Here is a 50,971-nt window from a genome sequence, read left to right on the forward strand (position 1 = left end):
GACGCGCTGGCGGCCGACCGCCGGGCGGCCGGACTGCCCGGCACGTCCCTCGGCTGGGGCCTGTGGGCGAACGTCAGCGGCCTCACCGGGCAGCTGACCGACTCGGAGCGGTCCCGGATGACCCGGAGCGGGACCAGCGCGCTGAGCGCGGCCGAGGGTCTGGCCCTGATGGACCTCGCCCTCACCCGGGACGAAGCGGTCCTGGTGCCGGCCCGGCTGGACCTGGCCGGACTGCGGTCCCAGGCGGCCCGCACCGGCGAGGTCCCGCCGCTGTGGCGGGCGCTGGCCGGCCGTCCGGCCCGGCGCAGCGCCGCCTCCGGCGGGGCGGGCGCGGACTCGCTGCGGCAGCAGCTCGCCTCGCTGCCCGCCGCGGACGGCGACCAGCTGCTGCTGGACCTGGTGCGCGGGCACGTCGCCGCCGTCCTGGGTCACGCCTCCGCCGACGCCGTCGAGCCGGGCCGGGCCTTCACCGACCTGGGCTTCGACTCGCTCACCGCCGTCCAGCTGCGCAACCGGCTCACCACGGCGACCGGACTGCGGCTGCCGGCCACGCTCGTCTTCGACTACCCGAGCCCGGCCGTCCTCGCGGGACACCTGCGCGGACGGCTCGGCGGCGGGCCGGCCACGGCGCCCGCGGCCCCGGTGCCGGTCGGCGCGGCGGCCCACGACGAGCCGATCGCGATCGTCGGCATGAGCTGCCGGTTCCCGGGCGGGGTGACCGGCCCCGAGGACCTCTGGCGCATGATCGCCGACGGGCAGGACGCCATCTCGCCGTTCCCCGCCGACCGCGGCTGGGACCTGGAGGCCCTGTACGACCCGGACGCCGCGCACACCGGCACCTCGTACACCCAGGCGGGCGGGTTCGTGCAGGACGCGAGCACGTTCGACGCCGGGTTCTTCGAGATCAGCCCGCGTGAGGCGCTGGCGATGGACCCGCAGCAGCGGCTGCTGCTCGAACTGTCCTGGGAGGCCTTCGAGCGGGCCGGGATCGACCCCGCGTCCCTGCGCGGCAGCCAGACCGGCACGTTCGTGGGCGGGTACACGTCCGGGTACGAGATGAGCGTGCTGGCGCACGGCGGGGCCGAGGCCGAGGGCCACCTGATGACCGGGATCGCGACCAGCATCCTGTCCGGCCGGCTGGCCTACACCTTCGGCCTGGAGGGGCCGGCGGTGACGGTCGACACGGCGTGCTCGTCGGCGCTGGTGGCACTGCACCTGGCCGCGCAGGCGCTGCGATCCGGCGAGTGCTCGATGGCGCTGGCCGGAGGCGTGACGATCATGGCCACGCCGGGGACGTTCGTCGAGTTCTCCCGGCAGCGCGGGCTGGCCCCGGACGGCCGCTGCAAGGCGTTCGCCGCCGCGGCGGACGGCACCGGCTTCGCCGAGGGCGCGGGCGTGCTCGTGGTCGAGCGGCTGTCCGACGCGCAGCGCAACGGGCACCGGGTGCTCGCCGTGCTGCGGGGCAGCGCGACCAACCAGGACGGCGCGTCCAACGGGCTGACCGCCCCCAACGGGCCCTCGCAGCAGCGGGTGATCCGGGCCGCGCTGGCCAACGCCGGCCTGCGCGCGGACGAGGTCGACGCGGTGGAGGCGCACGGCACGGGCACCAGGCTGGGCGACCCGATCGAGGCCCAGGCGATCCTGGCGACGTACGGGCAGGACCGGCCGGAGGACCGGCCGCTCTGGCTGGGCTCGGTGAAGTCCAACATCGGGCACACCCAGGCCGCGGCCGGTGTCGCCGGTGTGATCAAGATGGTCCTCGCCCTCCAGCACGGCCGGCTGCCCGCGACGCTGCACGTGGACGAGCCCACGCCGCACGTCGACTGGTCGGAGGGCCGGGTGCGGCTGCTGACCGAGCCGGTGCCGTGGCAGGCCGACGGGCGGCCGCGCCGGGCGGGCGTGTCCTCGTTCGGGATCAGCGGCACCAACGCGCACGTCATCGTCGAGGAGGCCCCGGTGCCGGTCGGCACGGTCGTTCCCGCGGCGCCGTCGGCCCCGCCGGCGGTGGTGCCGTGGGTGCTGTCCGGGCGGACCCCGGAGGCGCTCCGGGCCCAGGCCGGGCGGCTGCGTGCGTTCCTGCTCGACCGACCGGAGGTGGACCCGGTGGACGTCGGGTTCGCGCTGGCCACGACGCGCACGCTCTTCGACCGCCGGGCGGTCGTGCTGGGCGAGGACCGGGACGGCCTGCTCGCGGGCCTCGCCGTGGTCGCGGCCGGCGTGCCGACCAGGGACGTCCTGACCGGCACCGCGGCCGCGGGCCGCAAGCCGGTGTTCCTCTTCCCCGGCGGCGACTCCGGGTGGCTCGGTTCCGCCGCCGCACTGCTGGATGAGGCACCGGTGTTCGCGGCCCGGATCGCCGCCTGCGAGGAGGCCCTGGCCCCCTACGTGGACTGGAAGGTGACCGAGGTGCTGCGCGAGGGCCCGGCCGGGCCGGCGCTCGACCGCCCCGACGTCCGCCGGCCGGTGCTGTGGGCGGTGATGGTGTCGTTGGCCGCGCTGTGGCGCTCGGCGGGCGTGCACCCGGCCGCCGTCGCGGGGCACGCCGTGGGCGAGCTCGCGGCCGCGCAGGTGGCCGGCGTGCTGTCGCTGGCGGACGCGGCCAGGATCGCGGTGCTGGCCGGCGGTTCGCCGGCCGGGGTGGACCCGGACGGGCCCGAGCTCGCCGCCGTCCGCCCGCGGGCGGGGACGGTGCCGGTGTTCTCCACCCGGGCCATGGCCTGGGTCGAGGGCGCGGACCTGGGCGCCGCCCACTGGTGGGGGAGCCCGCAGGACACCGTGCCGGTCGGGGAGTTGGTGGACGCCCTGACCGGGGCCGGGTACAGCGCGTTCGTCGAGGTCAGCCCCGACCCGGTGCTCACCACGGCCGTCACCCGGGCCCTGGACGACAAGGGCCTGCGGACCGAGGCCGCCGTCACCGGGACGCTGCGGCACGGGGAGGGGGGACTGCGGTCGTTCACGGCCGGCCTGGCCGCCCTCCACGTCCACGGGATCACCGTGGACTGGGCCGCGGTCCTGGGCGGCGGGAGCCGCGTCGAGCTGCCCACCTACGCCTTCCAGCGCGAGCACTACTGGCCGCAGCCGCCGGCCCGCAGGCCCGGCTCCGAACCGGCCGCGGCCGGTTCGGCCTCACCGGGCGAGCAGCGGTTCTGGGCCGCGCTGGAGGACAAGGACATGGCCGCGCTGGCCGAAGTCCTGGGCCTGGACGGGCCGTTGCGGGAGGACACGCCGCTGGGCACGGTGCTGGCGCAGCTCGCGAGCTGGCGCCGGCGGGAGCGCGAACTCGCGCCGCCCACCGGCCCGCAGGCCGGCGACGACGGGGCGCAGACCGGTCCCGGGCACCTCGCCTGGGTGCGGCAGCTGGCCGGCCTCTCCCGGCCCGAGCAGCAGGAGCTGATGCTCGACCTGCTGCGCCAGGAGATCGCCGCGATTCTCGGCTACGCGTCGGTCGACCCCGTCCGCCCGAACGGCGACGTCTTCGAGATGGGCATGAATTCCATGACGGCTGTTCAACTGCGGGAAAGCGTCACCGAGCTGACCGGCCTTAAACTGCCGGAGGGCTTCGTCTATGACCTCTACATGCCGGAAGCGATCGCGAAGTTCCTGCTCGGCGAGCTGACGGCGACGCTCCGGGAAAGTGCCGGGGACCAATGAGAATCCGGCAATCCGGGACCGCACCGGCGGCCGACCGGTTTTTCGAAGATCAGTTCCGCGGGCCGCACCGCAGGAAAACCAGCCATCCGACTCCGAAGATGGGATGAGAAAGTGCCGAACGAGAACGCCTGGAGCGTCATAACCGCCCCCACGTCGAACTCCCTGATTCTCGGAATCGATTTCCCGGCGGCCGGACGTCGTGAGGCCGGGTTCGAGGACCTCGCCGAGAAGATGGGCTCGGCCTGGTCCGGCCACGGCATCCTGCAGACCACGCCCCCGCCGGTCCGGCTGGCCGACCGGCCGGCCGGCGACTTCTACACCGACTTCTGGCTGCGGGACGGCGAGTGGGAGAAGTACGAGGTGGTGGCCGTGCTCGGCTACTGCGTCGGCGGCGTCTACGCGGGGGAGATCGCGGAGCGCCTGGCGGAGAAGCAGGGCAAGGCGCCCAAGGTGATCCTCTTCGACGCCCAGGTCACCGACCTGCAGCTGCTCGAGTCGGAGATCCACAAGATGATCGGGCTGGCCGGCCCGGTCTTCTCCGCGGAGGAGGCCGAGCACGCCCGGAAGCGGGCCGCCGAAATCGTCGGCACCCCGTCGATCGGCCTGATCGACGCCGCCGTCGAGATCGTGGACCTCTACCGCGAGATGGCCTCCATCGCGTTCCAGCGGATCGGTCTCGCCGAGGCCCGCCGGGACGAGGTCGTCCTGCTCTTCGAGTCGTACATGACGTGGCTCTCCGCCGCCTCCCAGATCGACCCGAGCCGGGCGTGGGGCGAGTCGCTCTCCATCACCTCGTCCGACTACGCCGAACTGGAGCGGAGCGGCGCGGCGACCGTGGTCAACGCGGCCAAGGCGCTCGGCCGGCGGATCGAGCTGGAGATCGGCCACGTCGACCTCCTGCGCGACGACTCCACGGTCCGGGCCCTGCTCGACAGCGCCGAATTCTGAGTGAGATGAAGACCTCGAGCAAAGAGAAGGCCCTCTGGCTGCTGGAGCAGCTGGTCCCGGGGACCGGGGTCAACAACCTGGGGCTCGGCCTCCAGGTGAGTGGCCGGCTCCGGCCGGACGCGCTGAGGGCGGCCCTGGCCATCGTGGCCGGCCGGTTCGAGGTGCTGCGGACCGTCTACCGCACGACCGGGGCGGACCTGGTGAAGGAGGTCGTCCCCGCGGACGGGTTCGCCGTGGAGATCGAGCCGCTCGCGCTGTCGGGCGGCTCGCTGGAGGGGGACCTGACGGCGTTCACCGACCGCCCCTTCGCGCTCGACGGGCGGCCCCTGGTCAGGGTCGGGCTCGCCGCCCACCCGGACGGCGACGTGCTCTGCGTGGCGGTGCACCACCTGGTGTTCGACATGGTCTCCGTCGCCCTCTTCCTCCAGGCGTTCATCCCGGTCTACGACGCGATCGCGGCGGGGCGGCCGGTGCCGGCGCAGGCGACCGCGCCGGCCCCGGCCCTCGCCGAGCCGGAGCCGCGGCCCGCCGACCTGGCCTACTGGCGGGAGACCCTGGAGGGCTTCCGGCCGGACGGCCTCGACCTGTGGTGCGGCACCCCGCGCGGCCGGCAGCCGGAGCTGGCGGGCGCGAGCGCGGGCCGCGCGCTCTCCGCCGGGGCGCAGCAGGCCGTGGTGGGGCTGCAGCGCGCGGTGAGGGCGCCGCTCGGCGCGGTGATGCTGGCCGCGTACGCCGCGCTGCTCGCCTCGCACGGCGCCGGGCCCGACCTCGTCGTCGGCTCCCCGGTCAACGTCCGCGGGGCGAACACCGGCGCCATCGGCTACCACGTCAACGTCGTGCCGATCCGGATCCGGGTGGACCTCGGCGAGGGCTTCCGGGCCCTCGCCCGCCGGGCCAGGGACGCGTTCCTCGGGGCGATGGCGCACGCCGACACCCCGGTCGACGAGCTGACCGGGGAGCTCCCCGGGATCGGCGCGTCCTGGCAGACGCAGCTCTTCCGGCACCTGTTCAACTTCCTGCCCGAGGCACCGGCCGTCGAGCTGTCGGTCGACGGCATGGCGGCCCGGGTGGTGACGGTCGAGAACCCGCACAGCAAGTTCGACCTGGAGCTGGTCGGCTCGCCGTCCCGCGCGGAGGTCGTGTTCCGGTACTCCGAGACGCTGGCCCGCGCCGACGTCGAGGCGATGCTGGACCGGTTCGACGCCCTGCTGGTCGCGGCCGCGCAGGACCCGGACCGGCCGCTCGGCGAGACGGCGGGCTGGAGCGACGCCGACCGCCGGGCCGTCGAGCGGGGCAACGCGACCGCGGCCCCGGCCGCGTACCCGACGGTGCCGGAGGCGTTCCGCTCCTGGGTGGAGCGGACGCCCGACGCCCCGGCCGTGGTCGACGGCGAGCACACCGTCAGCTACCGGCAGCTGGACGAGGCCGCGGCCGCCGTCCGCTCGCTGCTGGCCGGGGCCGGCGTCCGCGCGGGCGACACCGTGGCGGTGGCCGCACCCCGCGGCGAGGCCGCCGCCGCCGTCCTCGGCGTCTGGCGGGCCGGCGCCGTCTGCCTGCCACTCGACCCCGGGCACGACCCGTCCTGGCTGACCCGGCAGCTCGCGCGCTCCCGCGTGCGGGCCGTCCTCACCGGGACCGGCGTCCGGCTGCCCGCCGACGGCGACCTGCCCCCCGTCCTGCCGCTGGCCGGCGCCCCGGCGCCCGGTCCCGCCGCGGCGGACGCGAACGGCGGACCGGCCGGTCCCGCCTGCGTGCTCCACACCTGCGGGGACGCCGGGCAGCCGGTCGCCACCGTCCTGAGCCACGCGGGCCTCGCGGCCGCGGTCGGCCACTTCGCGGCCGAACTCGGCGTCGGGCCCGGCACCGGCGTGCCGGCGCTCGCCGCGCCCGCCACGTTCGACGCGCTCTTCGACGTCTTCCTGGCGCTCGGCGCGGGCGGCCACTGCGTGGTCGTCCCCGACGCGGCCCGGACCGACGGCGCCGCGCTCCGGGACGCCGCCGGCGGCCACGACGCGACCGTCGCCGTGGTCCCGCCGGGCACCCCCGCCCGCATCCTGGCGGACCTGGCCGAGCAGCAGCCCGGCCTGACCGTCCTGGCCCGGGGCGACGAGCTGTCCGCCGAGACGGCGGGCCGGCTCCTCGCGGCCGGCTGCCGGCTGCACCGCGGCCACGGCAGCCCGGAGACCACCGGCTGGGCCCTGTCCGGCCCGGTGGACGGCCCCGACGGGCCGACCGGGGAACGGCCGGTCGCCCACACCCGGGCCTTCGTCGCCGCCCCCGACGGGCGGGAGCTGCCCCCCGGCGTCCGCGGCGAACTCCTCCTCGCGGGAACGAGCCTGGCCCTCAGCGACCCGGACGACCCCGCCTTCCCGACCGACGCCCGGTACGGGCGCCACCACCGCACCGGGGAACTCGCCCGCCGGCGGCCCGACGGAACCATCGAACGGCTCGGCCGGATCGACCGCCGGATCACCACCGCCGACGGCCCCGTCGACCTCGGCCACGTCGAGGCCGTCCTGCTCGGCCGCCCCGGGGTGACCGCGGCCGCGGCCCTGGCCGTGCCGCAGCCGGACGGCGGGCACACCGTCGTCGCCTTCGCCGAGACGGTCGACGCCGCCGGCGCCGACGACCTCGCCACCGCCGTCCCCGGGCGGCTCGTCCGCCTGGCCGGCCTGCCCCGGACACCCGACGGCCGTCCCGACCGGGACGCGCTCCTGGCGCTCGCCCGGAAGGCGGTCGAGCAAGGAACCGACCGGCAGGAGCAGCGGACGGACGACCCGCTCGTCCGCGAACTCGTCGGGATCTGGCGGGAGTTGCTCACCGTCGAGGCGACCCCGCAGACGGACTTCTTCGCCTCGGGCGGCCACTCGCTGCTCGCGGCCGTCCTGGCGCAGAAGATCGAAGAACTCACCGGTACGTCCCTTGAGCTCGGCGACGTGTTCAAGCACCCGACCCCCACCGCCCTCGCCGCGCTACTGCGCGCCTGACGGGCGGCTGGCGGCACCCCGCGTCACCACGACCGGGCCGGCCGTCAGGAACCGGCTCACGAAACCGCAGGGAAGAATCCATGACCGCTTTTGAGGAGCACCGCCTCGCCATCATCGGCGCCGGCGTGATGGGCACCAACATCTCGGCGCTCGCCCTCGGCCACGGCGTCTCCGTCGTCCTGGTCGACGTCGACGAGACCGTGCTGGAGACGGCACGGCAGACCATCAAGCAGAAGCTGCGGCACGCCCAGCTCATGGGCGTGCTGCCGGCGGACCGCCCGCAGGGCACGCTGACCACCAGCGTCTCCCTCGACGACATCGCGGACGCCACCACCGTCATCGAGGCCGTCACCGAGGTCGACAAGGTCAAGCAGGAGGTCCTCTCCGCGGCCTCCCGCGTCGTCGAGCCCGGCACGACCCTGATCTCCAACACCTCGTGCATCCCGATCGACGAGATGGCCGACTGGATCGTGCGCCCCGAGGACCTCGTGGGCGTGCACTTCATGAACCCCTCGTACATGATCAAGATGGTCGAGGTCATCCGCGGCCCGCGCACCGAGCCCGTGATCCTGGAGCAGGCCGTCGAGCTGCTCGCCGTCCTCGGCCGCGAGGCCCTCGTCATCGACGACTCGGCCGGCTTCGTGATCAACCGCCTGCTGCACCCGCTGATCAACACCGCGGCCATGCTCGTCCAGGAGGGCGTCGCCTCCGTCGAGGTCGTCGACGGCCTGCTGGAGGGCTGCCTCGGACACTCCACCGGCCCGCTGCGCACCGGCGACCTCATCGGCCTGGAGAACCTGGTCGACTCGCTGAACGTGCTCTACGAGCGCCGGGGCGACGAGAGCTGCCGCCCCTGTGACCTCCTGCTCGAAAAGGTGCGGGACGGCCACCTCGGCCGGAAGACCGGCCGGGGCTTCTACGACTACGGAAAGGTCGCCTCATGACCGTCCACGCGGACAACACCCCGCTGACCGCCGAGACTCTCCAGAAGGAGATCCTCGGCTTCCTCACCGAGCGCATCAAGACCGACGTCGAGCTGGACCAGGACCTCTTCGCGTCCGGTGTGGTCTCCTCCATGTTCGCGATGCAGCTCGTCGTCCACCTGGAGGAGGCGTACGACATCGCCATCGTCGGCGCCGACCTCAAGCTCGACAACTTCCGCACCGTCGCCGGCATGACCAGCCTCGTGCTGCGCCTGAAGGGCGACCCGGAAGCGGCCGGCGATGCCTGACCGACTCGCCGACGAGCGCGCCTTCATCGGCGGGCTCGTCGGCGCCCGGGCCGCCGCCTGGGACGTCGCGGGCGAACTGCCCACCGACCTGCTGCGCACCATGGGGGCCAAGGGCCTGCTGTGCGCGCAGGTCCCGGCGTCCCACGGCGGTCTCGGGCTGAGCAGCCGGGAGAACGGCGAACTCACCGCGTACGTCGGGAGCCTGTGCAGCTCCCTGCGGTCCATCATGACCTCGCAGGGCATCGTCGCCTGGACGATCCAGCGCTTCGGCGACCGCGACCAACGGCGCACCTTCCTCGCGGAGCTGACCAGCGGGAAGCTCACCGCCGTCGGCTTCAGCGAGCCGGGCGCCGGCAGCGACCTGGCGGCCATGCGGACCCGCATCAAGGCCGACGGGGACGGGTTCGTCATCGACGGCGAGAAGAAGTGGGTCACCGGCACCCGCTACGCCGACTTCGTCCTGATCATCGGCCGGCACGGTGACGGCGAGGGCGCCGCCGCCGCGATCGTCCCCGTGGACGCCCCGGGCGTGCACATCGAGCTGGTGCCCAACCCCATGGGCTGCCGGGCCGCCGGCCACGCCAACATCCGCCTCGACAACGTCCGGCTGCCGGCCACCCACGTGCTGGGCGGCGGCGGGCAGCCCCTGTCGATGCTGTTCACCACCGCGCTCTCCTACGGGCGCGTGTCGATCGCCTGGGGCTGCGCCGGCATCCTCCGGGCCTGCCTGAGCGCCGCCACCCGGCACGCGAAGCACCGGCACCAGGGCGGCGTGGCGCTCGCCGAGCACCAGCTCGTCCGCGGGCACCTCGCGGAGCTGCTCATCGCCGAGCAGGTCTCGCTGCGCGCGTGCGAACACGCCAGCGCGCAATGGGACTCCGCCGCACCGGACATGGGCCTGATGGCGGTCCTCGCCAAGCACGTCAGCGCGGGCCACGCCGCCCGGAGCGCCGCCACCGCGGTCCAGCTCCTCGGGTCGGCCGGCTCCGAGGACGGGCACGTGGTGGCCCGCGCGTTCCGGGACGCGAAGCTCATGGAGCTCATCGAAGGCAGCAACGAGATCTGCCAGTTGATCCTGGCCGACCACGCCCTCTCGCTCACCGACTGACGTCCGCCCGACCGAAGTCCGACCGAAGTCCGACCGAAGCTGGTAGGAGAACCCCGTGGCTGAGAAGCCAACCCTCGTGAAGTGCCTGGTCTGGGACCTGGACAACACCGTCTGGGACGGCACTTTGCTGGAGGACCCGAACGTCGAACCGTTCCCCGGAATCCGCGAAACCATCGTCGAGCTCGACTCCAGGGGAGTCCTGCACTCGGTCTCGAGCAAGAACGACCACGACCTCGCCTGGAACCGCCTCGAAGAGCTCGGCCTCGCCGAGTACTTCGTGCACCCCCAGATCGGGTGGGGGCGCAAGTCCGACGCGGTCAAGCTGATCGCCGAGCGGCTCAACTTCGCGGAGAAGGCCGTCGCGTTCATCGACGACATGCCCAACGAGCGCGCCGAGGTGAACTACCACGCGCCCGACATCCGCTGCTACCGGGCCGACCAGGCCGCCGAGCTGACCGGACTGCCCGAGTTCAGCCCCGAGATCGTCACCGTCGACTCCCGGCGCCGCCGCGAGATGTACCAGGCCAGCTTCCGCCGGGACGCCGAGAAGGGCACCTTCAACGGCCCCGACGAGGAGTTCCTGCGCACCCTCGACCTCGTCATGGAGATCAAGCGGGCCGACCAGGACGACATCTCCCGGGTCGAGGAACTGACCCTGCGCACCAGCCAGATGAACGCGACCGGCGTCCACTACTCCGACGCCGCGCTGCGCGCCCTGCTGGCCGACCCGGACCACGAGGTCCTCACCGTCACCCTCACCGACCGGTTCGGCCCGCACGGCGCCGTGGGCGTGCTCCTCCTGGAGCGCCACCGGGAGCTGTGGCACCTCAAGCTCCTCGCGACCTCGTGCCGCGTGGTGACCTTCGGCGCCGGCGCGGTCATCCTCAACTGGCTGATCGACCAGGCGGCCCAGGCCGGCGTGCACCTCGTCGCCGACTTCAAGCAGACCGAGCGCAACCGCATGATGGACATCGCCTACCGGTTCGCGGGCTTCGCCAACGACCCGTGCGCCTGCCTGGCCGTCCTCGGCGAGCCCGGCGGCGAGGGCGTCCAGCGCCTGCACCTGCTCGCCGACCGTCGCGAGGGGCCGACGACGATGCGGCTCACCTCGCCGGAACTGGCCGCCGTCGCGGCCGTGCGGGACGCCGTCGCCTGACGGTGAGGGACACCGGGGTCCCCCCGGCCGTTCGGAAAGGCGCGCCGATCAACCGGCGCGCCTTTCACGGTTGAACACGTGGTTCTCCGGGCGGGCCGGCTCATATCCTGACCGTCGGGGCTCCGGCGGGCCTTTTGTTCCATTCTCCTTGTACAGCCCTTCTCTTCAGCCCTTCTGTTCAGCCCTTTTGCGTTGCTGTTCCTCCTTGGCTGAAAGACCTTCGACCAGGTATCGAACTCCCGACCTCCCGAATGCCGAGGGATTTGTGAACGAGACTGATGGGCCGGCCCTGACGGAATTCGCGGCAGCCGGTGCGGAGCCGTTGGCGATCGTCGGCATGAGCTGCCGCTACCCCGGCGGGGTCCGTTCGCCCGAGGACCTGTGGAGCCTGCTGGCCGAACGGCGGGACGCCCTCTCCGACTTCCCCGCGGACCGGGGCTGGAACCTCGAATCCCTGTACGACGCGGACCCGGAGAGCGCCGGGAGGACCTACCTCACCCGGGGCGGCTTCCTCGACGACGCCGTCGGATTCGACGCGGCCTTCTTCGGCATCCCGCCGCGCGAGGCGCTGGCGATGGACCCGCAGCAGCGGCTGCTGCTGGAGACCTCGTGGGAGGCGCTGGAGCGCGCCGGCATCACCCCGTCCGCGATCCGGGGCACCCGGACCGGCGTGTTCGTGGGCGCCGAGCCGAGGGAGTACGGCCCCCGGCTGCAGGAGGCGCCCGAGGGAGTCAAGGGCTACCTGCTCACCGGCACGACGACCAGCGTGATGTCCGGCCGGATCTCGTACCTGCTCGGACTGCACGGGCCCTCGCTCACCGTCGACACCTCCGCCTCCAGCTCCCTGGTCGCCATCCACCTCGCCGTGCAGGCCCTGCGGTCCGGCGAGTGCTCGCTGGCGCTCGCCGGCGGCGTGTCCGTCATGGCCACCCCGGGGAACTTCGTCGCGTTCAGCGGCCTCCGGGCGCTCTCCTCCGACGGCGTGTGCCGGCCGTTCTCGGCCGACGCCGACGGGACGGTGTGGTCGGAGGGCGTCGGCCTGCTCGTCCTGGAGCGCCTGTCCGACGCCATGCGCAACGGCCACCCCGTGCTCGCCGTGCTGCGCGGCTCGGCGATCAACTCCGACGGGACCAGCGACGGCCTGACCGCCCCCAACGGCCGGGCCCAGCAGGCGGTCATCCGCCGCGCCCTGGCGAACGCGCGCCTCTCGGCCGCCGAGGTGGACGCGGTGGAGGCGCACGGCACAGGCACCCGGGTCGGCGACCCGATCGAGGCGCGGGCACTGCTCGCCACGTACGGCCAGGAGCGGCCGGAGGGCCGGCCGCTGTGGCTGGGCTCGGTGAAGTCGAACATCGGGCACACCCAGGCCGCGGCCGGCGTGGCGGGCGTCATCAAGATGGTGCTGGCGCTGCGGCACGGCGAGCTGCCCGCGATGCTGCACGCGGACGACCCGTCGCCGCACGTCGACTGGGCGTCGGGCACCGTCCGGCTGCTGACCGAGCCCGTGCCGTGGCCGGCCGGGGAGCACCCGCGCCGGGCCGGTGTGTCGGCGTTCGGGATCAGCGGGACCAACGTCCACGTCGTCCTGGAGGAGGCGCCGGCCGCTGAGAGCGCCGAGGCCGCCCGGGCACCGGAGACGGCTCCGGTGCTGCCGGGCGCCGGTGCGTGGGTGGTGTCGGGCCGGTCGGCGGAGGCGCTGGCGGCCCAGGCGGGCCGGCTGCGGGAGTGGGCGGCGGCGCGTCCGGAGCCCGAACCGGCCGACGTGGCCCGGTCGTTGGCGACGACGCGGGCGACCTTCGAGCACCGGGCCGTGGTGGTGGGCACCGACCGGGCGGAGCTGGTGGCCGGGCTGGAGCAGATCGCCGACGGTGTGCCGGCGGGTGCCGTGGTGTCGGGGGTGGCCCGTGCGGATGCCCGGGTGGGTCTGATCTTCGCGGGTCAGGGTTCGCAGTGGGTGGGGATGGGCCGGGGGCTCTACGAGGGCAGCCCGGTGTTCGCCGAGGTGTTCGACCGGGTGTGCGGGCTGTTGGAGCTGGAGCTCGGGATCTCGGTGCGGGACGTGGTGCTCGGTGCCGAGGGTGTCGACGCGGCCCTGGCGGACCAGACGTTGTACGCGCAGGCGGGGTTGTTCGCCTTCGAGGTCGGTGTCGCGGCGGTGCTTCAGGCCGTGGGTGTGACGCCGGACGCGGTGGTGGGTCACTCGGTGGGTGAGGTCGCGGCCGCGTACGTGGCCGGGGTGCTCTCCCTGGAGGACGCGGCCCGTCTGGTGGCGGCGCGGGCGCGGCTGATGCAGGCGCTGCCGAGCGGTGGCGCGATGGCGGCGATCAACGCTCCCGAGGCGGACGTCGTCGCGACCCTGGCCGAGCTGCCGGGGGCGGTGGTCGCGGCGGTCAACGGTCCGGAGTCGGTGGTGATCTCGGGTGAGGTCGAGGCCGTGGACGCGGTGGTGGAGCTGTGGCGGGAGCGGGGTCGCCGGGTGCGGCGGCTGCGGGTCTCGCACGCCTTCCACTCGCCGGCGATGGATCCGGTGCTCGACGAACTCGCCGCCGTGGCCGCCGGGTTGGAGTACGACCGTCCGCAGCTGATGTGGGCGGGTGCGCTGACCGGTGAGCTGGTGACCGAGTGCGAGGCGGGTTACTGGCCCGCGCAGACGCGCGGGGCGGTGCGGTTCGCCGACGCCGTCGCCGCGCTCGCCGAGCAGGGCGTGACGGTGTTCATCGAGGTCGGCCCCGACGGGTCGCTGTCCACCCTCGGCCCCGACACGGTGGCCGGCATCGGCACCGAGGACGCCGTCTTCGTCCCGCTCCAGCGGCGGAACGACGAGGGCGTCACGAGCGTGGTGACGGGTCTGGCCCGCGCGTTCGTGCGGGGCGTGCCGGTGGACTGGAGCGCCGTGCTCCCGGCCGGCCGGCCGGTGGACCTTCCGACGTACGCCTTCCGGCACCGGCGCTTCTGGCTCGACAGCGGCGCGTCGTCGCACGTCATGGAGCTGCCGCAGTCCGACGACGACACGGCCGGGGAACCCCTGCCGGACGGTGCCACCGGGCTCCTGCGGCAGCTCGTGGGCCGACCGGAGCCCGAGCAAGAGCAGGTCCTGCTCGACCTGGTCCTGACGCACGCCGCGGCCGTCCTCGGACACGCCTCCCCGCGGGCGCTCGACCCCGCGCACACCTTCAAGGAGCTCGGGTTCGACTCGGTGACCGGCGTCGAGCTGCGCAACCGGCTGAGCGCCGCGGTCGCCATGCGCCTGCCCACCACCCTGATCTTCGACCACCCGACCCCCGTGGCGCTGTCCGAGCACCTGCGGGCGGAAGCACTGGGGCACGCCGACGAGCCCACCGCCCCGGCCCGGACGGCCGCAGGGGCCGACGAGCCGATCGCGATCGTGGCGATGAGCTGCCGCCTCCCCGGTGACGTCAGCGCCCCGGAGCAGCTCTGGGACCTGCTGGCCGCCGGCGGTGACGCCGTCGGCGACCTCCCCACCGACCGGGGCTGGGACCTCTCCCAGCTCTTCGACCTGGACGCGGAGCGGGCCGGCACCTTCTACACGCGCGGCGGCGGATTCATCACCGGGGCGGGGGAGTTCGACGCCGCCTTCTTCGGGATCAGCCCGCGCGAGGCGCTGGCGATGGACCCGCAGCAGCGGCTGCTCCTCGAACTCTCCTGGGAGGCCTTCGAACGGGCGGGCATCGACCCGCGCCGGCTGCGAGGCTCGTCCACCGGTGTCTTCGTGGGCGCGTCCTCTTCCGGCTACGGCGCCAACGCGCCCGAGGAACTCGAGGGCCACCTGCAGTCGGGCATCGCCCCCAGCGTGATCTCGGGCCGGGTGGCCTACACGCTCGGCCTCGAAGGGCCGGCCCTGACGGTCGACACCGCGTGCTCCTCGTCGCTGGTCGCCCTGCACCTGGCCGGCCAGGCCCTGCGGTCGGGGGAATGCTCGCTGGCGCTGGCGGGCGGCGTCACCGTGCACGCCACCACCTCGTGGCTCGCCTGGTTCAGCCGGCAGCAGGGGCTGGCGGCGGACGGCCGCTGCAAGGCGTACTCGGAGCAGGCCGACGGCATGGGCATGGCCGAGGGCGCCGGCATCGTCGTACTGGAGCGACTGTCGGACGCGCGGCGGCTCGGGCACAAGGTGCTCGCGGTCCTGCGCGGTTCGGCGGTCAACCAGGACGGTGCGTCGAACGGTCTCACGGCGCCGAACGGCCCGTCGCAGCAGCGGGTGATCCGGGCGGCGCTGGCCAGCGCGGGTCTGGCCACGGGTGACGTGGACGTGGTCGAGGGCCACGGGACGGGGACCAAGCTGGGCGACCCGATCGAGGCCCAGGCGCTGCTGGCGACCTACGGGCAGGGGCGTCCGGAGGACCGGCCGCTGCTGCTCGGCTCGCTGAAGTCCAACATCGGGCACACCCAGTGGTCCTCGGGCGTCGCGGGCGTCATCAAGATGGTGCTGGCACTGCAGCACGAGCAGCTGCCGAGGACGCTGCACGCCGAGGAACCGTCCTCGCACGTGGACTGGGACGCGGGCGCGGTGCGGCTGGCGACGTCGGCGGTGCCGTGGCCGCACTCGGAGGAGCGTCCGCGGCGCGTGGGGGTGTCTTCGTTCGGCATCAGCGGCACCAACGCGCACGTGATCATCGAGCAGGCGCCCGACCGGGACGCCGTTGTCGCGCCCGCCGGCGGTGTCGTGCCCCCGGTCGTGCCGTGGGTGGTGTCGGGACGCTCGGCGGAAGGTCTCGCCGGTCAGGCGGAGCGGTTGGCGGGCTTCGTCCAGCGGACGGACGTGGACGCCGTCGATGTGGGTTGGTCGCTGGCGACGTCGCGGGCGGCGCTGGAGCACCGAGCGGTGGTGCTCGGCTCCAACGGCGACGAACTGGTCTCCGGGCTCAGGGCCTTGGCCGAGGGGCGTGAGGTGCCCGAGGTGGTGTCCGGCGCCGTGGGTGGTGTCGGCAAGGTCGGTTTCGTGTTCACCGGGCAGGGTGCGCAGCGGATCGGGATGGGGCAGGGGCTGTATGCGGCGTTCCCGGTGTTCGCCGAGGCCTTCGACGCGGTGTGTGCCGGTCTGGCCGAGCACCTGGACGGCTCCCTGGCCGCGGTGATCCGTGGTGAGGGTGAGGGTCGGATCGATGACACGGGGTGGGCGCAGCCGGCGCTGTTCGCGATCGAAGTCGCGTTGTTCCGGCTCCTGGAGTCGTGGGGTGTGTCGCCGCAGGTGGTGGCCGGGCACTCGATCGGTGAGCTGGCGGCCGCGCACGTGGCCGGGGTGTGGTCGCTGGACGACGCCTGCGCGGTGGTGGCCGCTCGCGGCCGTTTGATGCAGCAACTCCCTACCGGTGGCGCGATGGTGGCCGTGGAGGCGACGGAGGAGCGGGTCCTCGAAGCGATCGCGGGCCGCACCGGCGTCGGCATCGCCGCGGTGAACGGCCTCAACGCCGTGGTGATGTCCGGGGTCGAGGACGAAGTGCTGGCCGCCGCAGAGGAGTTGGCGCAGACCGGGGCGCGCACCAAGCGCCTCCAGGTCTCCCATGCCTTCCACTCGCCGCTGATGGAACCGATGCTGGCGGAGTTCGCCCGCGTCGTCGCCTCCGTCAGCTACCGCACGCCCAGGCTGGCCATGGTCTCCGCCCTCACCGGACAGCCGGTGAGCGACGAGGTCACCGACCCGTCGTACTGGGTGAAGCACGTCCGTGAGGCCGTCCGCTTCTGCGACGCCGCGAACGCCCTCCGCACCGCCGGCGTCAGGACGTTCATCGAGATCGGCCCCGACGGCATCCTGTCCGGCATGGGCCCCCAGACCCGCGCCGACGCCGAAGGCGAGGGAACCGAGGAGGTCTGGCTCCCCCTGCTCCGCCGGGGCCGCGACGAACCGCGCGCCCTGCTCACCGCCCTCGCCAAGGCCTTCGTCCGCGGCGTGCCGGTCGGCTGGGACAAGCTCTACGCGAACACCGGCGCCCAGCGGATCGACCTGCCCACCTACGCGTTCCAGCGGCAGCGCTACTGGCTGACCCCCGCTCTGGGCAGCCGCGCCGAGGACCTCGGCCTGGAGACCCCCGGCCACCCGCTGCTGGGTGCGGCGGTGACGCTGCCGGCCACGGGCGGCCTCGTCCTGACCGGTCGGCTGTCGCTGGCCCGGCAGCCCTGGCTGGCCGACCACGTGGTCGCCGGCCAAGTGGTGGTGCCCGGAGCCGCGCTGGTCGAGATGGCGGTGCGGGCCGGTGACGAGGCCGGCTGCGGCCGGGTCGAGGAACTGGTCATCGAGTCGCCGCTCGTCGTCCCCCCTCAGGGCGGCGTCCGGGTGCAGGTCACCGTGGACGGGCCGGACGAGTCCGGCCGGCGCGTGGTGGCCGTCTACGCCCAGGCCGAGGAGGCCGCGCCCGAGGGGGAGTGGACCCGTCACGCGGCGGGCGCGCTGGCCCCGGCCGGAACGACGGCCGGCAGCGACGCCGACGGCGGGTCGGCGCAGTGGCCCCCGGCCGGCGCGGAGGCCCTCGACCTGGACGGGTTCTACCCGGCCCTGGCCGCCGGCGGCCTCGCCTACGGCCCGGCGTTCCAGGGGATCCGTGCGGCGTGGCAGCGCGGCGGGGAACTGTTCGCCGAGGTCGCCCTTCCGGACGGGGTGAGCGCCGCCGACTTCGGCCTGCACCCGGCCCTGCTCGACGCCGCCCTGCACGTGATCGTGGGCACGGGCGAGCGCCGGGACCGGCTTGAGGTCCCGTTCTCGTGGGGGAACGTCGACCTGCACGCCACGGGCGCCGCCGTGGCCCGGGTGCGGGTGACCCCGGAGCGGACCGGTGACGGCTTCTCCCTGACCCTGGCGGACGCCACGGGCGCGTTGATCGCTTCCGTCGGCTCGCTGGTCCTGCGGCCCTTCGCCGCCGCTGCGGCACCGGCTCGTGACGACGTGTTCGGGGTGGAGTGGGTCCCCGTCGCCGTCACGGGCTCGGAGCAGCCGGACGGCCGGTGGGCCGTGCTCGGGGACGAGCCGTACTCCGACCTGGCGGCACTGCTGGCGGCCGTCGAGGCGGGCGGGACCGTTCCCGAGGTCGTGGTGGCGCGCGCCGTGCCCGCGGCGGACGCCGACGACGTCCCGGGCGCGGCGCGCGACGTCGCGGTCGGTGTGCTGGGCCTGGTGCAGGAGTGGCTGGCGGCCGACGCGCTGTCGGGGTCGCGGCTGGTGGTGGTGACCGAGCGCGCCGTGGACGCCGGGCCCGAGGCGGCCATGGAGGTCGCGGCCGCGCCCGTCTGGGGCCTCGTCCGGGTGGCGCAGGCCGAGAACCCGGACCGGATCACGCTGGCCGACGTGGACGACGCGTCCGCCGCCGAGGTCGCGCAGTGGCTGCGAGCGGGTGTGGCGTCCGGTGAGCCGCAGTTCGCGGTGCGGGCCGGCCAGGTGCGGGCGCCGCGCCTGGCGCGCGTCGCGGAGGGGCTGCCGGTTCCGGCGGAGCGGGTGTGGAGCCTGGACTTCCACGAGCGCGGCACGCTGGAGAACCTCACCCTGCTGGGCGCCGCCGAGGCGGCTCCGCTGGGGGTCGGCCAGGTGCGGGTCGCGCTGCGCGCGGCGGGCGTGAACTTCCGCGACGTGCTGAACGTGCTCGGCATGTACCCCGGCGACGCGGGCCGGCTGGGCCTGGAGGGCGCCGGCGTCGTGCTGGAGGTCGGCCCCGGCGTGACCGGCCTGCGGCCGGGCGACGCGGTGATGGGCCTGTTCACGGGCGCCTTCACCACGGAGGCCGTGACGGACCAGCGGCTGCTGGCCCCGGTGCCGTCCGGCTGGACCATGGCGGAGGCGGCCGGCGCGCCGCTGGTGTTCCTGACCGCGTGGTACGCGCTGGTGGAGCTGGCCGGCCTGCAGCGGGACGAGCGGGTGCTGATCCACGCCGCCGCCGGTGGCGTGGGCATCGCGGCGGTGCAGCTGGCCCGGCACCTGGACGCGGAGGTGTTCGCGACCGCGTCGCCGGCCAAGTGGGCGGCGGTGCGCGGACTGGGCGTCGAGGCGTCGCACCTCGCCTCCTCCCGCACCACCGACTTCGAGGAGGCCTTCCGCGCCGAGTCCGGCGGCCACGGGGTGGACGTGGTGCTGGACTCCCTGGCCGGGGAGTTCGTGGACGCGTCGCTCCGGCTGACCCGGGCCGGCGGCCGGTTCGTCGAGATGGGCAAGACCGACGTCCGGGAGCCGGAGCGGGTGCGCCGGGACCACGCGATCGACTACCGGGCGTTCGACCTGCTGGAACTGGACCCCGACGTGCTGGGCCGGATGCTGCGGGAGCTGACCCGGCTGTTCGCGGACGGCGCGCTGCGCCCGCTGCCGGTGGCGTGCTGGGACGTGCGCCGCGCGCTGGACGCGTTCCGCTTCCTGAGCCAGGCGCGTCACATCGGCAAGGTCGTCCTGACCATGCCCGCGCCGGCCGAACGGGCCGGCACCGTGCTGCTGACGGGCGCGTCCGGCGCGCTGGGCGGTCTGGTCGCCCGGCACCTCGCGGCGACCGGACGGGCCGGGCGGCTGCTGCTGGTCTCGCGGCGTGGCATCGACGCCGCCGGGATGCCGGAACTCGTCGCCGACCTGGAGGAGTTGGGCGTCGAGGTCACCGTCGCGGCCTGCGACGTCGCCGACCGTGACGAGCTCGCCCGCGTCCTGGACGGCGTGCCGCTGACGGGCGTCGTCCACGCGGCCGGCATCGTGGACGACGGGCTGGCCACGGCGCTCTCGCCGGAGCGCGTGGAGACGGTCATGCGTCCGAAGGCCGACGCGGCGTGGCACCTGCACGAGCTCACCCGCGACCTCGACCTGGACACCTTCGTCCTGTTCTCCTCGATCGCCGGCGTCTGGGGCAACCCCGGACAGGCCAACTACGCGGCCGGCAACACCTTCCTGGACGCCCTGGCCGCGTCCCGCCGCCGGGCCGGGCTGCCCGCCGCGTCCCTGGTCTGGGGCCCGTGGGAACACGGCATGACCGCGAAGCTCGACCGGGCCGACTGGCAGCGCATGTCCCGCCAGGGCCTGAAGCCGCTGCCCGCGGCCGACGGGCTCGCCATGCTGGACACGGCCGCCCGGGCCGCCGACCCCCTGGTGGTCACGGCCAAGCTGGACCTCGCCGCGCTGCGGCGCTCCGGCGAGGTCCCGCCGTTCCTGTCCGGCCTGGTCCGGGCCGGGCAGGCGGGCGCGCCCGCCCGTCGTACCGCCGGAGTCCCCGCAGCCGACGGCCGGAACGCGCTGGGCGCCCGGCTCCAGGCACTCGGCCCCGCCGAGCGGACCGAAGCCGTCCTCGACCTGGTCGCGGCGCAGGCCGCCCTGGTCCTGGGCATGGCCGGACCGGAGAGCATCGAGGCCGGCCGGGCGTTCCGCGACACCGGCTTCGACTCGCTCACCTCCGTCGAGCTGCGCAACCGGCTGAACACGGTGACGGGACTGCGCCTGCCGGCCACGGCGGTCTTCGACTACCCGACGCCGGCCGCGCTGGCCGGATTCGTGCTGGGCGAGCTGATCGGTGACGTCGAGGCGGCCTCGGCGCAGGCCGCGCTCCCGGTGGCGGGGGGCGGCGTCACCGCCGACGAGGACCGCGTGGTCATCGTCGGCATGGGCTGCCGCTTCCCCGGCGGGGTGTCGTCGCCGGAGGAGTTCTGGGAGCTGGTGGCCGCACGCGCGGACGCGGTCGGGCCGTTCCCCACGGACCGGGGCTGGCCCGCGGACGTGCACGACCCGGACCCGGAGGCGGTGGGCAAGAGCCTGTCGGGCGAGGGTGGATTCCTGTACGAGGCGGGCGAGTTCGACGCCGGCTTCTTCGGGATCAGTCCGCGGGAGGCCGTGGCGATGGACCCGCAGCAGCGGCTGCTGCTGGAGACCTCGTGGGAGGCGTTGGAGGATGCGGGAATCGATCCGACGGGGTTGCGGGGCAGCGCGACCGGTGTGTTCGCGGGGCTGATCTACCACGACTACCTGCCGTTCGGCGCGGTGTCCGAGAACGTCGAGGGCTACGTCGGCACCGGCGGATCGGGCGGTGTGGCGTCCGGACGGGTGGCGTACGCGCTGGGTCTGGAGGGGCCGGCGGTGACGGTGGACACGGCGTGTTCGTCGTCGCTGGTGGCGCTGCACCTGGCGTGCCAGTCGCTGCGCTCGGGCGAGAGCTCGCTGGCACTGGCCGGCGGCGTGAACGTGATGTCGACGCCCGGCACCTTCATCGACTTCACCAAGCAGGGCGGGCTGGCGGCGGACGGCCGCTGCAAGGCGTACGCGGAGTCGGCGGACGGCACCGGCTGGGGCGAGGGCGTCGGCGTCCTGGTGCTGGAGCGGCTGTCGGACGCGCGGCGGCTCGGGCACAAGGTGCTCGCGGTGGTGGCCGGTACGGCGGTGAACCAGGACGGTGCGTCGAACGGTCTGACGGCGCCGAACGGTCCGTCGCAGCAGCGGGTGATCCGGGCGGCGCTGGCCAGCGCGGGTCTGGCCACGGGTGACGTGGACGTGGTCGAGGGGCACGGGACGGGGACCCGGCTGGGTGACCCGATCGAGGCCCAGGCGCTGCTGGCGACCTATGGGCAGGGGCGTCCGGCCGACCGGCCGCTGCTGCTCGGCTCGGTGAAGTCCAACATCGGCCACGCGCAGGCGGCGGCGGGTGTCGCGGGCGTCATCAAGATGGTGTCCGCGATGCGGTACGGCGTGGTGCCGGCGACCCTGCACGTGGACGCGCCGTCCTCACACGTGGACTGGGAGGCGGGCGCGGTCCGGCTGGTGACCGAGGCGACGGACTGGCCCGACGCCGGGCGTCCGCGGCGTGCGGGGGTGTCGTCCTTCGGGTTCTCCGGGACCAACGCGCACGTCATCATCGAGCAGGCGCCCGCCGAGGAGACTTCGGCGCCTCGTACGGACGGCCGGGTGCTGCCGGTGGTGCCGTGGGTGGTGTCGGGTCGGTCGGCGGCGGGTCTTGCCGGGCAGGCGGAGCGGTTGGCGGGCTTCGTCCAGCGGACGGACGTGGACGCCGTCGATGTGGGCTGGTCGCTGGCGACGTCGCGGGCGGCGCTGGAGCAGCGCGCGGTGGTCCTGGGTGCGGACCGCGACGAGTTGGTGGCGGGTCTTGAGGCGTTGGCCGAGGGGCGTGAGGTTCCCGGTGTGGTGTCCGGCGCCGTGGGTGGTGTCGGCAAGGTCGGTTTCGTGTTCACCGGGCAGGGTGCGCAGCGGATCGGGATGGGCCAGGGGCTGTATGCGGCGTTCCCGGTGTTCGCCGAGGCCTTCGACGCGGTGTGCGCCGGGCTGGCCGAGCACTTGGACGGTTCCCTCGCGGCGGTGATCCGTGGTGAGGGCGAGGGTCGGATCGACGACACGGGGTGGGCGCAGCCGGCGCTGTTCGCGATCGAGGTCGCGTTGTTCCGGCTTCTGGAGTCGTGGGGTGTGTCGCCGCAGGTGGTGGCCGGCCATTCGATCGGTGAGCTGGCGGCCGCGCACGTGGCCGGTGTGTGGTCGCTGGACGACGCCTGCGCGGTGGTGGCCGCTCGTGGCCGTTTGATGCAGCAACTCCCCGCCGGTGGCGCGATGGTGGCCGTCGAGGCGACGGAGGAGCGGGTCCTCGAAGCGATCGCGGGCCGCATGGGTGTCGGCATCGCGGCCGTGAACGGCCTCAAGGCCGTGGTGATGTCCGGTGTCGAGGACGAAGTGCTCGCGGCCGCCGAGGAGTTGGCGCAGACCGGGGCGCGCACCAAGCGTCTGCAGGTCTCGCATGCCTTCCACTCGCCGCTGATGGAACCGATGCTGGCGGAGTTCGCCGAGGTGGTTCGTGCGGTCAGCTACCGCATGCCCAGGCTGGCCATGGTCTCCGCCCTCACCGGACAGCCGGTGACGGACGAGGTCACCGACCCGGCCTACTGGGTGAAGCACGTCCGCGAGGCCGTCCGCTTCTGCGACGCCGCGAACGCTCTCCGCGCCACCGGCGTCAGGACGTTCATCGAGATCGGCCCCGACGGCATTCTGTCCGGCATGGGCCCTCAGACCCGCGCGGACGCCGAGGCCGAGGAGGTCTGGCTCCCCCTGCTCCGCCGCGGGCGCGACGAGCCCCGCGCCCTGCTCACCGCCCTCGCCAAGGCCTTCGTCCGCGGCGTGCCCGTCGAGTGGGGCGAGCTCTACGCGAACACCGGCGCCCAGCGGATCGACCTGCCCACCTACGCCTTCCAGCGGCAACGCCACTGGCTGCCGACGGGTACCGCTGTGGTGGACGCGGCCGGGCTGGGCCAGTCCCCGGCGCGTCACCCGCTGCTGGGTGCGGCGGTGACGCTGCCGGCCAGCGGCGGCCTCGTCCTGACCGGTCGCCTGTCGGTGTCCGGGCAGCCGTGGCTGGCGGATCACGTGGTGGCCGGGCAGATCGTCCTGCCGGGGACCGCGCTGGTCGAGATGGCGGGGCGGGCCGGTGACGAGGCCGGCTGCGGCCGGGTCGAGGAACTGGTCATCGAGTCGCCGCTCGTCCTCCCGTCCCAGGGCGGAGCGCGGGTGCAGGTGACGGTGGACGGCCCGGACGAGGCCGGTCGCCGCGCGGTGGCCGTCTACGCCCAGGCGGACGACGCGACCTTCGCGCAGGAGTGGACGCGCCACGCGACCGGTGTGCTGTCGTCTGCCGACGCAGCCGTCGGCGAGGGTTGGGGTCAGTGGCCCCCGGTCGACGCGGATGCCGTCGATCTGGACGGGTTCTACCCGGGCCTGGCCGCCGGCGGTCTCGCCTACGGTCCGGTGTTCCAGGGGCTGCGCGCGGCCTGGCGGCGTGGCGAGGAGCTGTTCGCCGAGGTGGCGCTGCCGGACGGCGTGAGCGCGTCCGGGTTCGGCCTGCACCCGGCCCTGCTGGACGCGGCCCTGCACGTGATCGTGGGCACGGGCGAGCGCCGGGACCGGGCTGAGGTCCCGTTCGCCTGGGGCGATGTGGTCGTGCACGCGGCGGACGCGGTGGCGGCGCGGGTGCGGGTGGCGCCGGTGGCCTCGGGCGAGGGCGTGTCGGTGACGCTGGCTGACGCCACCGGTGGGCTGATCGCGTCGGTGGGCTCCGTGGTCCTGCGTCCCTTCGTCGCCGCTGCGGCGCCGGCTCGCGACGACCTGTTCGAGGTGGAGTGGGTCCCGTCCCCGGCGGCGGTCTCCGAGGGGTCGAACGGCCGGTGGGCCGTGCTCGGGGAGGAGCTGTCCGGCGCCGAGTCCTATGCCGATCTGGCCGCGCTGCTGGCGGCCGTCGACGCGGGCGAGGCCGTTCCCGAGGCCGTGGTGGCGCGGGCCGTGCCCGAGCCGGCTCCCGACGACGTCCCGGGCGCGGCGCGCGACGTCGCAGTCGGCGTGCTGGGCCTGGTGCAGGAGTGGCTGGCGGCCGACGCGCTGTCCGCGTCGCGGCTGCTGGTGGTGACCGAGCGCGCCGTGGACGCCGGTCCCGAGGCGACGATCGAGGTCACGGCCGCGCCCGTCTGGGGTCTCGTCCGGGTGGCGCAGGCCGAGAACCCGGGCCGACTGGTGCTGGCGGACCTGGACGAGCTGTCCGACGAGGCGCTGTCCTGCCTGCGGGCAGGCGTGGTGTCCGGTGAGCCGCAGTTCGCGGTGCGGGCCGGCCAACTGCGCGTGCCGCGACTCGCGCGGGTGCCGTTCGCGCCCACCTCGACCGGCACCGATCACCGTGCGGGCACGGTGCTGATCACGGGCGCTTCGGGCGCGCTGGGCGGTCTGGTCGCCCGGCATCTCGCGGCGACCGGACGGGCCGGGCGGCTGCTCCTGGTCTCGCGGCGTGGCATCGACGCCGCCGGGATGCCGGAACTCGTCGCCGACCTGAAGGACTTGGGCGCCGACGTCACCGTCGCGGCCTGCGACGTCGCCGACCATGACGAGCTGGCCGGGGTCCTGGACGGCGTGCCGCTGACGGGCGTCGTCCACGCGGCCGGCGCCGTGGACGACGGGCTGGCCACGGCCCTTTCGCCCGAGCGCGTGGAGACGGTCATGCGTCCGAAGGTCGACGCGGCGTGGCACCTGCACGAGCTCACCCGCGATCTGGACCTGGACACCTTCGTCCTGTTCTCCTCGGTGGCCGGTGTCTGGGGCAACCCGGGGCAGGCCAACTACGCGGCCGGCAACACCTTCCTGGACGCGCTGGCCGCGTCCCGCCGCCGGGCGGGGTTGCCCGCGACGTCCCTGGCGTGGGGTCCGTGGGAGGAGGGCATGGCCGGCGGGCTGAGCGACGCCGACTGGCGCCGGCTGTCCCGGCAGGGCCTGAAGCCGCTGCCCGCGGCCGATGGGCTCGCCATGCTCGACGCGGCCGCCCACGCCGCCGCGCCCCTGGTGGTGACCGCCCAGCTCGACCTCGCCGCGCTGCGGCGCTCCGGCGAGGTCCCGCCGCTGCTGTCGGGCCTGGTCCCGGCGACGCCGGCGGGCTCGCGCACCCGTCGGACGGCGGGCCGGCCCGCGGCCGACGGCCAGAACGCGCTGGCCGCGCGGCTGGCCGAGCTCGGCCCGGACGAGCAGCGCGAGAGCGTGCGGGAGTTGGTCCTGTCGCAGGCCGCCCTGGTGCTGGGCATGACGGGACCCGGAGCCGTCGACTCCGGTCGCTCCTTCCGCGACGTCGGTTTCGACTCGCTCACCGCCGTCGAACTGCGCAGCCGGCTGAACAACGTCACGGGCCTGCGCCTGCCGGCGACGGTCGTGTTCGACTACCCGACGCCGGTGGCGCTGGCCGACTTCGTGCTCGGCGAGCTGGTCGGTGAGTCCGCTCCCGCGTCGGCGGACTCGGCACGGCCCGTGGTCCGCGCCGTGCCGGCCGATGAGGACCGCCTGGTGATCGTCGGGATGGCGTGCCGGTTCCCGGGCGGTGTGTCGTCGCCGGAGGAGTTCTGGGAGCTGGTGGCGTCGCGCGGCGACGCGGTCGGGCCGTTCCCGACGGACCGCGGCTGGCCCGTGGACGTGGTCGATCCCGACCCGGAGGCGGTGGGCAAGAGCGTCTCCGGCGAGGGTGGATTCCTGTACGAGGCGGGGGAGTTCGACGCGGAGTTCTTCGGGATCAGTCCGCGGGAGGCCGTGGCGATGGATCCGCAGCAGCGGCTGCTGCTGGAGACCTCGTGGGAGGCGTTGGAGGACGCGGGAATCGATCCGACGGGGTTGCGGGGCAGCGCGACCGGTGTGTTCGCGGGGCTCTTCTACCACGACTACCTGCCGTCGCACTTCGTGCCGGAGGAGGTCGAGGGGTATCTCGGCACGGGTGGGACGGGGTCGGTCGCCTCGGGGCGGGTGGCGTACGCGCTGGGTCTGGAGGGGCCGGCGGTGACGGTGGACACGGCGTGTTCGTCGTCGCTGGTCGCGCTGCACCTGGCGTGCCAGTCGTTGAGGTCGGGTGAGAGCTCGCTCGCGCTGGCCGGCGGTGTCACCGTCATGTCGACGCCCGGGACGTTCATCGACTTCTCGCGGCAGCGCGGGCTGGCGGCCGACGGTCGCTGCAAGGCGTACGCGGAGTCGGCGGACGGCACCGGCTGGGGCGAGGGCGTCGGGGTGCTGGTGGTGGAGCGCCTGTCGGACGCGCTGCGCAACGGCCACCGGATTCTGGCGGTCGTCGCCGGTACCGCGGTCAACCAGGACGGTGCGTCGAACGGTCTGACGGCGCCGAACGGCCCGTCGCAGCAGCGGGTGATCCGGGCGGCGCTGGCCAGTGCCGGCTTGTCCGCGAGCGACGTGGACGTGGTCGAGGGGCACGGGACGGGGACGCGGCTGGGTGACCCGATCGAGGCGCAGGCGCTGCTGGCGACCTACGGCCAGGACCGGCCGGAGGACCGGCCGCTGCTGCTCGGCTCGGTGAAGTCCAACATCGGCCACGCCCAGGCCGCCGCCGGTGCCGCGGGGATCATCAAGATGGTCGCCGCGATGCAGCACGGCGTGGTGCCGGCGACGCTGCACGCGGACGAGCCCTCGTCGCGCATCGACTGGGAATCCGGTGCGGTCCGGCTGGTGACCGAGGCGCAGCCCTGGCCGGACGCCGGGCATCCGCGGCGTGCGGGGGTGTCGTCGTTCGGGTTCTCCGGGACCAACGCGCACGTCATCATCGAGCAGGCACCGGCCGAGGAGGCCGCCGCGCCTCGCACGGACGGCCGGGTGCTGCCGGTGGTGCCGTGGGTGGTGTCGGGACGCTCGGCGGCGGGCCTTGCCGGGCAGGCGGAGCGGCTGGCGGACTTCGTCCAGGCGGACGTGGACATCGCCGGCGTGGGTTGGTCCCTCGCGACGTCGCGGGCGGCGCTGGAGCACCGAGCGGTGGTGCTCGGCTCCAACGGCGACGAACTGGTCTCCGGGCTCAGGGCCTTGGCCGAGGGGCGTGAGGTGCCCGAGGTGGTGTCCGGCGCCGTGGGTGGTGTCGGCAAGGTCGGTTTCGTGTTCACCGGGCAGGGTGCGCAGCGGATCGGGATGGGGCAGGGTCTGTATGCGGCGTTCCCGGTGTTCGCCGAGGCCTTCGACGCGGTGTGTGCCGGTCTGGCCGAGCACTTGGACGGTTCCCTCGCGGCGGTGATCCGTGGTGAGGGCGCGGGTCGGATCGACGACACGGGGTGGGCGCAGCCGGCGCTGTTCGCGATCGAGGTCGCGTTGTTCCGGCTCCTGGAGTCGTGGGGCGTGTCGCCGCAGGTGGTGGCCGGCCATTCGATCGGTGAGCTGGCGGCCGCGCACGTGGCCGGGGTGTGGTCGCTGGACGACGCCTGCGCGGTGGTGGCCGCTCGCGGCCGGCTGATGCAGCAACTCCCCACCGGTGGCGCGATGGTGGCCGTCGAGGCGACGGAGGAGCGGGTCCTTGAAGCGATCGCGGGCCGCATGGGTGTCGGCATCGCGGCCGTGAACGGCCTCAAGGCCGTGGTGATGTCCGGTGTCGAGGACGAAGTGCTCGCCGCCGCCGAGGAGTTGGCGCAGACCGGGGCGCGCACCAAGCGTCTGCAGGTCTCGCATGCCTTCCACTCGCCGCTGATGGAACCGATGCTGGCGGAGTTCGCCCGCGTCGTCGCCTCCGTCAGTTACCGCACGCCCAGGCTGGCCATGGTCTCCGCCCTGACCGGCGAGCCGGTGAGCGAGGAGGTCACCGACCCGTCGTACTGGGTGAAGCACGTCCGTGAGGCCGTCCGCTTCTGCGACGCCGCGAACGCTCTGCGCGCCGCCGGTGTGCGGACGTTCATCGAGATCGGCCCCGACGGCATCCTGTCCGGCATGGGCCCGCAGACCCGCGCCGACGCCGAGGCCGAGGCAACCGAGGAGGTTTGGCTCCCCCTGCTCCGCCGGGGCCGCGACGAGCCACGCGCCCTGCTCACCGCCCTCGCGAAGGTGTTCGTACGGGGTCTGCCGGTCGACTGGGAGAAGGTCTTCACCGGCACCGGCGCCCAGCGCGTCGAGCTGCCCACCTACGCCTTCCAGCGGCAGCGCTACTGGCTGGACGTCACCGCCGGCAGCCGCGCCGAGGATCTCGGCCTGGGGAACCCAGGTCACCCGCTGCTGGGCGCGGCGGTGACGCTTCCGGCCACGGGCGGCCTCGTCCTGACCGGTCGGCTGTCGCTGGCCCGGCAGCCCTGGCTGGCCGATCACGCGGTGGACGGGCAGGCGGTGGTGCCGGGCGCCGTGCTGGTCGAGATGGCGGTGCGGGCCGGTGACGAGGCCGGCTGCGGCCGGGTCGAGGAACTGCTGATCGAGTCGCCGCTGGTGCTTCCGCTCCAGGGCGGAGCGCGGGTGCAGGTGACGGTGGACGGCCCGGACGAGGCCGGTCGCCGCGTGGTGGCCGTCTACGCCCAGGCCGAGGACGCGGCGCCGGATGACGAATGGACCCGGCACGCCGCCGGTGTCCTCGCCCCGGGTGCCGTCTCCGCCGACCCCGACACCGTCTCCGCCGCCCACATCGGCGGCGAGCTGGCGCAGTGGCCCCCGGTCGGCGCGGAGGCGGTGGACCTGGACGGGTTCTACCCGGGCCTGGCCGCCGGCGGTCTCGTCTACGGTCCGGTGTTCCAGGGGACGCAGGCGGTCTGGCGGCGTGGTGAGGAGCTGTTCGCCGAGGTGGCGCTGCCGGACGGCGTGAGCGTAGCCGGGTTCGGTCTGCACCCGGCCCTGCTGGACGCGGCCCTGCATGTGATCGTGGGCGCCGGTGAGCAGCGCGACCGGGCTGAGGTCCCGTTCGCCTGGGGCGATGTGGTCGTGCACGCGGCGGACGCGGTGGCGGCGCGGGTACGCGTGGCGCCGGCGGCCTCGGGCGAGGGCGTGTCGGTGACGCTGGCCGACGCCACCGGTGGGCTGATCGCGTCGGTGGGCTCCGTGGTCCTGCGTCCCTTCGTCGCTGCTGCGGCGCCGGCTCGCGACGACCTGTTCGGGGTGGAGTGGGTCCCGTCCGCGGCGGCGGCCCCCGGCGAGCCGAACGGCCGGTGGGCCGTCCTCGGGGAGGAGCTGTCCGGCGCCGAGTCCTATGCCGATCTGGCCGCGCTGCTGGCGGCCGTCGACGCGGGCGAGGCCGTTCCCGAGGCCGTGGTGGCGCGGGCCGTGCCCGAGCCGGCCCCCGACGACGTCCCGGGCGCGGCGCGCGACGTCGCGGTCGGCGTACTGGGCTTGGTGCAGGAGTGGCTGGCGGCCGACGCGCTGTCGGCGTCGCGGCTGCTGGTGGTGACCGAGCGCGCCGTGGACGCCGGTCCCGAGACGGCCATGGAGGCCGCGGCCGCGCCCGTCTGGGGCCTCGTCCGGGTGGCCCAGTCGGAGAATCCGGACCGGATCACGCTGGCCGACGTGGACGACATGTCCGCTGCCGAGGTCGCGCCATGGCTGCGGGCCGGCATGGCGTCCGGCGAGCCGCAGTTCGCGGTGCGCGCGGGCGAGGTGCGGGTGCCCCGGCTTGTGCGGGTGCCGTCCGCGCCCATCCCGGCCGGCGCCGAGGAAGTCCGAGCCGGCACCGTGCTGGTGACCGGCGCGTCGGGCGCCCTCGGCGGCCTGGTCGCCCGACACCTCGCGGCGACCGGACGGGCCGGCCGACTGCTGCTGGTCTCGCGTCGTGGCATCGACGCCGCCGGGATGCCGGAACTCGTCGCCGAGCTGAAGGAGTGGGGCGCCGACGTCAGCGTGGCCGCCTGCGACGTGGCCGACCGTGACGAGCTGGCCGGGGTCCTGGACGGCGTGCCGCTGACGGGCGTCGTCCACGTGGCGGGAGTCCTCGACGACGGGATCCTCGCCGCGCTGACCCCGGAGCGGCTGGCGGCGGTCATGCGTCCGAAGGTCGACGCGGCATGGCACCTGCACGAGCTGACGCGCAGTCACGATCTCGACACCTTCGTGCTCTTCTCGTCGATCGCCGGCGTGATCGGCAACGCGGGCCAGGGCAACTACGCGGCGGGCAACACCTTCCTGGACGCGCTGGCCGCCCACCGACGGCACGCGGGCCTTCCTGCCGTGTCGCTGGCGTGGGGCCCGTGGGAGCACGGCATGGCCGGCGAACTCACCGAGGCCGACCGTCGGCGGATGGCCCGCCAGGGTATGCGCCCGCTGTCGGACGCCCGCGGGCTCGCCGTCCTGGACGCGGCCGCCGGCCGGCCCGAGGCGCTGCTCGTGGCGGCCGAGCTGGACCTGCCCGCGCTCCGCCGCTCCGGCGACGTCCCCGTGCTCCTGTCCGGCCTGGTGCGCGGCTCGCGTGCCGGCGGGTCCGCCCGCCGATCGGTGGCGGAGCGCGGCGTCGAGGGGCAGAACGCGCTGGCCGCCCGGCTGGCCGCGCTGAGCCCGGACGAACGACGCGAGGGCGTGCGGGAGTTGGTCCTGTCGCAGGCCGCCCTGGTGCTGGGCATGTCCGGACCGGGCAGTCTCGACGCGGACCGGTCCTTCCGGGACGTCGGTTTCGAGTCGCTCACCGCCGTCGAACTGCGCAACCGGCTGAACAGCGCCACGGGCCTGCGCCTGCCGGCCACGGCGGTCTTCGACTACCCGAGCCCGACCGCCCTGGCCGACTTCGTGGCCGGGGAGCTGTTCGGGTCGGTCGCCGAGGAGCCGGGCACCCTCTCGGCCTACTCCGGACTCGACAGGCTCGAAGCGTCGCTCACCGAGCTCCTGGGCGACGACGGCGCCCGGGCGCGGGTCACGGCGCGGCTCAAGGACATTCTCTCCGTGCTGAGCGACGCCGCCGGATCCGGCGAGGGCGACGACGACGGTGTCTCGGTCGCCGACAAGATCCAGTCGGCCAGCGACGACGACATGTTCGACTTCATCGACAACCAGCTCGGGCTCTGAGTACGTCGCCGTACCACCGTGCGAAATGAGGAAGGCGTCCATTCGGATGGCGAACGAAGAGAAGCTCCGCGACTACCTCAAGCGGGTCACCACCGACCTTGCCCAGACCCGGGAGCGCCTGCGTGAGGTGGAGAGTCGACAGCAGGAACCCGTGGCCATCGTCGGGATGGCGTGCCGGTTCCCGGGCGGTGTGTCGTCGCCGGAGGAGTTCTGGGAGCTGGTGGCGTCGGGCAAGGACGCGATCGGTCGTTTCCCGACGGACCGCGGCTGGCCCGAGGACCTGGTCGACCCGGATCCGGACGCCCTCGGCAAGAGCGTCTCGGGCGAGGGCGGATTCCTCTACGACGCGGGCGAGTTCGACGCGGAGTTCTTCGGGATCAGCCCGCGCGAGGCGGTCGTGATGGATCCGCAGCAGCGGCTGCTGCTGGAGACGTCGTGGCAGGCGTTGGAGGGTGCGGGAATCGATCCGACGGGGTTGCGGGGCAGCGCGACCGGTGTGTTCGCGGGGCTCTTCTACCACGACTACCTGCCGTTCCACCCGGTGCCGGAGGAGGCCGAGGGGTATCTCGGCACCGGGGGCATGGGGTCGGTCGTCTCGGGGCGGGTGGCGTACGCGCTGGGTCTGGAGGGGCCGGCGGTGACGGTGGACACGGCGTGTTCGTCGTCGCTGGTGGCGCTGCACCTGGCGTGCCAGTCGTTGAGGTCGGGTGAGAGCTCGCTCGCGCTGGCCGGCGGTGTCACCGTCATGTCGACGCCCGGGACGTTCATCGACTTCTCGCGGCAGCGCGGGCTGGCGGCCGACGGTCGCTGCAAGGCGTACGCGGAGTCGGCGGACGGCACCGGCTGGGGCGAGGGCGTCGGCGTCCTGGTGCTGGAGCGCCTGTCGGACGCGCGCCGTCGCGGACACAAGGTGCTCGCGGTGGTGACCGGCACGGCGGTCAACCAGGACGGTGCGTCGAACGGTCTGACGGCGCCGAACGGCCCCTCCCAGCAGCGGGTGATCCGTGCCGCGCTGGCCGGAGCCGGGATCGGTGCCGACGGTGTCGACGTGGTCGAGGGCCACGGGACGGGGACCCGGCTGGGCGACCCGATCGAGGCCCAGGCACTGCTGGCGACCTACGGCCAGGAGCGTCCGGCCGACCGGCCGCTGCTGCTCGGCTCGGTGAAGTCCAACATCGGCCACGCCCAGGCGGCGGCCGGCGTCGCGGGCGTCATCAAGATGGTGACCGCGATGCGGCACGGGATCGTGCCCGCGACGCTGCACGCGGACGAGCCGTCCTCGCGCATCGACTGGGAATCCGGCGCGGTCCGGCTGGTGACCGAGGCGCAGCCCTGGCCGGAGACGGGCGAGCGGCCCCGACGCGCCGGTGTGTCGTCGTTCGGGTTCTCCGGCACCAACGCGCACGTGATCGTCGAGCAGGCACCGGCCGAGGAGGCCGCCGCGCCTTGCACGGACGGCCGGGTACTGCCGGTGGTGCCGTGGGTGGTGTCGGGCCGGTCTGCTGCCGCTCTCGCCGGACAGGCCGAGCGGCTGGCGAGCTTCGCCGAGCAGCGCCAGGACATGGACGTTGCCGATGCGGGCTGGTCGCTGGCGACGTCGCGGGCGGCGCTGGAGCACCGAGCGGTGGTGCTCGGCTCCAACGGCGACGAACTGGCCTCAGGGCTCAGGGCCTTGGCCGAGGGGCGTGAGGTTCCCGAGGTGGTGTCCGGAACCACCGGCGCCGCGGGCAAGGTCGGTTTCGTGTTCACCGGGCAGGGTGCGCAGCGGATCGGGATGGGGCAGGGGCTGTATGCGGCGTTCCCGGTGTTCGCCGAGGCCTTCGACGCGGTGTGCGCCGGTCTGGCCGAGCACCTGGACGGCTCCCTGGCCGCGGTGATCCGTGGTGAGGGTGAGGGCCGGATCGACGATACGGGGTGGGCGCAGCCGGCGCTGTTCGCGATCGAAGTCGCGTTGTTCCGGCTCCTGGAGTCGTGGGGTGTGTCGCCACAGGCGGTGGCCGGCCACTCGATCGGTGAGCTGGCCGCCGCGCACGTGGCCGGGGTCTGGTCGCTGGACGACGCCTGCGCGGTGGTGGCCGCTCGCGGCCGTTTGATGCAGCAACTCCCCACCGGTGGCGCCATGGTGGCCGTCGAGGCGACCGAGGAGCGGGTCCTTGAAGCGATCGCGGGCCGCACCGGCGTCGGCATCGCCGCGGTGAACGGCCTGAACGCCGTGGTGATGTCCGGTGTCGAGGACGAAGTGCTCGCCGCCGCCGAGGAGTTGGCGCAGGCCGGGGCGCGCACCAAGCGTCTGCAGGTCTCCCATGCCTTCCACTCGCCGCTGATGGAACCGATGCTGGCGGAGTTCACCCGCGTCGTCGGCGCGGTCGATTACCAGCAGCCCCAACTCACCCTCGTGTCGGCGCTGACCGGCGAGCCGGTGAGCGACGAGGTCACCGACCCGTCGTACTGGGTGAAGCACGTCCGTGAGGCCGTCCGCTTCTGCGACGCGGCGAACGCGCTGCGCGCCGCCGGTGTGCGGACGTTCATCGAGATCGGCCCCGACGGCATCCTGTCCGGCATGGGCCCGCAGACCCGTGCGGACGCCGAGGCCGACGAGGTCTGGCTCCCCCTGCTCCGCCGCGGCCGCGACGAACCGCGCGCCCTGCTCACCGCCCTCGCCAAGGCCTTCGTTCGCGGCGTGCCCGTCGAGTGGGGCGAGCTCTACGCGAACACCGGCGCCCAGCGGATCGACCTGCCCACCTACGCGTTCCAGCGGCAGCGTTACTGGCTGCCGGCCGGATCCGTCGCGGTGGACGCGGCGGGGCTGGGCCAGTCCCCGGCGCGTCACCCGCTGCTGGGTGCGGCGGTGACGCTGCCGGCCAGCGGCGGTCTCGTCCTGACCGGTCGGCTGTCGCTGGCCCGGCAGCCCTGGCTGGCCGACCACGTGGTCGCCGGCCGGGTGGTGGTGCCCGGAGCCGCGCTGGTCGAGATGGCGGTGCGCGCGGCCGACGAGGCCGGCTGCGGCCGGGTCGACGAGCTGCTGATCGAGTCGCCGCTGGTGCTCCCCTCCCAGGGCGGCGTCCGGGTGCAGGTGACGGTGGACGAGGCCGACGAGGCCGGTCACCGCGCGGTGGCGGTCTACGCGCAGACCGAGGACGCGACGCTCGCGGAGGAGTGGACCCGTCACGCGACGGGCTCGCTGGCCCCGGCCGATGCGACGGCCGACAGCGCGCTGACCGAGTGGCCCCCGGCCGGCGCGGAGGCCGTCGATCTGGACGGGTTCTACCCGGCACTGGCCGCCGGCGGTCTCGCCTACGGTCCGGTGTTCCAGGGGCTGCGCGCGGCCTGGCGGCGTGGCGAGGAGCTGTTCGCCGAGGTGGCGCTGCCGGACGGCGTGAGCGCGTCCGGGTTCGGGCTGCACCCTGCCCTGCTGGACAGCGCGCTGCACGTGGCGGGCCTGAGGGCCGACGGCGACGACGCCTTGACGCTGCCGTTCGCGTGGAGCGACGTGACGGTGCACGCGTCGGGCGCATTGGCGGCGCGGGTGCGGGTGGCGCCGGCGGCCTCGGGCGAGGGCGTGTCGGTGACGCTGGCCGACGCCGCGGGCGAGTCGGTGGCGTCCGTGGGGTCGTTGGTGCTGAGGCCCGCGTCGGCCGAGGACCTCGCGGGCGGCGCGGGTTCCGCGGCCGGGTCGATGTTCGGGGTGGAGTGGGTCCCGTCCGTGGTGGCGGCCCCCGGCGGGCCGAACGGCCGGTGGGCCGTGCTCGGGGAGGAGCTGTCCGGCGCCGAGTCCTATGCCGATCTGGCCGCGCTGCTGGCGGCCGTCGGCGCGGGCGAGGCCGTTCCCGAGGTCGTGGCGGTGCGGGCCGTGCCCACGCCGGCTCCCGACGATGTCCCGGGTGCGGCGCGTGGCGCCGCCGTCGGCGCGCTGGAGCTGGTGCAGGAGTGGCTGGCCGCGGACGCGCTGTCGGCGTCGCGGCTGGTGGTCATGACCGAGCGCGCGGTGGACGCGGGCCCGGAGGCGCTGGTGGAGATCGCGGCCGCTCCGGTCTGGGGTCTCGTCCGAGCGGTCCAGGCGGAGAATCCCGGCCGGGTGCTGCTGGCGGACCTGCCGGACCTGTCCGCCGACGTCGTGGAGTGGCTGCGGGCCGGGGTCCGGCTCGGCGAGCCGCAGTTCGCGGTGCGGGCGGGCCAGCTGCGCGTGCCGCGACTCGTGCGGGTGCCGTCCGCACCCACCCCGACCGGCACCGTGGAAGGCCGTGCGGGCACGGTGCTGGTGACCGGCGCTTCGGGCGCGCTCGGCGGCCTGGTCGCCCGGCATCTCGCGGCGACCGGACGGGCCGAACGGCTGCTGCTGGTCTCGCGTCGTGGCATCGACACCGTCGGGATGCCGGAACTCGTCGCCGAGCTGAAGGAGTTGGGCGCCGACGTCAACGTGGCCGCCTGCGACGTGGCCGACCGTGACGAGCTGGCCGGGGTCCTGGACGGCGTGCCGCTGAGGGGCGTCGTCCACGTGGCGGGAGTCCTCGACGACGGGGTCGTCGCCGCGCTGACCCCGGAGCGGCTGGCGGCGGTCATGCGTCCGAAGGTCGACGCGGCATGGCACCTGCACGAGCTGACGCGCAGTCACGATCTCGACACCTTCGTGCTCTTCTCGTCGATCGCCGGTGTGGTCGGCAACGCGGGCCAGGCCAACTACGCGGCGGGCAACACCTTCCTGGACGCGCTGGCCGTCCACCGGCGCTACCTCGGACTGCCCGCCGTGTCGCTGGCGTGGGGGCCGTGGGAGCACGGCATGGCCGGCGAACTCACGGACGCCGACCGTCGGCGGATGGCCCGCCAGGGCGTGCGTCCGTTGTCGGACGCGCGCGGGCTCGCCGTCCTGGACGCGGCCGCCGGCCGGCCCGAGGCGCTGCTCGTGGCGGCCGAGCTGGACCTGCCCGCGCTGCGGCGCTCCGGCGACGTCCCGCCGCTGCTGTCGGGCCTGGCCCGGGCGACGCGGGCCGGCTCGCACACCCGTCGCACGGTCGGTCAGCCCACCGCCGGCGACCAGAACGCGCTGGCCGCCCGGCTGGCCGCCCTGAGCCCGGACGAACAGCGGGAGTCCGTGCGGGAGTTGGTCCTGTCGCAGGCCGCCCTGGTGCTGGGCATGTCCGGACCGGGCAGCCTCGACGCGGACCGGTCCTTCCGCGACGTCGGTTTCGACTCGCTCACCGCCGTCGAACTGCGCAACCGCCTCGGCAACGCCACGGGACTGCGCCTGCCGGCCACGGCGGTCTTCGACTACCCGACGCCGGCGGCGCTGGCCGGGTTCGTCCTGGCCGAGCTGGTCGGTGAGGGCGGTCCCGCCTCGGCGGGTTCCGCGCTCCAGACGCGCGGCCGCGCACCGGTGGATGACGACCCCCTGGTGATCGTCGGGATGGCGTGCCGGTTCCCGGGGGGCGTGTCGTCGCCCACCGAGTTCTGGGAGCTGCTCGCGTCGGGTGCGGACGCCATCGGAGAGTTCCCCGCCGACCGCGGCTGGGCGACGGACGTCTACGACCCGGACCCGGAGGCCGCCGGCAAGAGCGTCTCGCGCGAGGGCGGATTCCTCTACGACGCCGCGGACTTCGACGCGGAGTTCTTCGGGATCAGTCCGCGGGAGGCCGTGGCGATGGATCCGCAGCAGCGGCTGCTGCTGGAGACCTCGTGGGAGGCGTTGGAGGACGCGGGAATCGATCCGACGGGGTTGCGGGGCAGCGCGACCGGTGTGTTCGCGGGGCTCTTCTACCACGACTACCTGCCGTCGCACTTCGTGCCGGAGGAGGTCGAGGGGTATCTCGGCACGGGTGGGACGGGGTCGGTCGCCTCGGGGCGGGTGGCGTACGCGCTGGGTCTGGAGGGGCCGGCGGTGACGGTGGACACGGCGTGTTCGTCGTCGCTGGTCGCGCTGCACCTGGCGTGCCAGTCGCTGCGCTCGGGTGAGAGCTCGCTCGCGCTGGCCGGCGGTGTCACCGTCATGTCGACGCCCGGGACGTTCATCGACTTCTCGCGGCAGCGCGGCCTGGCCCCGGACGGTCGCTGCAAGGCGTACGCGGAGGCCGCGGACGGCACCGGCTGGGGCGAGGGCGTCGGCGTCCTGGTGCTGGAACGCCTCTCCGACGCGCTGCGCAACGGCCACAAGGCGCTCGCGGTGGTGCGCGGTTCGGCGGTCAACCAGGACGGTGCGTCGAACGGTCTGACGGCGCCGAACGGTCCGTCGCAGCAGCGGGTGATCCGGGCGGCGCTGGCCAGCGCGGGTCTGTCCGCGAGCGACGTGGACGTGGTCGAGGGCCATGGGACGGGGACCCGGCTGGGTGACCCGATCGAGGCGCAGGCGCTGCTGGCGACCTACGGGCAGGGGCGTCCGGAGGACCGGCCGCTGCTGCTCGGCTCGGTGAAGTCCAACATCGGCCACGCCCAGGCCGCCGCCGGTGTGGCCGGGGTCGTGAAGATGGTGACCGCGATGCGGCACGGGATCGTGCCCGCGACGCTGCACGTGGACGCGCCGTCCTCGCACGTGGACTGGGACGCGGGCGCGGTCCGGCTGGTGACCGAGGCGCAGCCCTGGCCCGATGCCGGGCGTCCGCGGCGTGCGGGGGTGTCGTCCTTCGGCTTCTCCGGCACCAACGCGCACGTCATCATCGAGCAGGCGCCCGACCAGGGCGCTGTTGACTCGCCCGCCGGCGGTGTCGTGCCCCCGGTGGTGCCGTGGGTGGTGTCGGGACGCACTGCGGAAGGTCTCGCCGGGCAGGCCGAGCAGCTGACGGCCTTCGTTCAGCAGCAGGACGTCGACCTGGCGAGCGTGGGCTGGTCGCTGGCGACGTCGCGGGCGGCGCTGGAGCACCGAGCGGTGGTACTCGGCTCCAACGGCGACGAACTGGTCTCCGGGCTCAGGGCCTTGGCCGAGGGGCGTGAGGTGCCCGAGGTGGTGTCCGGCGCCGTGGGTGGTGTCGGCAAGGTCGGTTTCGTGTTCACCGGGCAGGGTGCGCAGCGGATCGGGATGGGGCAGGGGCTGTATGCGGCGTTCCCGGTGTTCGCCGAGGCCTTCGACGCGGTGTGTGCGGCTCTGGCGGAGCATTTGGACGGTTCCCTCGCGGCGGTGATCCGTGGTGAGGGTGGGGGTCGGATCGATGACACGGGGTGGGCGCAGCCCGCGCTGTTCGCGATCGAGGTGGCGCTCTTCCGGCTTCTGGAGTCGTGGGGTGTGTCGCCGCAGGTGGTGGCCGGCCATTCGATCGGTGAGCTGGCGGCCGCGCACGTGGCCGGGGTCTGGTCGCTGGACGACGCCTGCGCGGTGGTGGCCGCTCGCGGCCGGCTGATGCAGCAACTCCCCACCGGTGGCGCCATGGTGGCCGTCGAGGCGACGGAGGAGCGGGTCCTCGAAGCGATCGCGGGCCGCACCGGCGTCGGCATCGCGGCCGTGAACGGCCTGAACGCCGTGGTGATGTCCGGTGTCGAGGACGAAGTGCTCGCCGCTGCCGAGGAGTTGGCCCAGGCCGGGGCGCGCACGAAGCGCCTCCAGGTCTCCCATGCCTTCCACTCGCCGCTGATGGAACCGATGCTGGCGGAGTTCGCCCGCGTCGTCGCCTCCGTCAGCTACCGCACCCCCAGGCTGGCCATGGTCTCCGCCCTGACCGGCGAGCCGGTCACGGACGACGTCACCGACCCGGCCTACTGGGTCAAGCACGTCCGCGAAGCCGTCCGCTTCTGCGACGCCGCGAACGCCCTGCGCAACGCCGGTGTGCGGACGTTCATCGAGATCGGCCCCGACGGCATCCTGTCCGGCATGGGCCCGCAGACCCGCGCCGACGCCGAGGGCGAGCCCGAAGCGTGGCTCCCCCTGCTCCGCCGGGGCCGCGACGAACCGCGCGCCCTGCTCACCGCCCTCGCCAAGGCGTTCGTCCGCGGCGTGCCGGTCGGCTGGGACAAGCTCTACGCGAACACCGGCGCCCAGCGCGTCGACCTGCCCACCTACGCCTTCCAGCGGCAGCGCTACTGGCTGACCGCGGTCGGCGCCAGCCGCGCCGAGGACCTCGGCCTCGGCACCCCCGCCCACCCTCTCCTGGGGGCGGCCGTCGAACTGCCGGCGACCGGCGGCGTCGTCCTGACCGGGCACCTGGCGCTGTCCGCACAGCCGTGGCTGGCCCAGTCCCTCGTGACCGGTCGCGTGGTGGTGCCCACGGCGGCGCTGGTCGACATCGCGGTGCGGGCTGGCGACGAGGCCGGCTGCGGCCGGGTCGGGGAACTGACCGTCGAGATGCCGTTGGTGCTTCCGGAGCGCGGCGGCGTGCGCATCCAGGTGACCGTCGGGGAGGCCGATCCCGCCGGGCTGCGGGAGGTCACGGTGTTCGCGCGGGCGGCCGAGGGGGAGTGGGTGCGGCATGCGTCCGGCACCCTGGTCCCGGACGCCGAGGAGACTGCGGGCGGCGACGCCCTCGCGGACACGGCGGCGTGGAGCGTGCAGTGGCCGCCCACCGGCGCCGAGGCGGTCGACGTGGACGCGCTGTACGAGCGGCTGGCGGCCGCCGGGCACGGGTACGGGCCGGCGTTCCGGGCGGTCCGGACGGCGTGGCGGCGTGGCGACGAGGTGTTCGCGGAGGTGGCGCTGGCCGAGGGGACCGAGGTGTCCGGGTTCGGGGTGCACCCCGTCCTGTTGGACGCCGCGGTGCAGCTCGTCGGCCTGGAACAGCTGGAGCGGACGGCCGGGCAGGGCCTCTTCCTGCCCTTCGCGTGGAGCGACGTGGTCGTTCACGCCTCGGGCGCGATGGTGGCGCGCGTACGGGTGGCGCCGGCGGCCTCCGGCGAGGGCGTGTCGGTGACCCTGGCCGACCAGGCCGGACAGCCGGTCGCCTCGGCCGGATCGGTGGTGCTCGGGCCGCTGGCCGTCGGCACCCTGGACCAGGCCGCGGGGGTGGCCCGTGACGGGCTCTTCCGGGTGGACTGGGTGCCGGTCGCCGCCGCGACGGAGGCGCCCGGGGAGCCGGGCCGTCCGTGGGCGGTGCTCGGCGACGACGGTGGCCTGGCCGTGCCCGGTGCCGCGGCGTACGCGGACGTGCCGGACCTGGTCGCCGCGCTGGAGGCGGGCGCACCGGTGCCGGAGGCCGTGCTCGTCTGCTGCACCCCCGCCCCCACCCCCGTCCCCGCGGACGTGCCGGCGGCGGCGCGGGCCGCCGTGCTGCGCGTGCTGGAGGCGATCCGGGACTGCCTGTCGGCCGGCGCCCTCGACGGTTCGAAGCTGGTGGTGGTGACCGAGCGCGGTGTGGACGCGGGTTCCGGCGCGGGCGTGCGCCTGGAGAGCGCGGGCGTGGTCGGACTGGTGCGTGCGGCCGCCGGCGAGCATCCGGAGCGGATCGTGCTGGCGGACGTCGCGGTGCTCGCGGACTCCGGGGCTCTGGTCGTGGCCGGAGCGGCGCTGGGGGAGCGCGAGTTCGCGGTGCGCGACGGGGAGGTGCGGGTGCCGCGACTGGCGCGTGCGGCCGACGCGAACGACCGCGGCCCGAACGACCGCGACGTAACCGACCGCGACGCAACCGATCCCGCTGCAACCGACCCCGGCCTGAACGACCCCGGCCTGAACGACCCCGACGCGCCGCCCGCCGCCCGCCGTCCCGCCACCGTCCTGGTGACCGGCGCCTCCGGTGCGCTCGGCGGCCTGGTCGCCCGGCACCTGGCGGTGACCGGACAGGCCGAACGGCTCCTGCTCGCCTCCCGCCGCGGTGTGGCCGCCGCCGGCATGCCCGCGCTGGCCGCCGAGTTGGCGGGCGCCGGGGCGGGCGTGCGGGTCGTGGCGTGTGACGCCGCCGACCGTGCGCAACTGGCGGGCGTCCTGGACGGCGTGCCGCTCACCGGGGTCGTCCACACGGCGGGCGTCCTGGACGACGGTGTCCTCGGCTCGCTCACCGCAGACCGGGTCGAGCAGGTCATGCGGCCGAAGACCGACGCCGCCTGGCACCTGCACGAGCTGACCCGCGACCTGGGCCTGGACACCTTCACCCTCTTCTCGTCGGTGGCCGGCGTCTGGGGCACCCCGGGCCAGGCCAACTACGCGGCGGGCAACACCTTCCTGGACGCCCTGGCCGCCCACCGGCGCCACCTCGGTCTGCCGGCCGTGTCGCTGGCGTGGGGACCCTGGGAGCAGGGCATGGCCGGCGAACTCACCGAGGCCGACCGCCGGCGGATGGCCCGCCAGGGCCTGAAGCCGCTGTCCGCGTCCGAGGGGCTCGCCCTGCTCGACGCGGCGGCCCGGGCCACCGACCCCCTGCTGGTGACGGCGCGCCTGGACCTGCCCGCGCTGCGCCGCCCCGGGAGCGTCGTCCCCGCCCTGATGACCGGGCTCGTCCGCCCCGGCCGGCGCACGGTGGGACGCTCCGCCCCGGAGGCCGGGAAGAACCTGCTGAACCAGCTGGTCGCGCTCCCGCCCGAGCAGCTGGAGGAGGCCGTCCTGAACCTGGTCCTGACCCAGGCGGCCCTGGTGCTCAACCGGCCCGGCTCCGAGTCCATCGAGGCCGCGCGGTACTTCCGCCAGCTCGGGTTCGACTCGCTGACGGCGCTGGAGTTCCGCAACCGGATCACCGGCGCCCTCGGGCTGCGACTCCCCGCCGCGGTGGTCTTCGACTACCCCACGCCCGTGGAGCTCGCCCGGTACCTCCGGGACCGGATCGCCGAGCAGGAGATCGACTACGAGCCGGTGCTGAACGAACTCGACCGGCTCAAGTCCCTGCTGACCGCGATCGCCCGGCGGGGCGGCCAGAAGGCGAAGATCACGAGCCGTCTCGAACACCTCCTGGAGGAGTTCCGCGGCGCGGACCCGGACGGCGCCTCCTCCGACGAGGACGGCCCCTCCGACGAGGACATCATCGGGGCGACGGACGACGAGATCTTCGACCTGATCGACAAAGAGCTGGGGATCTGAGCGATCGGGCACCGGCGGGAAGACCGGCGGACCCCAACCGACCTGGAACGGCAGAGGAGTGACGTGATGATTTCCGCGGAGAGGCGCAAGCCTGCGGATCCGGGTGACGACGCGGGAGTCTCCCCCCGGGAAGAAGCGCTGTGGCTGTTCGAGTCGCTGGTGCCGGGCACTCCCGTGAACAACCTGTCCGCGGCGTTCGCCGTCGCGGGGCGGGTGGACCCGCTGCGGCTCAACGCGGCGCTGGCCGTGGTGCTGCGCCGCCACGAGGCGCTGCGCACCGTCTACCGCAGCGACGGCACCCGGCTGGCCAGGCGGGTGGTCGGCCCGGACGAGTTCCGGCTGGACCTGGTGCAGGTCGTGCTGGCGGGCGAACCGACCGAGGCCGACCTCGCGTCGGTGACCGCCGCGCCGTTCGCCCTGGACGGCGGGCCGATGCTGCGAGCGGTGCTCTTCCGCGCCCCGGCCACGGACGTCCTCTGCGTGACGGCCCACCAGCTGGTCTTCGACGAGGCGTCCGTCCCGCTGTTCCTGACGGACCTGGCGGCCGCGTACGAGAACACGGCCGGCGCGGACACGACCGGCGCTTGCACGGCCGGCGCGGACACGACCGCCAGGGACACGACCGCCTGGGCCGGGCCGGTCCCCAGCCGGGAGAGCCTCGCCTTCTGGCGCGAGGAGCTGGCCGGCGCGACCACCGACACCATGGAGCTGTCCTGCACCGAGCCCGAGCCGGACCGGCCGACGCTGGCGGCGGCGGAGCTCGTGCGCACCCTGCCGGCCCGTACGGTGGCCGGGGTGCGCGGCCTTGCCGCGGAGCTCGGCGTCCCGGAGTCGGCGGTCCTGCTGGCCGCCTACTACGTGCTGCTGGAGGCGTGCGGCGCGGGGCCCGACCTGCTGGTGGGCTTCCCGGTCGACGTCCGGCCGGAGCACGCCGCCCGCGCGATCGGGTACCACGTCACCCATGTGCCGCTGCGGCTGCGGCTGGACCGGGAGGAGAGCGTCCGCGACCTGGTGCGCCGCAGCGGCGAGCGGCTGCGTGCGGGCGTGGCGCACGCCGACGTGGCCGTGGACGCGCAGGCGGACCTGCTGCCGGCGGCGCCGTCCGGACGGCGCTCGCTGCCCTTCCGGCACGTGTTCGAGCACCGGAGCGGGAGCGGTCCCGCCGCGTTCACCCTCGACGGCCTGGCGGCCAGGCCGTTCGCCGCGACGAGCGGCTTCGGCAAGTTCGACCTCGACCTCCGCGCCACCTCGACGGAGGACGCGATCGCGCTGCGGGCCGTCTACCGGACCGAGCTCTTCGAACCGGCCCACGCCGAGCTGTTGTTGGAGCGCTTCGCGGCGGTGCTGTCCTCGTTCACGGACGACCCGGACCGGGCGGTGGCCGAGGTCGACTGGTGGTGCGAGCGGGACCACCAGATCGTCGGGGCGGCGAACGACACCACCCGGCCGGTCGAGCCCGCGTCGGTGCTCGAAGCCGTCCACGCGCAGGTGCTGCGCTCGCCCGGGGCCGTGGCCGTCGTCGAGGGCGACCGTTCGGTCGGGTACCGGCGGTTGTGGAGCGCGGCGCACGTCGTGAGCGCCCGTCTCCGGGAGGCCGGCGTCCGGACCGGGGACGTGGTGGCGGTGGCCCTTCCGCGCGGGCCGGAGCTGGTCGCGGCGGTCCTCGGGACGTGGCTGGCGGGCGCGGCGTACCTGCCCGTCGACACGGCCCACCCCGAGGAGCGGATCCGCTACCAGCTGTCCGACTCGGCCGCGCGGGTCCTCGTCACGACCGCGGACGCGGCCGGCGGCCTGGCGCAGGCCGCCGAGGACGGCCTGGTCGTGCTGACCGCGCCGGCCGTCGAGGACGCGCCGGAGCCCGGGGCGGGGACCGGGCCGGGGACGGAACCGGGCGCGGAAGCGGGGCCGGAAGGGGGTACGGAACCGGCGGCGACCGACGCCGGGCCCGGCGCCGTGGACCCGAAGGCCTGCGCGTACCTGATGTACACCTCGGGCTCGACCGGCCGGCCCAAGGGGACGCTGATCGACCACGCGGCCCTGGCCAACGTCGTCGCGCACTTCGCCGAGCAGTTCGGTGCCTCGGCCGGCGACACCACGCTGTGGACCACGACGTTCGCGTTCGACATCTCCGGCCTCGAACTGTTCGTGCCGCTGGTCTCCGGCGGCCGCCTGGTGGCCGCCCCCGACGCGGCCAGGAGCGACGGCCGGGTGCTGCGGGAGCTGATCGAGCGGCATGGGGCGCGGTTCGTCCAGGCGACGCCCACGACCTGGCGGCTCGTCATCGACCGGGTGGCGGACTGCCTGCGCGGTCGCGGCGTCATCGTGGGCGGTGAGCCGGTGCCGTTGTCGCTGGCCCGGCGGCTGGTGGCGGCCGGCTGCGTGCTGCACCACGCCTACGGGCCGACCGAGACGACCATCTGGTCGACGTCACGCGTCCTGGTGGACGAGCCGGAGGGCCGCTTCGACGTCGGCAGGCCGATCCGCAACACCAAGGTCCACGTCGTCGACCGGCACGGCCGCGACCTGCCGGTGGGTGTCCGCGGGGAGCTCTGCATCTCGGGCGTCGGCGTGGCGATCGGCTACCACGGCCGGCCGGACCTCAACGCGCAGCGCTTCGGCGAGCACCCCGCGTACGGGCGGTTCTACCGGACGGGCGATGTGGCGTGCTGGCGTGCGGACGGTCTGATCGACCTGTTCGGCCGGAGCGACCGCCAGGTCAAGCTCCGCGGCAACCGGATCGAACTCGGCGAGATCGAGGCGACGCTGCTGGCCCACCCCGAGGTCGGCGGCGCCGCGGTGATCATGGTCGGCGACCCGAGCGCGGACGCCGTGCTGATCGGCTGCCTGGAGCCGGCCGCCGGCCCGATCGACACCGCGAGCGTCTGGGCGCACGCCCGCGCGCGGCTGTCGCGGTCGATGCTGCCCGGGGACCTCGTGACGGTCGACTCGATGCCGCTCAACGGCAGCGGGAAGGTCGACTACCCCGCGCTGCAGCGGATGGTGGAGGCCCGGCGCGCGGCCGCGGCCCGGCCGGGCCCGGAGCACCCGGGACGGGACCGCCGCCCGGACGGCCCGGACGGCCCGGACGGCCCGGACCGCGCGGACGGCCCGGACCTGGACGAGCTGACGGCGGAGCTGACGGGGCTGTGGCGGAGCATCCTGCAGGACGAAGGGCTCGACGCCGACACGGACTTCTTCGCGTCCGGCGGGAACTCCATGCTCGCCGCCCTGGCGATGCAGGAGTTCCAGAACCTCAGCGGCGTGTCGATCAGCCTCGCCGAGGTGTTCGAGCGGCGCACCCCGCGGGAGCTGGCCGCCGCCGTCCGGGACGCGGCGCGGCGCGAGGCGGCGGCAGCGGTCGGCTGACGGAGGCCGGGGCGGGTGCGGGGCGGGCGCGCGAAGCGGCCCTGCGGGGTGTCCCGCAGGGCCGCGCCCCGGCCCGACCGCCGTTACTGCTCGCCCTGCCCGTCGGCGCCGAGGTAGGCGAGGACGGCCCGGACCCTGCGGTTGGTGTCGTCGTCGTTGGCGAGCCCGAGCTTGGCGAAGATCGTGGTCGTGTACTTGCTGATCGAGCCCTCGCTGAGGAAGAGCTGGTTCGCGATCGCGGTGTTGGAGAGCCCCTCGGCCATCAGCGCGAGGACGGAGCGCTCCCGTTCGGTGAGGGTGGCGAGGGGGTTGGCCCGCATGGGCCGGCCCAGCAGCTTGGCGACGACCGTGGGGTCGAGCGCGGTGCCGCCGTCGGCGACGCGGTGGACGGCGTCCATGAACTGGCCGGCGTCCAGGACACGGTCCTTCAGCTGGTAGCCGATGCCACCGTGCCCGTCCGCGAGGAGCTCGCGCGCGTACAGCTGTTCCACGTGCTGGGAGAGGATCAGCACCGGCAGCCCGGGGATCTCCCGGCGCGCGGAGAGCGCCGCCTGGAGTCCTTCGTCGGAGAACGTCGGCGGCAGCCGGACGTCCACGATCGCCGCGTCCGGCCGGAGGCCGACCAGTGCCTCCAGCGCGGCGGGCCCCGAGTCGACGGCCGCGACGACGGTGTGGCCGTACGCCTCGACGAGGCGCACCAGCCCGTCGCGGAGCAGGAAGAGGTCTTCGGCTACGACAATTCGCACGGCACCGCCACGGTGATACGAGTGGGTCCTCCGGCCGGGCTGTCGATCTCCAGGCGTCCGCCGAAGGCCGCCATGCGGCGCTCGATGCCGCTCAGCCCGGACCCTGTGGATGCGGCGGCTCCGCCGATTCCGTCGTCGCTCACGGTAGCAGTGAGCATCCGCGCCGCGTAGCTGAGTTCGACCTTGACCCGTTCGGCGCGGGAGTGCTTGGCCACGTTGGCCAGCAGTTCCGCGACGGAGAAGTAGACGGCCGACTCGACGGGGCGTTCGGGCCGCGCGGGCACGTGGCTGAAGACGTCGACCTCCACGGAGGAGTCGAGGGCGAGGGCCCGCAGGGCGTCGACCAGGCCGCGCTCGGCGAGGACGGGCGGGTTGATGCCGCGGACGAGCGAGCGCAGCTCGGCGAGCGCGGTGGCCGACGTGGCGCGGGCCTCGGCGAGGATCGCCTTCGCGGCCTCGGGGTTGGTGTCGACGAGCTGCTCGGCGGCGCCCATCGACATGCCCATCGCCACCAGCCGGGCCTGGGCCCCGTCGTGCAGGCCCCGCTCGATGCGTTCCAGTTCGGCGGCCTGGGTCTGGGTCAGGTCGGCGCGGATGGCCTCCAGTTCCTCCACCCGGCGCCCGAGCCGGGTGCTCGGGACCGGCCCGAGGAACCGGCGCGCCAGGGGGCGGAGGATCCGCCACGCGAAGGGGGCGCCGGCCAGGCCGGCCACGATCACGGCGATGCCGTAGCCGGTGAGACCGGGCGTCAGGGCCATGTAGCCGCCGTAGCCGAGCGCGAGCAGCGGCAGGGCCGCGACCGGCAGCACGGTGACCGAGGCGACCAGGGCCCACATGCCGTCCCAGTGCAGCTGCGGGTCGTGGAACCGGGCGTGCACCTTGGCGCGCCGGCGGGCCTCCCGCTCGGACTTGTGGTACTCGTGGCCGTCCCACCAGAAGCCCGTGGCCATCCGGGTGACCGGCGGGACCGGGCGGTAGGTCACCCGGATGTCCAGGCCGAGCCAGTTCGCCGCGCACCGGCGCGCGGCCTTGGCGAGCGCCCGGCTGGTCAGCGGGTGCACGACCCACAGCGAGACGGCGACCCAGAGCACCACCACCAGGGTCTCCCCGAGGGTGGCCAGCGCGCGGACGGCCAGGGGGGCGGACAGTCCGTCGGACCAGGAGTAGGCCAGCGCGGAGCCCCCCACCCCGACGGGCACGGCGACCACGGCCATCACACAGGTGAGCCCGGTCAGCACCACGGACCGGTAGAGCCCGAGCCCGATCTCGGTGCCCCACCGCAGGGGATCGCCCCCTGGACGTCTCCTCATCGGCCAGTTCCTTTCGCAGCGGTGATCATTGTGTCAGCGGGGGCCGGGTCCGGGACCCGGTTCGGGAACGGCGCCGGGTCCGGGACCCGGTTCGGGAACGGGCCGGGGGCTGGGCCCGGGGTCGGGACCGGCCCGGTACGCCGGATGGCCGGATACCGCGGGCGGTCCGGCCATCTGAGGGGCGGAGCAGGTCCTCAGCACGTCACTTCTTGGCGGGGGCGGGGAAGGCGGCGCTCAGCGCGGAGCCGCGGGTGATGACGGCGACGCCGATCAGGGCCAGGGCGGACAGGCCCTGGATCACGGCGTACCACGCCGGGCAGAGGCCGGGGATCAGGTCCACGCCGATGATCGCGATCGGCATGATCGTGGAGAGGGTGCGCAGCCGGTCGAAGGCCTTGTAGGAGCCCTGGGCGGCGCGGACGGTGAACCGGTGGAGCAGGAAGGCGACCAGGAACAGGATGGCCCCCCGGATCCACATGAACGGGCTCGCCTCGTGGCCGGTGAACGCCATGACCGCGACCGTGCCGAGGACGATGGCGCCGACGGCCCCGAAGAGCGTGATGCACTTCTTCACCGTGTCGAATGCGTCCTGGGTGCGGGAGTCGCCGAGCTGCGCGGTCGCGGTGGTGATGTCGCCGGTGTTCGCCATGGTCCTTCTCCTTCGTGTCGTTGTGCTACCGACAGTACGGATCGCCGGGCCGGCTCGACATGGGTCTGTCCGTACGGGTGGGTGGGGCTGGACCCACTCCTCGGCCGGCGCCCGGAATCCGGTGTTCAACGTGTTCAACTGCCGCACGCGGCAAGGCCGTTGGCGTTGTTACGATCCTGCGCAAGACCAGGGCCGGGTGCGCTCCCCCGTAGCACCCGGCCCTTCCCTTTTTCGGCCAGGGCCGACCGACCCCGGGGAGAGGGGAATCGCCGCGCGCGCCTCGTCGAGGAACAGAGACCGGAGAAGAACAGGAACCCCGACCCCAGAGAAGTGAGGGTGATCATGAACGACAACGGTGCACCCAACGTGTTCCTCACCGGCGCCGCGGCGCTCACCGGTGCGGAGCGGCTGCGCCACGTGGCGGACGTCGATGTGGCCAAGGTGAAGGTCCCGCTCGGCAACCGCTACGAACACTTCGAGGCCAGTTCCGAGACCACTCTCGTCGACGACCGCGAGCTGCGGGTCTTCGTCTGGACCCACAGCACGTACGTGGCCGAGTGACGCGTCGAGGACACTGAGCGACCCGCACGCCGAAGCCGTGCACCGTCCGGGCCCCGGACGGTGCACGGCTTCGGGCGTGTCACCGGCGGTTGTCCGTACCGCGGCCGATGTGCCACATTGCGATGGAGCGCGTGCCCGCCGTGCTCGCGCCGTCACCCGACTCGACCTGAAAGGATCCCATGAGCACCGAGACGCTGGAGTTCCAGGCCGAAGCGCGGCAGCTCCTGCAGTTGATGGTCCACTCGATCTACTCGAACAAGGACGTCTTCCTGCGCGAGCTGATCTCCAACGCGTCGGACGCCCTGGACAAGCGGCGCCTCGCCGGCCTCACGGACGAGCGCCTGCGGGCCGACGACCTGCACATCGGCATCGAGGCCGACAAGGACGCCCGCACGCTGACCGTGCGGGACAACGGCATCGGCATGTCCCGCGAGGACGTCGTCGGCCTCATCGGCACCATCGCCCGCTCCGGCACCGCCGAGACCCTGCGCCGGCTGCGGGAGAACAAGGAGTCGGCCGAGCTGATCGGCCAGTTCGGCGTCGGCTTCTACTCGACCTTCATGGTCGCCGACCACGTCACCCTCCTCACCCGCAAGGCCGGCGAGGAGACGGGCACCCGCTGGGAGTCGGACGGCGAGGGCACCTACACGATCGAGACCGTCGACGACGCGCCGGAGGGCACGTCGGTGACCGTCCACCTGCGTCCCAAGGACGAGGAGGACGCCCTCTACGACTACACCGACGAATGGAAGATCCGGGAGATCGTCAAGCGCTACTCGGACTTCATCTCCTTCCCCATCCGGATGGGGGAGGAGACGCTCAACTCGATGAAGGCCCTGTGGGCCCGGCCGCGGTCCGAGGTCAAGGACGAGGAGTACCGGGAGTTCTACCGGCACGTCACCCACGACTGGACCGACCCGCTGGAGACCATCAGCATGCGGGCGGAGGGCACCTTCGAGTACGAGGCCCTGCTCTTCATCCCCTCGCGCGCCCCGCACGACCTCTTCCAGCGCGACGGCCGCCACGGCGTCCAGCTGTACGTCAAGCGCGTGTTCATCATGGACGACAGCCGTGAGCTGCTGCCCGACCACCTGCGCTTCGTCAAGGGCGTCGTGGACGCCGCCGACCTGTCGCTGAACATCTCCCGCGAGATCCTCCAGCAGGACCGGCACATCCAGCTGATCCGCCGCCGCCTCGCGAAGAAGGTCCTGTCGACCGTCAAGGACCTCATGACCAACGACGCGGAGAAGTACCGCACGTTCTGGCGCGAGTTCGGCCGGGCCGTCAAGGAGGGCCTGCTCGGCGGGGCCGAGGACCCGAAGGCGATCCTCGACATCGCGTCGTTCGCCTCCACCGCCTCCGAGGAGCCGACCACCCTGGCCGACTACGTGGCCCGGATGAAGGACGGCCAGGACAAGATCTACTTCATGACCGGCGAGAGCCGCGCCCAGGTCGAGAACTCCCCGCACATGGAGGCGTTCCGGGCGAAGGGGTACGAGGTCCTGCTGCTCACCGACCCGGTGGACGAGATCTGGGTCGAGACGGTGCCGGCGTACGAGGGCAAGGAGTTCCGGTCGGTCGCGCGCGGCGCGGTCGACCTGCCCGCCGAGGAGGTGTCCGAGGAGCGCTCCGGCTCGTACGAGCCGCTGCTGACCTGGCTGAAGGAGGTGCTCGCCGACGTGAAGGACGTCCGGCTGACCACCCGGCTGACCAGCTCACCGGCCTGCCTGGTCAGCGAGGTCGACGGCCTCACGCCGACCCTGGAGAAGATGTACAGGGCGATGGGCCAGGACGTCCCGCCGGCCAGGCGCATCCTCGAACTCAACCCCGAGCACCCGCTGGTCGGCGGGCTGAGGACCGCGCACGAGGAGCGCGCCGGCGATCCGGAGCTGGCGGAGACGGCCGAGCTGCTGTACGGCACCGCGCTGCTCGCGGAGGGCGGCGACCTGGCCGACCCGGCGCGCTTCGCCCGGCTGCTTGCCGACCGCCTGGTCCGGACGGTGTGACCGGCTGCGTGACCGGCTGACGCACACCACCGGAGCGGGGCCCCCCCACACCCACCCGCCGGCCCCCCACCCAAAAGGGGACCACCACCAGACCCCCCCCCCCCCCCCCGACAGCACCGACCGGGGGCGGCCGC

At 74.4% G+C, this 50,971-nt stretch carries 14 protein-coding genes and 1 pseudogene; 12 read left to right on the forward strand and 3 right to left on the reverse strand.

Annotated elements, in window-relative coordinates; genetic code table 11:
- The 10 genes and pseudogenes from ACFVHB_RS31065 to ACFVHB_RS31110 form a co-directional block, all read left to right on the forward strand.
- Positions 1-3,651, forward strand: a 3,651-nt coding sequence (locus tag ACFVHB_RS31065) for a beta-ketoacyl synthase N-terminal-like domain-containing protein (protein WP_380328866.1), incomplete at its 5' end; no start/stop codon positions are given.
- A 111-nt stretch (positions 3,652-3,762) separates the two neighbouring features.
- Complete coding sequence (locus tag ACFVHB_RS31070) at positions 3,763-4,599, forward strand: hypothetical protein (RefSeq protein WP_380328868.1); 837 nt, start codon at positions 3,763-3,765, stop codon at positions 4,597-4,599.
- 5 nt (positions 4,600-4,604) lie between these two features.
- Positions 4,605-7,586, forward strand: a complete 2,982-nt coding sequence (locus tag ACFVHB_RS31075) for a condensation domain-containing protein (protein ID WP_380328870.1) — start codon at positions 4,605-4,607, stop codon at positions 7,584-7,586.
- A gap of 80 nt (positions 7,587-7,666) precedes the next feature.
- On the forward strand, positions 7,667-8,530 hold the full coding sequence (locus ACFVHB_RS31080; protein ID WP_380328872.1) for a 3-hydroxyacyl-CoA dehydrogenase family protein: 864 nt from the start codon (positions 7,667-7,669) through the stop codon (positions 8,528-8,530).
- Positions 8,527-8,817 carry an acyl carrier protein gene (locus tag ACFVHB_RS31085; RefSeq protein WP_380328874.1) on the forward strand — a complete coding sequence of 97 codons (291 nt, stop codon included), beginning with the start codon at positions 8,527-8,529 and terminating at the stop codon, positions 8,815-8,817. The genes ACFVHB_RS31080 and ACFVHB_RS31085 overlap by 4 nt, the downstream gene beginning before the upstream one ends.
- On the forward strand, positions 8,810-9,925 hold the full coding sequence (locus ACFVHB_RS31090) for an acyl-CoA dehydrogenase family protein (protein WP_380328876.1): 1,116 nt from the start codon (positions 8,810-8,812) through the stop codon (positions 9,923-9,925). The genes ACFVHB_RS31085 and ACFVHB_RS31090 overlap by 8 nt, the downstream gene beginning before the upstream one ends.
- Positions 9,926-9,980: 55 nt before the next feature.
- Positions 9,981-11,081 carry an HAD-IIIC family phosphatase gene (locus tag ACFVHB_RS31095; RefSeq protein ID WP_380328878.1) on the forward strand — a complete coding sequence of 367 codons (1,101 nt, stop codon included), beginning with the start codon at positions 9,981-9,983 and terminating at the stop codon, positions 11,079-11,081.
- A 265-nt stretch (positions 11,082-11,346) separates the two neighbouring features.
- Positions 11,347-31,284, forward strand: coding sequence for an SDR family NAD(P)-dependent oxidoreductase (locus ACFVHB_RS31100; RefSeq protein ID WP_380328880.1), 19,938 nt, complete (start codon positions 11,347-11,349; stop codon positions 31,282-31,284).
- Positions 31,285-31,348: 64 nt separating this feature from the next.
- Positions 31,349-42,199 (forward strand): annotated as a pseudogene (locus tag ACFVHB_RS31105) (SDR family NAD(P)-dependent oxidoreductase); the annotation flags it as partial.
- A 66-nt stretch (positions 42,200-42,265) separates the two neighbouring features.
- Positions 42,266-45,565 (forward strand): amino acid adenylation domain-containing protein, encoded by a 3,300-nt coding sequence (locus ACFVHB_RS31110; protein ID WP_380328882.1) that lies wholly within the window; start codon positions 42,266-42,268, stop codon positions 45,563-45,565.
- 83 nt (positions 45,566-45,648) lie between these two features.
- On the opposite strand, the gene ACFVHB_RS31115 is transcribed toward ACFVHB_RS31110, so the two are convergent.
- The 3 genes from ACFVHB_RS31115 to ACFVHB_RS31125 form a co-directional block, all read right to left on the reverse strand.
- A complete protein-coding gene (locus ACFVHB_RS31115) occupies positions 45,649-46,311 on the reverse strand; it encodes a LuxR C-terminal-related transcriptional regulator (RefSeq protein WP_380328884.1) in 663 nt (220 codons plus the stop codon).
- Positions 46,296-47,621: a sensor histidine kinase gene (locus ACFVHB_RS31120; protein ID WP_380328886.1), complete on the reverse strand. Its 1,326-nt coding sequence runs from the start codon at positions 47,619-47,621 to the stop codon at positions 46,296-46,298. Before ACFVHB_RS31120 ends, ACFVHB_RS31115 begins: the two co-directional genes overlap by 16 nt.
- 202 nt (positions 47,622-47,823) lie before the next feature.
- Positions 47,824-48,270: a hypothetical protein gene (locus ACFVHB_RS31125; RefSeq protein WP_380328888.1), complete on the reverse strand. Its 447-nt coding sequence runs from the start codon at positions 48,268-48,270 to the stop codon at positions 47,824-47,826.
- 342 nt (positions 48,271-48,612) lie between these two features.
- On the opposite strand from ACFVHB_RS31125, the gene ACFVHB_RS31130 reads away from it, so the two are divergent.
- Both ACFVHB_RS31130 and htpG read left to right on the forward strand, forming a co-directional pair.
- On the forward strand, positions 48,613-48,831 hold the full coding sequence (locus ACFVHB_RS31130; protein WP_380328890.1) for a DUF5988 family protein: 219 nt from the start codon (positions 48,613-48,615) through the stop codon (positions 48,829-48,831).
- Between the two features lie 179 nt (positions 48,832-49,010).
- Positions 49,011-50,837, forward strand: coding sequence for a molecular chaperone HtpG (htpG, locus tag ACFVHB_RS31135; protein ID WP_380328892.1), 1,827 nt, complete (start codon positions 49,011-49,013; stop codon positions 50,835-50,837).
- The last annotated feature ends 134 nt before the right edge of the window (positions 50,838-50,971 follow it).

The organism is Kitasatospora sp. NPDC127111 (assembly GCF_042677465.1).
In the GTDB taxonomy this organism is placed as follows: Bacteria; Actinomycetota; Actinomycetes; order Streptomycetales; family Streptomycetaceae; genus Kitasatospora.

Bases quoted from the DNA above. Each gene is read 5' to 3' on its own strand.
- ACFVHB_RS31120 (WP_380328886.1), bottom strand. From the start codon at position 47,621: ATGAGGAGACGTCCAGGGGGCGATCCCCTGCGGTGGGGCACCGAGATC.
- ACFVHB_RS31085 (WP_380328874.1), top strand. From the start codon at position 8,527: ATGACCGTCCACGCGGACAACACCCCGCTGACCGCCGAGACTCTCCAG.
- htpG (WP_380328892.1), top strand. From the start codon at position 49,011: ATGAGCACCGAGACGCTGGAGTTCCAGGCCGAAGCGCGGCAGCTCCTG.
- ACFVHB_RS31075 (WP_380328870.1), top strand. From the start codon at position 4,605: ATGAAGACCTCGAGCAAAGAGAAGGCCCTCTGGCTGCTGGAGCAGCTG.
- ACFVHB_RS31130 (WP_380328890.1), top strand. From the start codon at position 48,613: ATGAACGACAACGGTGCACCCAACGTGTTCCTCACCGGCGCCGCGGCG.
- ACFVHB_RS31110 (WP_380328882.1), top strand. From the start codon at position 42,266: ATGATTTCCGCGGAGAGGCGCAAGCCTGCGGATCCGGGTGACGACGCG.
- ACFVHB_RS31090 (WP_380328876.1), top strand. From the start codon at position 8,810: ATGCCTGACCGACTCGCCGACGAGCGCGCCTTCATCGGCGGGCTCGTC.
- ACFVHB_RS31080 (WP_380328872.1), top strand. From the start codon at position 7,667: ATGACCGCTTTTGAGGAGCACCGCCTCGCCATCATCGGCGCCGGCGTG.
- ACFVHB_RS31125 (WP_380328888.1), bottom strand. From the start codon at position 48,270: ATGGCGAACACCGGCGACATCACCACCGCGACCGCGCAGCTCGGCGAC.